Origin of the sequence: Paenarthrobacter sp. NPDC091669, assembly GCF_044756725.1 — a bacterium.
Lineage (GTDB): Bacteria > Actinomycetota > Actinomycetes > Actinomycetales > Micrococcaceae > Arthrobacter > Arthrobacter bambusae_C.
In genome coordinates, this window is record NZ_JBIVTK010000012.1 from 109,376 (window position 1) to 159,915 (window position 50,540).

Sequence of the window (50,540 nt, forward strand, 5' to 3'; positions counted from 1 at the left end):
GCCGTGCCGTTCCTCGGCTTGGTAGTTCCGAACATCGTTTCTTTGTTGTTCGGCGACAACCTCCGCCGTGCTGTGCCGTGGACCGCTTTGTTCGGAGCAGCGTTCGTGCTGGTGTGCGACATCATTGGCCGGACCATCCGGTTCCCCTACGAAGTGCCGGTGGGCATGGTCATGTCCGTGCTGGGCGCCATCCTGTTCCTCTTCCTGCTGTTGAGGAAACGCAATGCCTGAAACACTCCTGAGCGCACCCCGTCTCTCCGCCCGCACCCGTTGGCGCGACGCCATCCGCAGCACCCCGCCGGGACTGGTGATCGCCGTGTTGGCGATTGCCGCCGTCGTACTCGTTGCCGTTTTCCTGACCATCGACCTCAAAGGCAATATCGCCTACATCCTGCCGCGGCGGGTCATCAAGGTGTCCGCGATGCTGCTGGTGGCCGTGGCGGTGGGCGTCTCCACGCTGTTGTTCCAGACCGTGACGGCCAACCGGATCCTGACGCCGTCCATCATGGGCTTCGATTCGCTGTACATCCTGGTGCAAACCGCGCTGGCGTTCGTGGCCGGTGCGGCGACGCTGGCCACTGCGCCGTCCACGCTGAAGTTCGGGCTGGAGATCCTGCTGATGGTGGGGTTCAGCGCGTTCTTGTACCGCTGGATGTTCACCGGCGCCACGCGATCACTGCATTTGCTGTTGTTGGTGGGGATCGTCCTGGGGACACTGTTCCGTGGCTTTTCCTCGCTCTTGCAGCGGCTGATGGAACCCAGCGAATTCATCATCCTGCAGGACCTGTTCTTTGCCAGCTTCAACAATGTGGATCCCGGCCTGCTGGGTGTTTCTGCGGTGCTGATTGCCGTGGTGTGGGTTGGGGTGTGGCGGATGCGGCACACGCTGGACGTGCTGGCGCTGGGTCGGGAAGTGGCCATCAACGTGGGCGTCGACCACAAGCGCGTGGTGATGCGGGTGCTGCTCGCGTGCTCGCTGCTGGTGGCAATTTCCACCGCCTTGGTTGGGCCGGTGACGTTCTTCGGGCTCCTGGTGGTCAGCCTCGGCTACCAGTTGTGCCGCGGTTTCCGGCATGCCTGGCTGCTGCCGATCGTGGTCCTCATCGGTGCCATCGCCTTGGTAGGTGGCCAGTTGCTGCTGGAACGCGTGTTCGGTTTCGCCACTGCCCTCAGCGTGATCATCGAGTTCACCGGCGGCATCCTCTTCCTGTACCTGTTGCTGAAAGGCTCACTGAAATGATTGGCGTCTGTCCATGATTACCGTCCGGAACGTGACCAAGCGCTACGGCGGCACCACCGTGCTGGACGACGTCACCTGCGAGATCCCGCGTGGCGGCATCACGTCCATCATCGGCCCCAACGGGGCGGGCAAGTCCACGTTGCTCTCCTTGATCAGCCGCCTCCAGCCCATGGACGGCGGGGGAGTGTCGGTGGCCGGCTTGGATGTCACAGCGACGCCCAGCAAGGAACTGGCCAAGACCATGGCCATCCTGCGGCAGGAAAACCACCTGACCATGCGGCTCACCGTCCGTGACCTCGTGGCTTTTGGCCGCTTCCCACACAGCGGCGGCCGGCCCACGGTGGAGGATCTTGAGCACGTGGACGAGGCCATCCGGCAGCTGGATCTGACGACCATGGCCGATAAGTTCGTGGATGAGCTCTCCGGCGGTCAGCGTCAGCGCGCGTACATCGCGATGGTCCTGGCGCAGGACACCGAATATTTGCTGCTCGATGAACCGCTCAACAACCTGGACATGAAGCACTCCGTGGAAATGATGCGGCTGCTCCGGCGTTTGGCCGACGAGCTCGGAAAGACCATCGTCCTGGTGGTGCACGACATCAACTTCGCGTCCTGCTACTCGGACACCATCCTGGCCATGAAGGACGGCCGGCTCATCCATCAGGGCACGCCTTCGGACATCATGCGCGCCGGGATGCTGCACGACGTTTACGACATCGACATCCGCATCGAGGAAATCGACGGCAATCGGATCGGCGTGTACTTCGCCTGACGCTTTGCTGTCCCTGCAGCAAGAAGAGCCCGACGTCGGCACCCAGGCTGGGTGCCGACGTCGGGCTCTGTTTGTTATCGCGTGTTAAGAATCAGCGCGCTGCCGCAGTTTCGGCCTCGGACATGGCTTTCCATTCGGCCACGCGGGCCTGGTGGAGGGGCGTCCTGCGGACCACAGCGTAGGCGACGCCGAGGATGGCGAACCAGATGGGCGTCACCAGCAGTGCCGTGAGCGTGTCCGGCTGCGTGGTCAGCGCCCAGACGAGGAACGCGAAGAATGCGAAGACCACCCACACCATGGGGATGCCGCCGGGCATCTTGAAGGGCGAGGCCGCATGCTGCTCGGGGCGGCGTTTGCGGTACACGAGGTAGCTGGCCAGGATGATGGACCACACGAACATGAAGCAGACGGCGGACACGGTGGTCACCATGTCGAACGCGACGCCGACGTCCTTGCCTGCGTAGAGAAGCGCGACGCCGGCCAGCAGCAGGACGCAGGAGAGGAACAGCGCGTTCTGGGGTACTTTGCGGCTGGAGAGCCGGCCGAAGAGCTTGGGTGCGTCGCCGTCGTTGGCCAGGCCGTACACCATGCGGGACGTCGAGTAGATGCCCGAGTTGGCAGATGACATGGCAGAGGTGAGCACAACGAGGTTGACCACCGTGGCGGCCATTCCCAAGCCGGCCAAGGAGAACATGGCGATGAACGGGCTCTGGCCGGCCTTGAACTCGGTCCACGGGGTGACGGACATGAGGATGATGAGCGCGCCTACGTAGAAGAGCATGACGCGCAGGGGGATGGCGTTGATGGCGCGGGGGAGGTTGTGCTCAGGGTTCTTGGTTTCGGCTGCTGCCGTGCCAACAAGTTCGATGCCGACGAAGGCGAAGACGGCGATCTGGAAACCGGCCACGAAGCCCATGAATTCCTTGGGGAAGAAGCCGCCGTGGCTCCAGAGATTGGTGAAGCTCGCCGTTCCTGCGTTCGACTGGAAGCCCGTGAAGATCATCACCAGGCCAACCACGATCAGTGCCACGATGGCGACGATCTTGATGAGGGCGAACCAGAATTCGGTCTCACCGAATGCCTTAACGGTGGGCAGGTTCAGGAGGAGCAGGATGATGATGGTGGCGATGCCCGGGATCCAGAGTTGGATTCCCGGCCAGAGTTCGTTGGCGTAGCCCGCAATCGCGATGACGTCTGCCACGCCGGTGACTACCCAGCAGAACCAGTAGGTCCAGCCGGTGAAGAAGCCGGCCCAGGGTCCCAGGAGGTCCCCTGCGAAGTCGCTGAAGGACTTGTAGTTCAGGTTGGAAAGCAGCAACTGTCCCATGGCCCGCATGACGAAGAAGAGCATGAAGCCGATGATCATGTACACGAAGATCACGGAGGGCCCGGCGACGGAAATGGTTTTTCCGGAGCCCATGAAGAGGCCGGTTCCGATGGCGCCGCCGATGGCCAGGAGTTGGATGTGGCGGTTGCTGAGCGAGCGTGACAGATGGGGCTCGCTGTCCCTGCTGGAGGCGCGGAGCTGCCCCTGTGTTGTCTGGTCGGACATTAGTTCAAGAACCCTTCGAAGGACCCGCCATAATAGTGACGGCCGTTACAAATCTGTTCGATAAAGCTATAGCTAATGCCGGACTAATGGCGAATCGGTCTGCATGGCGAAAGCTCCTCTTGTGGGAAAGAGGAGCTTAGGCCGTGGTTTGGCGCTGCTTCTGATGCTGCGCTGACTAGGCGATCCGGCGCTTGTAGGCTGCGGTGGCGAAGGCGTAGGAGACGATGAGGATCCCCAGGCACCATGCGAGGGCTACCCAGATATCGCCGCCCACCGGACGCTGCGCGAAGAGATCCTGGATGGTGTTCACAATGGAGGTGACCGGTTGGTTCTCTGCGAACCAACGGACCGGGCCCGACATGGTCTCCGTCGGAACGAAGGCCGAGCTGATGAATGGCAGGAAGATCAACGGGTAGGAGAACCCGCCGGCACCATCCACCGACTTTGCCGAGAGACCCGCAATGATGGCGATCCACGTCAGTGCCAGGGTAAACAGCGCCAGGATTCCCGCGATGGCCAGCCAATCAAGCACGTTGGCCGACGTTCGGAACCCCATGAGGAGTGCCACCAGCACAATGATCACCAACGAAAGTCCGTTGGCCACCAAGGACGTCAGCACATGTGCCCAGAGAACCGAGGAGCGCGCAATCGGCATGGACTGGAACCGCTCAAAGATGCCACTTTGCATATCCGTGAACAATCGGACTGCCGTATAGGCGATGCCGGAAGCGATGGCGATCAGCATGATGCCGGGCAGCAGGTAGTTGACGTAGTTTTCCGTGCCGGTCTTGATGGCGCCGCCAAAAACATAGACGAACAGCAGCATGAGGGCGATCGGTGTGATGGCCGTGGTGATGATGGTGTCCACGCTACGGAAGATGTGCCGCATGGAACGCCCCAGCAGCACGGACGTGTCTGCGAAGAAATGGGTATTCATGACCTGTCCTTTACTGACTCGTTACCAGTCTTTTGGGAGCCGTTGCCGGTGCCAACCAGCGTCAGGAAAATGTCCTCCAGGCTCGGTTGCTTCTCGACGTATTCGATCTTGGCCGGCGGCAAGAGCTGCTTGAGCTCTGCCAGCGTGCCGTTGGCGATGATGCGGCCCTCATGAAGGATGGCGATCCGGTCTGCCAGTTGCTCGGCCTCATCGAGGTATTGCGTCGTCAGCAGGACCGTGGTCCCCAGATGGGCGAGGTTCTTGACGATCTGCCACACCTCAAGCCGCGCCTCCGGATCGAGGCCCGTGGTCGGCTCGTCCAGGAAGATCACTTTGGGGTTGCCGATCAGGCTCATGGCGATGTCCAGCCGGCGGCGCATGCCGCCTGAGTAGGTCGCTACCTTGCGTGCCCCGGCGTCGGTGAGGCTGAACCGGGCCAGGAGCTCATCCGCGATCTGACCCGGGTCCTTCAGGTGGCGCAGCTTCGCCACCAGGATGAGGTTCTCCTTGCCGGACAGGACCTCATCCACTGCGGCGAACTGTCCCGTGAGGCTGATGGACTGCCTCACCTTGAGAGACTCCGTTGCAACATCAAAGCCTTCGACGGCGGCCTGCCCACCATCCGCTGTGAGCAGCGTGGACAGGATCTTCACCATGGTGGTCTTGCCGGCGCCATTCGAGCCGAGAAGGGCAAAAATACTGCCCGACGCTACCTCGAAGTCCACTCCGCGCAGGACGTGGAGATCCTTGTACGACTTCTCAATGCCCTCCACCCGGATTGCTGCAGCGGTCATAATCCCGCCTCCTTCGCTTTGTCGATTGCCTTGGTGAGGCGCTCGCGTTCCTTGTCGATCCAGCGCTTGCCGCCATAGGCCTGAGCAAAGCTTTCAGCGAATTCGATAGGGTCTTCGCCTACGATGTCGCTCACGGGCGTGCCGTCGATTGCGGCGCGTTCCCAAAGGTCTGCGAGGTCCGTAAACATCTGAACCATGGTGTCGCCCTCAGTGACGCCGCCGTAGTACATCAAGTACCGGTTGAAGGCGGTGGCCACGGTCAGGTAGGGCTCGGGCAGGGAATCCAACCGCGCCTTGGCTTGCTTGTACTGCTTCTTCTGCTCGAGTGATCCGGTGACCAGTTCGATCCATTTTGCTGCCATGTTAATTTCCTTCCTTGCGGAGCTGTTCAAGCCGTTCGGACAAGAAGCTCCAGGTGTTCCAGAATTCGTTCAGTTCTTTTTGGCCCTGGGGGTTGAGCGTGTACACCTTGCGGGGTGGCCCCTTTTCAGAAGGCCGCTTTTCAACGTCCACCAGCCCCTTTTGTTCGATCCTGACCAGCAGCGCATACACGGTGCCCTCAGCAATCTCGGTGAAGCCCTGCTCCCGGAGCAACGTGGTGATCTCGTATCCATACGCTGCCTTTCCGGTCAGGAGGGCCAGCACAATGCCCTCCAGCGTGCCTTTGAGCATCTCCGTCATCTGCTTGCCCATTGGACACCTCCTTTAGTACTCAGTATTACTAGCTACCACTACATAGTAGAACTAAGTACCGGTACTTAGCAATACTGAGTTCTGGCCAAAATGGCATGCTGGGGTGGTGACTGCAGAATTTGGTACCGCGCCCACTCTGATGACTGCCGACGTCGGGCCTGGAACCTTCAGCCTTCGACGCGCCACCAAGGCCGACCTGCCGCGGATCCTCGCGCTGCTCGCGGATGACCAGTTGGGTGCCACCCGCGAAAACGCTGACGATTTAGTGCCGTACCAGCAGGCTTTTGACGCGATCGACGCCGACCCGGCCCACTTCCTGGTGGTCGGTGAGCTCGAGGGTGATGTGGTGGCCACGTTCCAAATCAGTTACCTGCCCGGCTTGTCCCGCAAGGGTTCCTGGCGTGCCCAGATCGAGGCGGTTCGGGTGTCCGACGTACTGCGTGGCCGAGGTGTTGGTGCGCTGATGATCGAATGGGCAGTTGAGCAGGCGCGGGAGCGGGGTTGCTCCCTGGTGCAGCTCACCACCGACAAATCCCGTACAGCCGCGCACCGTTTCTACGAGCGGCTCGGCTTTGTAGCGAGCCATGAAGGCATGAAGCTGACGCTCTGAACAGGCGCCGGCCTGCGGTAGTTTGGCCCAGGTTTTCCACATAGGGAGATTCCGGCCTTATGGGCGCCGCAGCCCACTGGAAGGGTTGGGCCATGGAGAAGATTCGGGAGCGGCAAGCGATTGATATGGATTCACGTGCCCTCCTGATGGGGGCTCAACCGGACGGCTCCGTGCCCGGTATCTCCGCTCTCATGGGGATCTTGCGGGCTCTTCGCCTTGGGTTGACCAGCGGTGAGCTGATTGATCAACTGCGTGGTTTGGAGGACCTGAAATCGGCCATTGCCAGTGTCCAGGCCCGGGCAGCCGTAGCCTTCGAGCTCGCGCAGTGCCGCGAGCAAGCGTCGGCCGGCATTCCCGTGGCCGAGCAGGGTCAGGGCGCAGGGGTGCAGATCGCGTTGGCGCGTCGCGAATCACCAAGCCGCGGCTCACGATTCCTCGGGCTGGGGAAAACGTTGGTGAAAGAGATGCCGCGCACCATGGCTGCGCTGGAATCCGGCCAGCTCAATGAATGGCGCGCCACCTTGCTCGTGAAAGAGACGGCCTGCCTGTCCTTGGAAGATCGGCGCGCCGTGGACGAGGAACTCGCACCTGACGCCGGCACCTTCGACGGTGTGGGTGACAAAGCCATCATCGCCGCAGCGAAAGCCGCCGCGTATCGGCGCGATCCCCGTACCGTTGCCCAGCGTGCCCGTCACGCTGCCACCGAACGGACGGTCAGCCTGCGCCCTGCGCCGGACGCCATGACGTATTTGACCGCCCTGATTCCTGTCGCCCAAGGGGTTGCCGTTTATGCTGCGCTCACCCGGAAGGCGGACTCTGTACGTTCCTCTGGTGAATCACGGAACAGGGGCCAAATCATGGCAGACACCCTCGTCGAACGCGTTACCGGCAGGCGCGGCGGAATCAGCGGAGTCGACCTCGAGGTCATTATGACGGACCGCACGCTGTTGCGGGGGGATAGTGAACCGGCGCGGCTGAAGGGCTATGGGATAGTTCCGGCGGAGTGGGCAAGAGCCTTGGTTGGCGCCGGAGGGGCTGCAGTGGACGAAGCCCGTGAGACGGGGCTGCCTGCGACGGGCGGAAATCCAGCGCCAACGCAGGATCCAGACTTCACTGTGTGGCTTCGCCGCCTCTATACAGCGCCGTCCACGGGTGAGCTCATCACCATGGACTCCAAGGCGCGAATCTTCCCGCCGAGGTTGAGGCGTTTCATCGAAGTCCGAGACGACACCTGCCGCACGCCCTATTGCGACGCGCCCATTAGGCACATCGATCACGTCGTCCCGTGGCATGCAGGTGGCACCACTACCGTGACCAACGGTGCAGGGCTTTGCGAAGCGTGCAACCACACCAAGGAAAATCCGGGCTGGGCGGCACGGCGGTTGCCCGACGACGTCCACACCCTGGAAATCAGCACCCCCACAGGGCATAGCTATCGATCGTCCGCGCCGCCCCTTCCCGGGCATGGCCGATCAGTGAAGGTGCCGGACTTTGAAGCCGGGGCTGGGCAGGAGAATTTGGACCCGGCAGACCAATTTATTGACTCTTAGGTTCCCTAACTATTAGGATACCTAAATATGAGCTCTTTTGATCCCCGGTTACTTGATCTCGCGCAGGAATTTCGCGAATCGCTACGACTCGGCGTGTACATGTTTCGCCGCCTCGATCCTGAAGGCGACCTTACCGCCGCGCAGCTCAGCCTGCTGTCCATGATCTCCGACGACGGCCTTCGCGTGGGCGACATCGCCAAGAACCTGGGCATCAAAGTCCCCAGCGCCACCGAGCAAATCATCAAGCTCGAGCGCACCGGCCTGGTCACCCGCCAGCAGGATCCGGACGATTCGCGAGCAGTCCAAGTGGTCATCACCGAGGCCGGGGCGTCCGCCGTCGAGTCTGCCAATCATCGGCGCAACGCCATGGTGGCCGAACTGCTTCAGGACCTCAGCAGCGAGGAAATCGGGCAGCTCGCCGCGGCATTGCCCGTGATCGCCAAGCTCAACAGCTCGTTCCAGAACTAAGAAAATCCAGCACAGCTGGAATCCAGCACCGACAAGGAGCCATTGAATGTCACGCCAGTTGGCTGACGCTTCAGCAAGCGCCGAAACAACCCTCGAACCCACGCTGGAGGCTGAAAAAGCTTCCTTCCTCAAGCAGCCAAAGGCCGTGTGGGCCACCGCCCTCGCCGCCGTTTTTGCCTTCATGGGCATCGGCCTGGTGGACCCCATCCTGCCGGCAATTGCCAAGAACCTTGAGGCATCCACCAGCGAAGTGTCGTTGCTGTTTACCAGCTACTTCCTGGTGACAGCCATCGCCATGTTGATCAGTGGCTTCGTGTCGTCACGGATCGGTGGAAAGAAAACGCTGCTGATTGGCCTGGCCATCATCGTGGTGTTCGCATCGTTGTCCGGCCTCTCCGGCAGCGTTGAACAATTGGTCGGGTTCCGCGCCGGCTGGGGCCTCGGTAATGCCTTGTTCGTTGCCACAGCCCTTGCCGTGATCGTCGGTGTGGCCAGCGGTGGAACCGGCACGGCCATCATCCTTTACGAAGCAGCCCTCGGCCTGGGTATCTCGCTCGGCCCACTCTTGGGCGCACTCCTGGGCGGGTGGCAGTGGCGCGCCCCGTTCTTTGGTACCGCTGTCCTCATGGCGGCAGCCTTTGTGGCACTTCTGGCTCTCCTGCCGAAGACGCCCGCCCCGGCAAAGAAGTCCCGCTTGCGTGACCCGCTCCTGGCATTGGGCCACAAGGGACTCCGCACGACTGCTGCCAGTGCGCTCTTCTACAACTACGGGTTCTTCACCATTCTTGCCTTCACACCGTTCATCCTGGGCATGGACGCCTACGGCATCGGGGGAGTGTTTTTCGGGTGGGGTGTCGCCGTCGCCGTATTCTCGGTATTCGTTGCTCCCGTTCTGCAGAGGCGTTTCGGCGCAGTGAAGGTCCTGACCGGCACGCTGGCTGTCCTCATGCTTGACCTGGTGGGGCTGGGACTGGCCGCTGGGCACTCGGTGACTGCCGTCGTCGTGCTTGTCATCGTGGCGGGTGCACTGCTGGGCATCAACAACACGGTCTACACCGAACTGGCCATGGGCGTTTCTGATTCGCCCCGTCCTGTCGCTTCGGCTGGTTACAACTTCGTGCGCTGGATGGGCGGTGCGCTGGCTCCCTTCGCGGCAGCCCAGCTCGGCGAGCACTTCGGGCCGCAGGTTCCGTTCTTTGCGGGCGCGGTTGCCATGGTGATCGCGATCGTCATCTCCATCGGTGGCCGTGGGTACCTGAAGTCCCACGAGCCGCACCTCGTGTAATGGCCTGCACCTGACTGAACCCTTAAACACGGAAAGGCCCGGCGGATTTAATCCGCCGGGCCTCTTTCGCGTCTACTTGGCTTCGTCGGAAGCCACCGGCAACGGTGCCACCGGCGCTCCCTTGGGAACGAACAACGTTTCGGCCTGCTCCAGGGACATGCCGTTCGTTTCAGGAACCTTGAACATCACAAAGAAGAACGACGCCGCAGCGAACGCCGCGTACATGGCGTACGTCAGCGGGAGTGAACCTGCCGCCATGACGGGGAAGCTGAGCGTGATGGCGAAGTTCGCAATCCACTGAGCGGCGGCAGCAAGGCCCAGAGCGCGGGCGCGGATGCGGGACGGGAAGATCTCACCCAGCAGCACCCACACGAGCGGACCCCACGAGGCGCCAAAGCTGATCACGAACACGTTGGCGGCAACCAGGGCAACAGGGCCCCAAGCGCCGGGAAGCGTGATTTCCGAGCCGGACCCGGTTGCCGAAGAGAAGGCCAGCGCCATGACGCCAAGGGAAACAGCCATGCCGATGGAGCCGGTGAGCAGGATGGGTCGTCGTCCGATGCGGTCCACCAAAGCGATGGCCACGAGGGTTACCAGGATGTTGGTCACTGACGTGGCGACGGAGATCGTCAGGGAGTCCTTTTCCTGGAATCCGACAGCCTTCCACAGCGTGGTGGAGTAGTAGAAGATGACGTTGATGCCGACGAACTGCTGCAGTACGGACAGGATGATGCCGATCCACACTACTGGCAGCAGGCCGAACCTGTTGCCGCGCAGGGAGCCCTTCTTGGTGGAGAGCTTTTCCTGCTGGATGGATTCGCGGATTTCGCGGATGTGCCGCTCGATGTCGTCGCCGGGGATGAGCTTGTTGAAGATGGTACGGGCTTGGTCTTCCTTGCCGTTGAGCACCAGGAAGTGAGGGGACTCGGGCAAACGGTACGCGATCCAGCCGTACACCGCTGCCGGAACGGCGCAGGCGATAAACATCCAGCGCCATGCCTCGATACCAAGCCACAGCGTGCCGCCGGCGCCGCCTGCCGAGTTGGCAAGAACTGCGTCAGAGAGCAGTGCGGCGAAGATGCCTGTGGTGATGGCGAGCTGCTGGAGCGAAGCCAGGCGGCCACGGACGTGGCGGGGCGAAATCTCGGAGATATAGGCGGGAGCAATGACCGAGGCAAGGCCGATGCCCAGGCCGCCGACCAGGCGCCAGAAAATCAGGTCCCACACGCTGAAGGCAAGGCCTGTGCCGATGGCGCTCACCAGGAAGAGCAGGGCACCGATCTTCATGGCCGGGATGCGTCCGTAGCGGTCGGCAATCTTGCCGGCAAAATAGGCGCCGGCGGCGCACCCCAGCAAGGCAACAGCAACGGCGAAGCCGGTCAATGCCTCGCTCATGACGAACTCGTCCGCCATCGCGTCCACGGCGCCGTTGACCACGGAGGAATCGAAGCCGAAGAGGAAGCCGCCCACCGCGCCGGCGACGGCCAGGCCGATCACTTTCCGCGAAACGGGGGGCGCGCCTTCGGTGCTGGAACTGGACATGGGTCTCCCTTGGGGAATGGTGTTGTGGGAGCGAGGTGCGGGACGTCGTCGGCTGTTCCGACGGGGACGCCGGTGCACTCGCGCTACACAGTGTGGCACGTCATATCGCTCCAGTTCCAGTCAAGTGACCGACGTGACATGCATTCAGGTTATTAACGTATAGCTGCCTGTTTGGGGACTGAGTGTTCGCTGGGCGGTGCTTTAGTGTTCCCTGGGGTGCCAAAAGAGGGGCCACTGGCGGAACTACTTGAACGCAAAGCGCGACGGCGGGCCGTCCCATAAGTGGTCAAAGGTCGCCCCGCCGTCGTCACCTCATGGAGCTACTGGCGGCGTTAGGAGAATTCCTGGAGCGCTTCGGTCAGGAGGGCCCCTGGAGCCCCAAGACGCGCGTGCACCCCGTTCGAAGCGATCAGTTCGCCACCGATGACCACCTGCGTGACATCACTCGCCGTCGCACTGAAAGCCAGCTGCATGGGCCGGGATCCCGCGGTCCGGGTGGAGGCGGGATTGATGACCATGAGGTCGCAAACCCCACCCACCTGGAGAGCCTGTGGGGCTATGGGGGTGGCCATGGAATGCGTGGCTCCTTCAGTGGCCGCGCCCAGCAGTTCCCCGGGCGAGAACCTTCCGCGTTGCCCGCTGCCCAGCCGTTCCCCATGTTCCAAGGTCCGCATTTCAATCCAAGGGTCGATCACCGCATGCTGGTCAGTGCCCAGGGCGATGGTGGCTCCGGCGTCGCAGAGTTCCCGCGCAGGGCCGATCCCGTCTGCGAGATCGGCTTCCGTGCTTGGACACATCACCACGGTGGTGGATGCTCCGCCGAGCAAAGCGATGTCTTCCGGGGTCAAGTGCGTGGAATGGACAGCTGAAAGCCTGGAAGACAGGAGGCCGTGGCGTTCCAAGAGTCCGGTCGGGGTGGTGCCGTAGGCCTCCATGCATGCGTCATTTTCAGCAGGTTGTTCGCTCAGGTGGATGTGCAGCGGAATGTCCCGTGGTAGCTGCTTGGCAACAATCTTCAGGGCCTTTTCCGGCACCGCACGGACGGAGTGCAGGGCAGCTCCGACGCCCACCGCCTCTGGCGGAAACTCCTCTGCTATCGCAGCCCGAAGGGAGGCCAGCCGGTCCAGCCAAGCCAGTGCATCCGCGTCCCCGAACCTTGCTTGCTCGGGGCTCAGGGGTGTGCCAATTCCGCCCGTCAGATACAGCGTGTCCAAAAGTGTGAGGCGGATCCCGGCAGACACGGCTGCCCGGGCAAGGGCCAGCTCCATGGCATGTGGTTCCGCATAGGGCGCGCCTGCGGGTTGGTGATGGACGTAATGGAATTCGGCCACGCTGCTGAATCCGCTGACTACCATTTCGGCGAAGACGGCAGTAGCGAGCTTCTGGTACTTCTCAGGAGTCAGCTCGGAAGCGCTCCTGTACATTTGCTCCCGCCACACCCAGAAATCTCCGTGTCCATCATGGGTTCTTCCGCGAAGGATCCTGTGGAAGGCGTGGGAGTGTGCGTTGGCAGCTGCGGGGAAGGCGACACCCGCCAGTGTTGTGTCGCCGGGCAGGGGCTGGACGCCGGTGTGGATGGCGGAGATGCGGCCATTGCTGGTTTCCACACGTACGCCGGTGGCAACCTCTGTAAGTCCGCCGTCGCCGTCGTCGCTGGCGATGACGGCCGTCTCGCACCAGAAGGCGTTCACAGCAGTCCCTCCAAAACATCAGCGAGGGCAAGGGCACCGGCCGAGGCGTCCTCATCGGCCACGTATTCCTCCGGCGAATGCGAAATGCCGCTGGGATTGCGGACAAAAACCATGGCGGAGGGAACGTAGCCGGCCAGTACACCAGCGTCATGCCCCGCGCCGGTTGCCAGGACGGGAGCGCCTGGCAGTAAACCGGTGATACGACGACTTAGGCCGGCATCAAAGTGGACAGTATCGCTGTACGACTCTTCCGTGAGCGTTACGGTGCAACCTTCTGCGGCTGCGACATCCTGGGCTGCACGGTAGATTCCCTCGATGAGCTGAGCTGTCACGGCGTCGTCGGGATGACGGGCGTCCAGCCAAAGATCCACGCGCGAGGCGATGACGTTGGTTCCGCCCGGAACCGGCGTCAAGCGGCCTACGGTGGCCCGGGCGTCCGGCTGCCTGGCCGCCGTTTCGCGAACGGCGAGGACGATCTCTGCGGCCGTGACCATTGGGTCGGCGCGGTCCGCCATGAGCGTGGTGCCGGCATGGTTTCCCTGGCCGCTGACACTGATTTTCCAGCGCCCGTGCCCCAGGATTGAACTCCCTACAGCGACGGCGGGGCCATCCTGCCCCAGCCCCTTTCCTTGTTCAACGTGCAGTTCGACGAAGTCGCCGATACGCGCCATGGCTACCGGATCCGGGCCTATGTGACGCGGATCCAAACCGTTGGCGCCAGCGACGTCGGCGAAGGTGTCACCGTTGATATCCCGCAGGTTCAGGGCCTTGTCGGTGTCTATCGCACCTGTGAGGAGTCGCGACCCCAGGCAGGCGACGCCAAAGCGGGATCCTTCTTCCTCAGGAAAAACGGTGACCGCAAGCGATCTTGGAGGCTGGAACCCCCGGGCTTTGAGGATATCGACGGCGGCCAACGCAGAAGCGACGCCCAGCGGCCCGTCGAATGCGCCGCCGCCGGGTACTGAATCCAGATGGCTCCCAGTGACGAGTGCGCCCTCTTGGGGCTTGCCCCACCACGCCCACATTATCCCGTTGCGATCCGTCTCGACGTCGAGGCCTCGGTGTTGGGCTTGCTCAACGAACCACTGTCTAAGGTCGAGCTCAGGCGTGGTGTAGACGGCCCTTGAGTATCCTCCGCGCACCGCGTCGCGGCCCACATCCTGGATTGAGGACAGGAGTTGATTGACGGTTTCCACGTTTTCCTCCGATTGAAGACTGCCACCAAGTAAAAACCAGATGCCAGCCCATGGCAAGGGTTCGCGTGAGTATTTACACTGCGGAAACATGCCGGCTTTTCGGTGGGACATCCGGCGTCACGTAGCCGCGAAGATCTCGTGTTTTTAAAAAAACTCTTGCCATTTGATGAAAATTGATTTTTACTAAGTGGCAAGACATGGTGATGTAGACCACTTGAAAGCAGGTCACGCAGTGGCAGCGGATTCTTCCACACGGACAGTCGAGAGGGCATTGGCCCTCCTCAGTGCAGTCTGCACTGACGGCTCCATCAGCCTGAGCGACGCAGCGCGTGTGGTTGATCTGTCAGCCAGCACCGCGCTCCGCCTCCTCCGAACCCTCGAAGGCAGCGGATTCGTGACGCGGGATCCCGGGGGCAATTTCCGCCCGGGAGCCAGTGTCATTCAGTTGGGAGCTCTGGCTCTGGGACAGGAGTCCCTGGTGTCGCTGTGCACGCCGCACATGAAGCGGCTTGTGGCTGAAACGGGCGAGTCCTGCTACTTGAGCATTCCCGGTGCTGGGGAAACCGGAATCTACATCGCCATCGTCGAAGGTACCCGCTCTGTCCGGCACACCAGTTGGGTCGGCAGGAGCATCCCGCTGGAGGGCTCCGCGGCCGGCAAGGTGCTGACCGGTGGGCAGAACGGCCGCGGTTACGCCATTGTGCGGAGCGGCGTTGAAGACGACATCACGGCCGTCGCCGCACCCATTGTGATCGGCGGCCGTACAGTGGCAGCCCTCAGCATCGTGGTGCCCAGCTACCGCTTGGACGAGGCGAAGGCCCAGACATTTGGCGAGGAACTGGTGAAGGTTGCCGACAACCTCCTCGTGGAACCCGACGGAAACCATGAAGTGCCCCAGGAAAGCATGGAAAAGAAATGATCAAATTTGAAAATGTCACCAAGGCGTACCCTGACGGTACGGTGGCAGTCGACGGCCTCAACCTGGAGGCTCCCACCGGAAAGTTGACCATTCTTGTTGGTCCTTCCGGATGCGGCAAGACCACTTCCCTAAGGATGATCAACCGCCTCATCGAACCCACCAGCGGCACCATCTACCTGGATGATCAGCCCACCTCCGGCATGGACGCAGCGTTGCTCCGCCGCAGGATCGGCTACGTCATCCAGCACGCAGGACTCTTCCCGCACAAGACCATCGTTGACAACGTGTCCACCATGCCGCTCCTGCTGGGGGAAAGCCGCCAAAAGGCCCGGACCAAGGCGCTCGAATTGATGGAGCGCGTCGGATTGCCCGCGAGCTTCGCCAAACGGTATCCCTGGCAGCTCTCCGGCGGACAGCAGCAGCGCGTCGGTGTTGCCCGGGCGCTCGCCTCGGACCCTGCGTTCATGCTGATGGACGAGCCCTTCAGTGCTGTTGACCCTGTAGTGCGCGCCCAGCTCCAGGAGGAGTTCCTTCGCCTGCAGCGCGAGATCGGCAAGACCATCATCATGGTCACCCATGACATCGACGAGGCCCTGAAACTCGGGGATCAGGTGGCCGTGATGCGCGTGGGCGGCAAGCTGGCGCAAATGGCGTCTCCCTCCGAGCTGCTGACCGCGCCTGCAGATGAGTTCGTTGCCGACTTTGTGGGCCGTGACCGTGGCTACCGCTCGCTCGGATTTACGAAAACAGCCGGCACCGTAGCTATTGGCGAGGAAGCTGTAGTTCAGCTCGGTGATTCAGCGGATGAAGCCCGCGCCAAGGCGCTGGGTGCTTGGGTGTTGGTGGTCGACGGCGGCCGGAAGCCTCTCGGTTGGGCTCAGCCGCAGCTTCTCAACGGTGAGGTGAAGCGGGAGAACCTGAATCTGAGCGGTATCCCGGCAGCAGCATCAGGCACCATGCGTCAACTGCTGGATGCGGCCCTTTCCTCGCCGAGCCGCCGCGGCGTAGTCGTCAATGAGCATGGCGAACTGGTCGGGACCGTCTCTGCAACGGACGTGGTCAAGGCCATCGAGGCCGAACCTCACTTGGAGACGATCTGATGAACTTCGAATGGCTGGGCCGCCAGTTCGACAACATTGTGTTCCTGCTCGGCTGGCATGTCCTGCTGGCCGTCACCCCGCTGATCCTGGGGCTTCTCATCGCACTGCCTCTTGGCTGGTGGGCGCACCGCAGCCGGCGGATCTACCCGCTCTTGGTGGGTGTTGCCGGCCTGCTGTACACCGTCCCTTCCCTTGCACTGTTTGTACTGCTTCCGCTGGTCCTGGGTACCAAGATCCTGGACCCGCTCAACATCGTGGCGGCACTGACCATCTACACCGTGGCCCTGCTGGTTCGCGTAGTCGCCGATGCCCTTGATTCCGTTCCCGAAGACACCGTCCAGGCCGCCAAAGCCATGGGTTACCGCGGCTACCAGAGCCTCCTGAAGGTTGAACTTCCCGTCGGTGTTCCGGTGATTTGCGCAGGCTTGCGCGTCGCCGCCGTCTCCAACGTCAGCCTCGTCTCCGTGGCCGCCCTGCTGGGTATACCGCAGCTCGGTTCACTCTTCACACAGGGCTTCCAACTCCGTTTCTACACTCCGATCATCGCCGGCATTGTGCTGTGCGTGGTCCTGGCCATGATCCTGGACGGGCTGATCATCCTTATCAACCGGTGGCTGACACCGTGGACCCCCAAGGTGGTGGCATCGTGAACTACTTGTTTGACCCCGCACACTGGAGCGGCGCAGACGGCATCCCAACGCTGATCGCCGAGCACCTCCTGTACTCGCTTATTGCCTTGGCCATTGCGGCCATCATCGCGGTGCCCCTGGGTATCTACATTGGGGTGACAGGCAAGGGCGTGTTCATGATCGCCGGCCTTGCCAACGCCCTCCGGGCACTTCCCAGTGTCGGTCTGCTGATCCTGTTGGTCCTGCTCATTTCGCCCGCCTTCCCGTCCCGCATGGGTTACGTCCTTCCCAGCCTCATTGTGCTGGTACTGCTGGCAGTTCCGCCCATCCTGACCAACACCTATGCCGGCGTGCGCGCAGTGGATGCTGCCGCCGTCGACGCCGCAAAAGGCATGGGCTTCCGCACCATGAAGATCCTCACGGACGTCCAGCTGCCGTGTTCCCTTCCGCTGGTTCTGTCCGGTGTCCGCAGCGCCCTGCTGCAAATCATCTCGACGGCGACCATCGCCGCGTACATTTCGCTTGGCGGCCTGGGTCGCCTCCTGATCGACGGCAAGGCCCAGAACGATTACGGCCAAATGGTCGCCGGTGCCGTTCTGGTCGCCCTGCTGGCACTGTTCTTCGACCAGCTTCTCGCCTTCATCACCCGCCGCGTTGTCTCACCCGGATTGACCCGGCGCACCATCAAGTCGGCCGCTGTGGCCGAACCCGTGAAGACCCCCGCCACGGTCTAACCAACACCCGCGCCCGTGGTTCCGCGCGCAAGATTCACCTCCACCCCACCCCCCCATCTGGCCGCTGCATGCCCTGCAGCACCCATCCCAGGAGAGTTGACATGAAGAAGTACCTCACCGGATTCACCCTGGCAGCCGTTGCTGCCATCACCCTGAGCGCCTGTGGCGGCGGGGACCCCATGAGTTCGTCCAATACCGCCGCAGCAGGTGCCTCGGGCGACAGTATTATCGTCGGTTCCGCGGACTTCCCGGAAAGCCAGCTGATCGCCAAGATCTACGCCGAAGCACTTAAGGCCAAGGGCGTCGAGGTCACCGAGAAGCCGAGCATTGGCAGTCGCGAGGTGACTATCCCCGCACTGAAGGACGGTTCCATCGACCTCATGCCGGAATACGGCGGCGCACTCCTGCAATACCTCGACTCCGCCACCAAGGCTGTTTCTTCCGAGGATGTCGCCAAGGAACTGACCACCAAGATTCCGGCTGGCCTTGCAGTGCTTACTGCTTCCGAAGCGGAGGACAAGGACGTCCTCACCGTTAAGAAGGAAATCGCCGATCAGTACAAGCTGAAGACCATCGAAGACCTCCAGCCCGTCGCCAAGGAACTCGTGTTGGGCGGCCCGCCGGAGTGGAAGACCCGCCTCAATGGCGTTGCCGGCCTTAAGTCGGTGTACAACCTGGAGTTCAAGGAATTTTCAGCGCTCGACGCCGGTGGTCCGCTCACGCTGAACGCTCTCCTCTCCGGTCAGGTACAGGTAGCTGACCTCTTCAGCACCGATCCCGCACTGGCGGAAAACAACCTCGTGGCGCTTGAAGACAACAAGAACCTCTTCCTGTCTGAGAACATCGTGCCGGTCATCAACGAGAAGAAGTCCACGGACACCATCAAGGAAACGCTGGACAAGGTCTCCGCTGCCTTGACCACCGAGGATCTCATCAAGATGAACGGCCGCGTGGCCAAGTTCGAGGACATCGGCGAAATCGCCAAGGAATGGCTCAAGACCAAGAACCTGGGCTAGTCCCTGCAGGTTCGTTTCGCCGGTTTCGTAGAGGAGTAAAGAGAATGACTGCCGATTTCACCACTGGTGCCCGTCCGGTTAAGGCTGCGCGGGGTACTGAGCTCACTGCCAAGTCGTGGCAGACCGAGGCACCGTTGCGCATGTTGATGAACAACCTGGATCCCGAGGTCGCTGAACGTCCGGACGACCTGGTCGTCTACGGTGGCACCGGCCGCGCAGCGCGTTCCTGGGCCGCGTTCGATGCGATTACGCGGACCCTGGAAACCATGGAGAAGGATGAAACCCTTCTGGTGCAGTCGGGGAAGCCGGTGGGTGTGTTCCGCACGAATGAGTGGGCACCGCGGGTTCTCCTCGCCAACTCCAACCTCGTCGGGGACTGGGCCACGTGGCCCGAGTTCCGCCGCCTCGAGGCTGAGGGTTTGATGATGTACGGCCAGATGACCGCCGGGTCCTGGATCTACATCGGCACGCAGGGCATCCTGCAGGGCACGTATGAGACGTTTGCCGCCGTGGGGAACAAGCTCGCCGCGGAGGGCCGCCACCCGGCCCGGTCTTTGGAAGGCGCTGCCGCGCCGGGTTCGACGGAGGGTCCGCTGGCGGGGACCCTGACATTGACCGGTGGTTGCGGTGGCATGGGCGGCGCCCAGCCGCTGGCTGTCACCCTGAACGACGGCGCGTGCCTGATTGTGGATGTGGATGAGACCCGCCTGCGTCGCCGCGCCGGCAAGCGCTACCTGGATGAGGTCGAAACTGATCTGGATGCTGCGATCGCGAAGGTCCAGGCCGCGAAGGATGAGCGCCGTGGCTGGTCCGTCGGTTACGTGGGCAACGCCGCTGAGGTCTTCCCCGAACTGCTGGCCCGCCACAAGGCCGGGGAAGTGACGTTCGATGTAGTCACCGACCAGACGTCCGCGCATGACCCGTTGTCGTACCTGCCCGAGGGCATCACGGTGGCGGAGTGGCATACCGAAGCCGAGGCTGATCCGGACGGGTTCACGAAGAAGGCCCAGGCGTCCATGGCCCGGCAGGTCCAGGCGATGGTGGAGTTCCAGGACGCCGGTGCTGAGGTGTTTGATTACGGTAACTCGATCCGTGACGAGGCCCGGAAGGGTGGGTATGACCGGGCGTTTGAGTTCCCCGGTTTCGTCCCGGCGTATATCCGCCCGTTGTTCTGCGAGGGTCTTGGCCCGTTCCGCTGGGTGGCGTTGTCCGGTGACCCGGAAGACATTGCCGTGACGGACAAGGCGATCAAGGAGTTGTTCCCGGAGAACACGCACCTGCACAAGTGGCTCGACGCTGCCGCGGACCGCGTGGAATTCGAAGGCCTGCCGGCACGTATTTGCTGGCTCGGGTACGGCGAGCGGGCCAAGGCCGGGTTGCTGTTCAACCAGCTCGTGAAGGAGGGCAAGGTCAAGGCCCCGATCGTGATCGGCCGTGACCACCTGGACTCGGGTTCGGTCGCGTCCCCGTACCGGGAGACCGAGTCAATGAAGGACGGCTCGGACGCTGTTGCTGACTGGCCGTTGCTTAACGCACTGACCGCTGCGTCCTCGGGCGCTACCTGGGTGTCCATCCATCACGGCGGTGGGGTTGGTATTGGCCGGTCCATCCACACCGGCCAGGTCTCGGTCGCTGACGGCACTGACCTGGCAGCCCAGAAACTCGAACGGCTGTTGACCAACGACCCCGGCATGGGCGTCATCCGCCACGTCGACGCCGGCTACGACCGCGCCATCGACGTCGCCAACGAACGCGGCGTCCGCATCCCCATGAACGAGAAGTAGGCACGCGTTAGCAACAACATCTCGGAGGAATCCCAGGGAGGCTATGCAGATGAGATTTGCGTAGCCGCCCTGGGACAACCCAAGGATCAGTTTTGTAGGAGAACTCCACACCTCTCTGAGAGCGAGGAAACGCACCATGGACAGGGAACGCCCGGAAAGACGGGCATCAGTCGCGACCGGAGCGCAGGTGCCAAAGACAAAACGCGGCCACGACCCTTTTAGAGGGACCGTCGATGCTGGAGCCGCTGATGGAACAATTCCCTGGGTCCTTTCCAGGACGGGGATTCGGAAGCTTTTTCACGCAGGAAGTGGGTTTCAGTTGACCCCTGGTGGACGATGACAGAACAACTCTCACCGCTGGGTCTCCAGCCTGATGCCAGGACTCAGGCTCTGACCCGGGACGAATACTCCTACCGGGCCACTGCAGGCTTAGGACAAACCCGGTTGTCTTGTCCTGAGGACTGCTTCTACTGCACTTCACCGGAAACGGACTAACAGCCGGAAACTGATGGAAAGGATCGGTTCATGATCGTGATCGATGGCTTGACACTGGAGTTGGCCGACGTCGCCGCAGTCGCGGACGGCGAGGACGTCACCTTGGCGCCGGAAGCTGTGGTCCGAATGGACGAATCGCGGAAGTCTGCGGAAGCTACGGCGCTGCAGCGTCCGGTCTATGGCCGATCCACTGGCGTCGGAGCGAACCGCGCGGTTTCCCTGATGGAAGCCGACGGTGAGGACACCCACGGACTGAAGCTTCTGCGCAGCCACGCTGTAGACGCCGGCAAGCCGCTTGATCGCAGGACCGTCCGTGCGATGTTGGTTGTCAGGCTCAGCCAACTGGCAGCCGGCGGATCAGGGATCAACCCCGCCATTGCCGATGCCTTGGCGGAACTCATCAATGCCGACGCAGTTCCTGAGGTCCGGGAGTTCGGTGGAATCGGAACTGCGGACCTGCAGGCACTTGCCGGTACGGCTCTCACGATGCTTGGCGAACGTCCACCGTTGGGCGGGGATGAGGCTTCGGTTCGCCTGACGGGGTGGGCCACGGCTGATGCCCTGCCATTCATTAGCTCCAGTGCGCTGACTATTGGTCAAGCGGTCTTGTCCCACCAAAAACTGTCGACGCTCTTGGGCAACGCAGCGTCAGTGTCCGCACTCTCCTTCATTGCGATGTCCGGCAACCCCGAGGCCCTTAGCCCACCCGTTGCGGCCGCTGCTGACACGTCCGCAGTCGCCGATGCAGCACACGCGCTACATGCAATGGTCCAGGGCAGCGGCCAGCCCGCCCGGATCCAAGATCCCTATTGCTTGAGGACGCTGCCGCAGGTCTTTGGTTCCCAAACAGAGGAACTCAAGGCCTTGGGTACTCTGCTGAGCCGTCTTGTCACAGCAGGAAATGAGAATCCCCTCGTACACGGCTCGCCGTCCGACGGCAGCAATGATGTGGCCCACCACGGGCTCTTCCAAATGACCAACCTCGCCCGCCGCGTGGACGCTTTGCAACTGGCTATCGGCGCGGCGTGTGCAACCCACCTGCGCAGGATCGACCTCCTGTGCGACCCCAAATACACGGGCCTGCACCCCTTCCTGGCTGAGGACGGTTCAGGTCAGTCGGGGCTGATGATGCTTGAATATGTGGCCGCTGCCGCCGTGGGCCGGATCCGTGCCAACGCCCAACCGGTTAGCCTGCAGACCGTGGTGCTCTCGCTCGGCGCTGAGGAGGATGCCAGCTTTGCAAGCGTAGCCACAGCGCGGTTGGAGTCGACGGCGGACGCACTTGCCACTGTCGCCGCCGTCGAGCTTGTGTGTGCTTCCCGGGCGCTTCGCCTGCAGGGGAGACGACCCGAGGAGTTCAGCAGCCCCAGGTTGCGGGCCATGATGCAGGCGGGTTTCACTTTGCCGTCCGACGTGGGGGACCGCGACCTTCGCGGGGATCTGGAGCAGACCATCGAGCTCATAAGGGCTTCGCACTAGGCGAGACCGTCCGAAAAAGCGGGCGATGTTCAACGAGAATTACGACTGTTCACAGCAGAACGGCAGGCGGTCCGCAGACCTGCCTGCCGTTCCTTTTGTATCGCCTACCTGTGAAACGGAACCTTACGAGTCGTTTCTGTATGTCCGGCGATTAGTGCGCCGGGACCGACTCCTTGGCTGCTGCCTTCGGATCGGTCAGCTTCTTATTCGGCAATGCGAAGCTGATCAGGAAAGCAATGATCATGAGCCCGGCTGCCGTGAGCATGACGATATCGATCGCCTGGGCAAAGCCCTCGGTGATAGGCCTGGTCAGCGTGCTGTTGGCAGAGTGGAGCCAGCTCGTGTCATTCAGGGATTCGTTGTTGGCGCCATTCTTGAAGAAGTCAAAGAGCTTGGCGTTGGCGGGATCGGATGCCACGGCCGGGTCCTTCATGACCGCTTGGTAGTCCGGGCTGGAAGCAGCGGTCTTCATGCCGTCGGCGATCTTGTCTGCCGCGACGCTGAACAACATGGAGATGAACACGGCAGTGCCTACTGCGCCACCCATCGAACGGAAGAAGGCGGCCGTGGACGTGCCCACGCCCATGTCCTTGGGCGGAACGGAAACCTGCATGGCCAGGGTGAGCGGCTGCATGCAGAATCCGAGTCCCACGCCGAAGAACACGGCGATCAGGCCGGGTACCCACAAACCGGTATCGACGCCGAGAACCAAACCCATGACGGTGGCAGCGCCTGCCAGGATGGCCGTGCCCGTGATCGGGAAGATTCTGTAGACGCCGGACGATGAGATGGTGCGCCCGGCCGAAATGGAACCGAACAGGATGCCGACCGTGAACGTGATCATCATCAAGCCGGCCTCGGTGGGGGTGAGGCCCTTTACCAACTGCAAGTACATCGGCAGCATGGCGATGGCACCGAACATGCCGATACCAATGATGAAGTTCAGCAGCGATGACAGACCGAACGTCATGTTCTTGAAGAGACGCAGCGGAATCAATGCGTAGTCACCGGCACGCTTCTCGGCGAGCAGGAATGCCACGATGCCGATGACGCCGAGACCGTAGCAGAGCCAGGACGCACCTGACGCCCAACCCCACACGCGGCCCTGTTCTGCCACGAGCAGCAGCGGCACAATGGCCAAAGTAATGGCTGCTGCGCCCCAGTAATCGATCTTCTGCTTGACGTGCCTCGCCGGCAGATGCAGGTACATGAAGACCACTACAAGAGCGGCCAGCCCGATGGGTAGATTGATGAAGAACACCCAACGCCAGCCTTCGAAGCCCAGGATGTTGGCGGAGCCCGCGAAGGCCCCGCCGATCACCGGACCGAGCACGGAAGAAATGCCAAAGACGGACATGAAATAGCCCTGGTACTTGGCCCTGTCCTTCAGCGCCACGATGTCGCCGATGATGGTCAGCGCCAAGGCCAGCAAGCCACCTGCTCCAAGTCCTTGGATGCCGCGGGCGATGGCAAGCTCCGTCATGGAGTGGACGGACCCCGCGTAAAGCGACCCCACCAGGAAGATCACGATGGCCACGAGGTACAGCGGGCGGCGACCGAAGATATCGCTTAGCTTGCCATAGAGCGGGGTGCTCACGGTTGAAGTGATGAGGTACGCAGTGGTGGCCCAGGCTTGGAGCGAAAGGCCATCGAGATCGTTCGCGATGGTGTAGATGGACGTGGACACAATGGTCTGGTCCAACGAGGACAGGAACATGCCGAGCATGAGTCCCACCATGACGGTGAGCGTCTGACGATGGGTCAGAACCTCACCGGCGGCCCGGACGGGCGTGGTTTTGGACATATCTTCTCCAGAGGTGGCAGAAAAGTGGATTAAGCAGGATAGTTGCTTTCAGTAACTATCTTACGGCCAGGTTGATTCCCGCCGGGAGAATATTTCTTCCACTTTCCCTCTAAGTCGGGCCCACCGAAGAGTCAGCGCTCGATCAGGATGCCGTCCGGGTCGCAGTAGATCATCGCGCCGGGTTGGATGCGGACGCGATCAATCACCAGTTCCACGTCCACTTCGCCGACTCCCGTTTTGGCGCTCTTCTTCGGGTTGCTCCCGAGGGCCTTGACGCCAAGGGGCAGGCGGGAGATAGCCTCGCGGTCCCTGATGGCTCCGTTGATCACCACGCCGGACCAGCCGTTGGCCACAGCACTCGCCGCAATAAGGTCTCCCATGAGGGCCGTCCGCAGAGATGCCTGGCCATCAATGACCAGAACGGCTCCTTCGCCGGGGGTGTTGAGGATGGTCTTCACCAGGGCGTTGTCTTCAAAGCACCGTATGGTGCGTACCGGCCCGCTGAAGTGGGTGTGCCCACCCAGGTTGTGGAATTGAATGGCTACGGATTCCAGTTCCTCACCACGTTCGTCGTAGAGATCGGCCGTATTCACTTGCTCGCTCACAATGCTTCTCCTCAATCGCTGTGAGGCCACACTAACGCTCGCGAGGGGGCCATAGCAGCCCATTTATCGGCCTATGTGGATAAAAGGCTCGACGGCGGTTCAGTGTCGCTTCGCCGCGCTAGGCTGAGTCCAAACATTGAAATGAGGGGGAACCTGCCATGAGCTTGTCCGACCTGCCGGGTCCGGTGCCGGATCCTGCCATTGTCCGCGGCGGAACCACGGCGCTTGCCGAACCGGTACTTCCAGTGCGGCGGCTTTGGGTCACCGGAGTGGTACTGGTCAACCTGGGCATCAACGCCGCCTTCTTTGGACCACTCCAAGTACTGCTGGGCCAGCAGGCAGCCCACTTCGATGACGGTCAGAAGGAAGCGATCCTGGCATTGGTCACCGGCTGTGGTGCGGCCGTTTCCATGGTGGCCAACCCCCTGTTCGGCGCCTTCAGCGACCGCACCACCTCAAGGTTCGGGCGCCGTGTTCCCTGGGTGCTCATGGGTGCCATCCTGGGAGCCGTGGCACTGGTTGCCTTGGCCGGTGCTCCCAACGTTGCCGTCATGACCGTGTTGTGGTGCCTTGTGCAGGCCGGGGCCAACGCGATGTACGCCGCCATCACTGCTGCTGTCCCGGACCGCGTTCCGGTGCCCCAGCGCGGTACAGTCGGCGGTTTGGCGGCCATGGGACAAACGGTGGGTATCCTCGTCGGCGCGGTGATAGCCGCCGTTGTGGCGGGTAACTTCGCCGCTGGGTACTGGGTGTGCGCTGCAGCGCTGCTGGCCGGCGTCGTGCTTTATCTTTTCAACAGCGATGACCAGCCTCTGCCACAAACGGGGCGTCCCCCCTTCAACATGGCGGATTTCCTCAAGGGCTTTTGGGTTTCGCCCAAACGCTACCCGGACTTTGCGTGGGCTTGGCTGACTCGGCTTTTGGTCAGCACCGGCAACCACATGGTGACGTTGTACCTGCTCTTCTTCCTCAGCGATGCCGTGCATCTGGAGGAAACTGAAGGAATCAAGCCAGAGTTCGGCGTTCTCATACTCACTGGCCTGTATGCGGTAACCGTGATCATCACCAGTGTCGTGGGCGGGCGGCTGAGCGACAGGATGGGTAAACGAAAGCCGTTGGTGATCGCATCATCCGTCATCATCGCTGTGGCGTCATTGATCCTTGCCTTCGCCCCCACATGGATCGGCGGACTTGCCGGTGCGCTGGTGCTGGGAATCGGATTCGGAGCCTACCTCGCTGTGGACTTCGCGCTGATAACCCAGGTCCTGCCCACAGCACTGGACCGCGGCAGGGACCTGGGCATCATCAACATTGCGAACTCGCTGCCCCAGGTTGTAGCGCCATTGATCGCGTTCCCGTTTGTCGCCTACTGGGGCGGTTATGTCTCCCTATACGTAGCCGCCGCCGTCATCGGCCTGCTGGGAGCTGTTTTCGTGGTGAAGATCAAGAGCGTCGACTAGGCCTAGAAAACGGCGGTGAACCCTCCCCAGCCCCAACCGACAGTGGATTGTCCGTACCAGCGGATGTCCGGACGGCCGCTGGTCAGGTACCCGGCTCCCTTGTTGTAATACATCGTGAGCCGTCCAGCGGTGTCAACGCTGAAGATATCTACAGTGCCATCCCCATTGAAGTCGCCTGCCGAACCCACAAACGGGAAGTCATTGAACCCCCATCCGATATCCGTGCGGCCGCCATCCAGCCGGCCACTCCGACTGGCTTCATAAAGCCGGAGATAGCCGTAGTTTCGGCTGACGATTCCCAGATTGCTCTTCCCGCCGAAGTGGCCCACTGTGAAGACCGGATCGCCGTTGACCCAATAGGTATCCACGCCGTAGGCCTGCAGGAATCCGCCCCGCCCGTTGCCCGGATAGAGGATGGCTTGATGCCATTGGTCGACAACAATCAGATCGTTGCTTCCATCCCCATTGAAGTCGCCGGCAGACGAAATCGTCTTGAAGTTCTGCCAGCCCTGGCCAATCTGGAAGGCGTTCTTCCAGCCTCCAGTGCCGTTGCCCTGGTAGAGGAACAACCGCCCTTGCGCGTCACGGCCAATAACGTCCACTGTGCCGTCACCGTCAAAGTCTCCCGGAGAGAACAGAGTATTGAAAACATTCCATCCCGTCCCCAGTACCTGGGCTGCACGCCAGTTGCCCCGGCCGTCAGTGGGATAGAGGAGGAGGCGGCCGGAGGCATCGCGGGCAAAGATGTCCAGGGTGTCGTCGCCGTTGAACCCGCGGGCGCGGGGCTTGGCAGCGATCCTCAGCGGATAGTCCGCTTGTAGCGTGAGCCGTGATTCGGCGTCGTAAGAGACTGTGACGAAGACGGCCACTACCCTGCCGAGGTCTGAAGACGTGGCCCGATACGTCGAGCCTGTGGCACCCGCTATGGCCTGGCCGTCCCGGGTCCACTTATAGGTGAAGGAGGGCGTGCCACCCTCGGGAATGACGAACGGAGCGTATCCGCCCAGTTCTGCCTTGAGGATGCCCCCTACGGTGGGATCGCCGTTGAGTTGGGGTTGGCCCATGTACACCGGACGTGCCGCGGCTGGCAGCAACGTATCTGCTCGGACGGGGGCCTCCCAGTGCGGCGTTGCGCTGGCAGGAGTCGCGATGAAGGGACCAGCCAGGGTCCCGACCAGCACGGAAGTCGTCAGCAGCGCGAGGAGGCGGCGTGGACGGTTGGGCGCGGACGACCGCGGGGCAGTGACAAGGTCCAAGGATTCCCCCAAAAATGGCTGGCTTTAGGGACCAGCTGAGATCAATTGAGACGACACTACATTTTCGCGTTCACCCGGTAAATGGTTCCGGGAAAACGACTATTTTGTGAAGGAGGGCCTCCTCCGGCTGATTCCGGAGGAGGCCCTCAACCAACAGCCATGAGGGTGGTCTAGAAGACCGCGTTGAAGCCGCCCCAGCCCCAACCGACAACGCCCGAGGTCTTCCAACCACCGGAGCCGTTGCCGTAGTACATGCGCATCTGACCGGAGGTGTCGATGCCCCAGACATCGTTGGCGCCGTCGCCGTCGAAGTCCCCTGCGCCGCCCAGCTTGGTGATCGCGTTCCAACCCTGGCCAATCACGCTGCTGGTGGTCCACCCTCCATAGCCATTGCCGCCATAGAAGCGCAGATTACCTGCCGCGTCGCGGGCCAGAACGTCGGGCTTGTGGTCACCGTTGAAGTCGCCTGGTGAGAAGACGGACGTCATGCCGTTCCAGCCCCAGCCAACTGTTGATGCACTAAGGAATCCGCCGTGTCCATTGCCCGGATACAGGACGAGTTCCCCGGATGGCTTGCGGGCCAAGAGGTCGTTGTTGCCGTCACCGCTGAAGTCGGCAGCAGGGAAGATGGAGCTGAAGATGCCCCAGCCCCAACCGATTTGCTGACGCGGGTACCAGCCGCCCTGACCGTCCGCGGGGTAGAGGAAGAGGGAACCCGCGCCGTCGCGGGCAATGACGTCGTTCTCGCCGTCATTGTTGAAGTCCCCGGCGGAGAACATGAGGTTGAAGATGTTCCACCCGGAACCAACTTGGTAGGCCTGTTTCCACGTACCGTTGCCACCGGTGGGAAAGAGGCCCAGGCGGCCTCCGGAGTCACGGATGAAAAGGCTCATGGTGTAGGGATCCCAGTACTCTGTGCGGTAGGAGCCTGAGGTGTGGGGCCGGTCGATGTCCACGGGCGACACGTAGTTGAAGTCCAAGGCATCCAAGGCAACAGCAACGGTGCCGGACCCCGGCAGATTGCCCGGGTTGTGGATCAGCGAACCGTCGCGCCAGTAGCCGAGTTCCTGCCCGGCGGCGGTGAGGATCTGCAGATACTGCGCAACATACGTTCCCGGCGGAGTCCCTTGAGCGAAGAACACGTCGAACGAGTAGGTCGAGTCGGCAGCGCTGTAGGAACCCTGCGTCATCTCCGTGTGCAGCTTGCCGGTGGCTGTGTTGCGGAAGAGCACGTAAACGTCGTTGATGGGACCTGAGGCTTGGACCGTAATCCTGGATGTTGCTTGTCCGCCCGCAGCGATCGAGTCCGGCGTAGTGGAGACCGCCACCGGGACCGGCGCAAAAGTGTCATCGGCCTGCGCTGCCGGGGTTAGGCCCAGCCCGCCAACCAAGACGATGCTGCCCGTCATCGCTGCCAGCCAACTGCGCACGCGGCGCAAAGGAGTGATCCCCATTGTTCCCCCAAATCAAGCCGGTCCCAGATGGCCGGCGGGTGTAAGTGACTTGAGAGTACAACGCCGGAACGACAGTCTGGGAATTTGCTGGCAAAAATTCAGGGAAAAGACAAGTCAAACCCGAAACTCAACCGAAATCGGCTTAGAAAACGGCTGTCAGGTAGCCCCAGCCTGTGCCGATCTCATGCGATTGTCGGTAGGAATAGCCGTCAGGACTCATCTCCTCGCCGCGGAAAGCACCTTGGTCCGTCACATTGAAGAAGTAGTTGTACGGCTCCCACAAATTGAAACCACCGAGGGCACCCATATAGCGACTGGACGCGTAATTTCCCTGCAATACCCGTGAGGAAGACCAGCCACCCTTTCCATCGGGGTAGTAGGCATGGAGCCTCCCGTCCGTTCCTCTGGCCAGAATGTCGGAGGCGCCGTCTCCGCTGAAGTCGCCTGGCGTGAACACTTTGTTGAAGACGTTCCACCCCTGCCCGACCTGCGATGCTGTGAGCCACCCGCCACGGCCGTTGCCGGGGTAGAGGAACAACCGGCCCTGCGTATCGCGCGCCAGGACGTCGCTTGTTCCGTCACCGTTGAAGTCGCTGGCGGGAATGATCTCGCTGAAACCACCCCACCCTGTGCCAATGACCGAGGAACCCAGCCAGCCGCCGCGTCCGTTGCCCCGGTAAAGCCATAACTGTCCGGATGCATCACGGGCCAGAACATCCATTCTGCCGTCGCCGTCGAAGTCGCCCGGAGATGACAAGGAGGTGAAGTTGGTCCAGCCCCAGCCAATGTCTTTGCTCCCGCTCTTGAACTCTCCGCTGTCTCCCCCGGAGAACAATGTGAGTGTGCCGTTGGGTTTCCTGGTGATTACGTCAGGCCTGCTGTCGCCGTCGAAGTCACGCAGGAGCGAGTGCATCTTGACCCTTGGGTCGCTCGAGCTGCGGAAGATGCCCACCACGCTTCCGGCGTAGCTGACAACCGCCGCTACGCCGAGTTGCTTACCCACTTCGCCTGGTTTGGGGCTGTAGGTAGCGCCGGTTGCTCCGGCAATAGGCACTGCGACGTCCACCAGCCATTGGTAGCTGACCGTCGGCTTGGCTCCGGTCGGGAGACCTTTGATGGTTGAGGCGTCGAACCCCGCGTTGATGGGGCTCCGCACGGCGACATTGGAGGGCAGCCGTGGATCGACCGCGTCCACCAAGTAGAAGGGAGCGGTTTCAACAGTTTCCGGCAGGTGGCCTGCTGCCATGGCTGTGAGTTTCAGGGTCAGGCCGGAGCCCGTACCGGCAAACTTGTCCGGAACATTGAACCAACTGGCGTCGGCAGACTGGCGGACGCCATCCCGGAACCATTCGTAGGTGTAGTCCGACGGCGGCGCAGCCCATGTTCCGTGGTCGACGCTGAAGGAAAGGTAGGAGTAGCCCGCTTCCTTCCTGATCCCCAGAGCGGGCAGGGTCAGGTTGGCGTTGGCACCAAGGATTTTTGCGGAATTGCTGACTGTGAAGTCCAGTGTCTCCCACGCAGCAGGGAGTGTTTCTCCAGAGGTTGAGCCACGGTAGTAGGCCAGTGTTTGTTGACCGTAGCTGATGATCACGCTCTGCAACTTGTGGACGCCATTGAAGAAAACGTCGGGTGCCACCGCAGACGAAGCTGTTGCGGTCAACGGTCCGGCCGCCGGTGTCCCCGACCAAATGACGCGGTGTTCGGTGACTTGGGATTCGTCAGTGTAACGGAACTCCACACGCTGGGCTCGCTGCGCCAAAGTGAAGGCGATCTTCACTATGCCGCCGGGGGCAACAGTGGGGGTGGACATCCGTTGGACGGAAACAATCTTTGGCACAGGGTCTTCAGCTGCCGCCGCAGAGGAGATCCCGGACGGTGCCAGCATCACTGCGGCCAGGACGAGTCCCAGCAGCGCAGCAAAGAGCCGAAACGTGATGGGGCCAATCCCCGCAGCGGTCCGAGTCGTCATGATGTCTTCCCTCGAATGGTGTGAAGTAGGTGTACGCATGGCCTAGAAGACGGTGTTGAAGGCGTTCCAGCCCCAACCAATGGTGGCTTGGCGTTTCAGGGCGACGTGGCCCAATCCGTAGAACATGGTCATCCGTCCATCGGGGTGGATCCCGTAAACCTCCGGCACACCATCGCTGTCGAAATCCCCGGGTGCCCCAATCCTGCTGAAGCCTCCCCAGCCGTAGCCTGCATAAGCGCTGAAGGCGTTGGGCGTCCACGCATTGTCCGCAAAATATCCGTTGCCGGAGCCGGAGTACATCCGGAGGTTGCCGTCGCTGTCGCGGGCGAAGACGATCCCCGACGACGGCGACACGAACGTATCGAACCGGCTCCATCCACCGCTCAGGACGTGTGGGGTGAGGAATCCGCCTCGGCCGTTGCCCGGGTAGAAGACCATCGTGTTCGAAGCATCCCGGGCAATGAGGTCTGCTGTGCCGTCGCCGTTGAAGTCGCCGGGTGCCACGATGTCCTTCATGGAACCCCAACCCTGACCGATCTGGAATGATCTGAGCCACCCACCCTGGCCGTTGCCTTGGTAGAGGAAGAGCCTGCCCGCACCGTCGCGGGCCATGACGTCCACGTTTCCGTCGCCGTCGAAGTCGCCGGGCGAAAGGAGTGCGTTGAAGCCGTTCCACCCTTGACCTATCTTCTGGGCGGGTAACCAGCCGCCGCTGCCGTTACTGGGGTACAACCACAGGTTGCCGCCGGTATCCCGGGCGAAGATGTCCCCTGTGCCGTCCCCGTTGAAGCCCTTGCCGCGGTTTTTGTCTGAGATGGGACCCCTGAGATCCACTACTTCGGTGACAGCCGAGCCTGCGTCGAAGCGGGCCGTCACTCCCGCTGTGATAACAACACCCTTGTCGGCAATTGTTGGCCGGTAGTCCCGGGAGGTTGCCCCTGGAACAGGGGTTCCGTTGCGCTTCCATACATAGGTGTAGCTGGGCTGCCCGCCCACCGGATCGACGCCGGCCGCACCATGCTCCAAATGGAGGACGCCGCCCACGGATGCGTCACCGGTGATGTTCAGGTTGCCGACCCAGACGCGGCGTGGCATTGGGCCGAACGCCAAAGTGGACACGCTGGCGGGCAAGTACCCGGCCGCCCGGGCAGTCATTTTCACCCAGATCATGTTCCCGGGGTCGACGGACATGTTGGACTGGTACGTGTCCTTGACGGCGTAGTCGATGGGTGTGCCGTTCCGGTACCACTGGAAGCCGGAGAATGTTGGCTCAACGGGCCACGTTCCGGGATTGATGCCAAGTTCGGTGTTGTAGACCATGGCGCCGGTAACGCTGGGGCTGACAGTCGGAGAGAGTTTCTGCAGCACCCTCGCAGGGTTGCTCACCACGAAATCGCCGGTAGCTAGACCTGCCCGAACGGCGGTGCCCAACGGCACCGGTGAGGTCCGTTCCAGTGTCCCATCCCGAAGGTAGGAGTCCTTGGCCAGCCCATCGAAGTAGGAGATTTCCACGCGCTCCAGGGTGTACTTTCCCGAAGCCTGGGCTGCCGTGATGGCGCCCGTGGCCGTGACGGTCTGGGGTCCCGGCGCTGGGTTGCCCGCCCACGTCAGCTCGAAGGCGGTGACCTCTGAAGCATCCCGGTAGACCAGCCGGACCGCCTGGGCAAGTTGGGAGAGCTTGACCTGCACCCCTGCGGTCTGTCCTGGTGCGAACGTGGCTTTGGCCGGCAGGAACGATGTAGGAACGGGCGCTGTGTAGGGCAACGAAGCGTTCCTGACTTTGAAGTCCTGTGCAGCGGGGTCGTCAAAAGGCGCGGCGCCGGTGCCCGGCGGAAAGACGCCGCCACCGCGGTAATACACCTGTGAGGTGCCCACAGTGGTGATCACCTGGACGTAGCTGACCTCGATCGTGCCGTTCGGCCACGAGGAAGGGGAGGCAACGCCGGCCACAGTCCCGGCCTTGGCTCCGGAGGAGGTCCAGGCCAGAAGGTGCGTTCCCGCAGCACTCCGAAGCCCCACCTCAACGCGCTTGACCGCAGCGGAGGTGGTGAATGAAAAGCTGACAGGAGCCCCGGCGTCGACCGTTGAAGGGGAGGTCCGCGCAAAAGTGAAGAGGACCGGTGTAGCAGCCACAGCGGGTGAAACGGGGGTCAAGACGACGAATGCCAACGTAAAAACCAGCGCCATGAGGAGCGCTCGTACAGCGGTGGACGCAGCGCGAAAGCGCAGAGCAGAATGAGACCCCAAGATTCCCCCAAAAGGTGCAGACCAGAGCGGCCTGTCGAGGCCAATTGAGATGAGGATACAGTTCGGCCCCGCCGGGTACAGCTATTGGGATTGGATTATCGTTAATCGCTCAAATGTGTCGTGCGTCAAAACCCGAAACTCAACCGAAATCGGCTTAGAACACCGTGCTGAACCCGCCCCAGCCCCAACCGACAACGCCAGCGCCCTTCCAACTGCCGCTGCCACTGCCGTAATACATGTTCAACTGCCCGGCGGCGTCGATGGCCCAGACATCGTTGAAGCCGTCGCCGTTGAAGTCTCCTGCGCCGCCGATGCGCGACATGACGTTCCAGCCGGTGCCGATGGACCGTGCGGTGGTCCAGCCACCGCTGCCGTTGCCGCCGTAGAGGCGGAGGTTTCCGGCGTTGTCGCGGCCCATGACGTCGGGGTTGCCATCACCGTCGAAATCGCCGGGGGAGAAGACCTGGCTGAGGGCATCCCAGCCCTGGCCGACTGCGCCCGGCGAGCGGAAACCGCCCACGCCGTTCCCGGGGTAGAGGACCAGAGCCCCCGCAGGGGTCCGGGCCAGGAGGTCGTTGGTGCCGTCCCCGGAGAAGTCGCCGGCCGCTATGACGGAGTCAAAGACGTCCCATCCCCAGCCGACCTCCCTACGCGGCAGCCAGCCGCCTGTCCCGTTGCCCGGGTAGAGGAAAAGGGTGCCGGCGTCGTCGCGTGCCAGGACGTCGTTGAACCCATCGCCGTTGAAGTCGCCGGCGTTGAATACGAGGTCGAATACATCCCAGCCATACCCGATGGTCTTCGCCGCTTGCCATCGTCCGGCGCCATCCGTTGGGTAGAGGACAAGGTTCGCCGCGGCGTTCCCGGCGAACAGGTCCAAGGAGGTGCCGGCGTCGAACCCTGCTGTGTGGGCCTTGTTCCGCACCACGGTGCGGCTGAACACCGTGAACGGGCGGGTGGCCGTGGCCGGGTTTCCGGCCTGGACCACCGCACGGAAGCCGACGACGGCGCCACGGTCGGCCGCGGTCAGCGTGTAGGTTTTGGCGGTGGCTCCGTTGATGGGGGTACCGTTCCGTACCCATTCGTACCGGACACTGACGGCGCCGCCGGCTGTCCCGGTGGAGACGCTGCTCTCGGTAAAGACGCCGGTGAGTTTCTCGCCCACGGTCAGCTTGCCTTGGAGCGTAGGGGCGGTTGCGGTAATGGGGGAGGTGGGGGTGAGTGGCAGGGAGGACGCCGACACAGCCCGGTACCCCGCCCGGGTGGCCGTGACGCGGACGGACAGGGTCTGGTCCAGGTCGGCTTCGGCTACCCGGTAGCTGTTGACGGTGGCGCCGGCGATGGGTTGGCCGTTCCGCAGCCATTGGTACGCGAAGCCGGTGGGCGGGTAGGTCCAGGTGCCGTTGTCAGTGGTCAGCACTTGGTCGTAGCGGGCCACTCCGGACACTACTGGTGTTTTGGTGTTGGGGTTGTCGATGAGCGGGAAGTTGGGGTTGTTGACGGCGAAGTCGACTCCGTCCAGGGCGCCGGGCCGCTGCGTTGGCGCTTCGAGGCCTTGGCTCAGGAAGAGGATGTTGCCGTCACGGCCGTAGCGCACGGATCCCTGCCCTGCAGGAAGCACAATGTTGACGCTGAGGAGTTTGTACCGGCCCGTGCGTTTGAACGCGCTCCCGTTGACCGGCACCTTGGCCTGTGCACTGTAGGGCCCCGGGGCTTGGCTGGTGGGTCCGTAGAGGATGGCCTGCTCCAGCGTGTCCTCGTTGACGTACGCGAATCCCACTTCCTGGGCCGGCCCGCTCAGGGTGAAGGACAGGGAGATGACATTGCCGGGGACCACGGTGGCGGGTGAAGTCCGCGTCACCACAGTAGGCAGCGGCGCCGGTCCTGCTGCGTTGGCGCCCGGTGGCGGAACCGCGATGGAGAGGGCGGCGCACAGGAGAATGGCCAGAAGGAGATGGAGGCCCAGCCGCAGCGGACGCCGGGAAGTCGGGGCGGAAGAATGCAATGTCATGGAATCCCCCAAGTCTTAGAAGACTGCGTTGAAACCGCCCCAGCCCCAACCGATGGCACCGGCGCCGTTCCAGCCGCCGTCGCCGTCGCCGTAGTAGGCGAGCAGTTGGCCGGAGCCGTCCACCGCGTAGACGTCCACGTTGCCGTTGCCGTCAATGTCGCCGGCCCCGCCAATGGTAGCCATGCCGCCCCAGCCTTGGCCGACAACCGTCATGCCGGCCCAGCCGCCCGCGCCGTTGCCCTTATACAGGCGCAAGGCTCCAGCGGCGTCGCGGGCCAGGAGGTCCACGTTGTGATCGCCGTTGAAATCGCCGGGGGTGATGATCTTGTTGACCACGTTCCATCCGCTGCCCACCACGGAGCGGGTGAGCCAGCCGCCGTTTCCGTTGCCCGGGTAGAGGTAGAGGAGGCCGCCGGCGTCGCGGGCCAGGAGGTCGTTGGTGCCGTCGCCGTTGAAGTCGCCGGGGGAAACGATCGAATTGAAGGCATTCCAGCCGCTGCCTACCTGGCGCCCGGCGAGGAAACCGCCGTTGCCCGTTCCTGAGTAAAGGAAGAGGTTGCCGGCCGAATCCTTGGCCAGGATGTCGTTGGCGCCGTCGCCGTTGAAATCGCCGGGGGAAACCACAGTTCCGAAACCGTTCCACCCCGGCCCCACTGTCCTGGCGGATTCCCAGGCGTTGTTGACGCGGGGATACATCATGAGCGTGCCGTCGGTGCGGCGGGCGAGCATCTCAAAAGCGCCGCGCCCGGTGAAGCCGTTCGCCCTGTTGGAGGCGGAGATCGGGGCGGTCTCTTCGCTGGAGACTTCCAGCGGCTCGCACCCGTTCTGGCTGGCTACGACATGGGCTGCGATGGTCTTGCCGCGATCCGACTCATCGAGTGTGTAGGTCCACCACGCCCAGTGGTCTTCGGCTCGAACGCCGTCGCGGGTCCAGTAAATGCCGTAGTCCGGGCCGGCTGCGGCGCCGCAGCCACGGTAGGAAGCAGGATCGATCTCAAGCGTGAGTGTTGAGCCAACGAACGGCGCACCATGAACCACGGGATTCGAAGGGTCCATGGTTGCCATGGCGGGTGCCGGCGCGAAGGCGAGTGCGGCGACGACCGCCGCTGCAATGCCAGCAACCACCCGGCGCACACCTGACGTAGGGCGCGATGGTGCGTTCATGATGTCCTCCCCAGACTTTATGGGGCTAATTCTACCGCGCGGGGGTTTCCCCTAGAAGATCGTTGTGAATCCGCTCCAACCACTCCCGGCGATCTCAGATCCGCGCCATCCCGTGCGCCCGTTGCCGTAGTAGATCACCAGCCGGCCCTGCTGATCGACGCCATAGACATCGTTGAAACCGTCATTGTCGAAGTCCCCCGCGGCACCCGCTGCTTTCAGCGCGTTCCAGCCGACCCCGATCAGCCATGACCTCGTCCAGCCGCCCGCACCGTTGCCGCCGTAGAAGTAGAGATAGCCGCTGCGGTCCCGTGCCAGAACGTCCACGTTGCCGTCGCCGTTGAAGTCCCCCGGCGTCAGCAGGGCATCCATCATCTGCCAGCCTTGCCCGACGGCGGTCCTTGCCAACCAGCCTCCGGAACCATTGCCCGGGTACAGATAGAGAGCGCCGCCGGGTTCGCGGGCCAGGACGTCGTTGTGGCCATCGCCGTTGAAGTCTCCGGGGCTCACGATCGTGTCGAAGACGTTCCAGCCCTTGCCAATGGTCTGTGCAGGTTTCCAGCCACCGGTTCCGTCGCCGGCATAGAGGTAGAGGGTTCCGGCGGAGTCCCTGGCGATCACATCGCCCTTGCCGTCGCCGTTGAAGTCGCCCGGCGAGAAGGTCAGGTTGAAGATGTTCCAGCCCCAGCCCACTGTCCGGGCCGCTTCCCATGCGCTTCCCTTGCGGCCGTAGAGCTGCAGCGCACCGTCGGTGCCGCGGGCCAGCAACTCGAAACTCCGGCCCGTGAACCCGGCCGCACGGTTGGCGGCACCCACGGGTTTGGTTTCATCGCTGTGCAGGGACTCGCCGCTGCAGGCGGTCTTGCTGGCGGTGACATGGGCGGCCATCCGCGCCCCGGTGTCGTCGGGCTGCAGTGCGTAAGTCCGCGCGGTCTCGCCGGCCACCAGGAACCCGTCCCTGGTCCAGTAAATGGTGAAGTCCGGTCCCTTGCCGCCGCCGCAGCCGTAGAACGTGTACGGGCCGATGTCTACGCTGAGCTTGCCCCCGACGAACGCCTCTCCGCTGAGGACGGGATCGGGTCCGCTGCTTTGGGCGGCCGACGCCGGGAGCGGACTCAGTGCCATGGCCGCCACAGCGGCGGTCAGCAGCGCCGCTGCCATCCGGCGTCGAAATGTCCCCATGTGCGTTCCTCCCGTGATCCAGACCTGCCTGCAGTGTATGTGCGCGGAGCGCCAATGGCAGGGAGCGGCGTGCGCGCTTCTTGTCTGGTGAGCTCTCAGGAAACGGTCATTTAGCTCCCGTATCATTGATGCGATCGGCCAGCCGCGGGTCATTGACCCAGCCGGCCGCTTCCTTGTCAGCCTGCCAAGAGATCGCCGGAAATGCCCGCCTTAAACTCACTGGAACCGTATTCCCTTGACCTGACCACGGGGTTGCCCCGTATGGCTGCCGCGCCCACCACCCCGCGGCAGCAGCTGCGCTATGCCCGCATCCTGAAGACGGCTGAGGGTTTTGCCCAGAGGCAGTTCGATACGTTGAGCCTTTCGGACGTCGCGGCCAGGGCTGATATCCCGCTCGGCACGCTGTACCGCTACTTTCCCTCCACAGCCCACCTGATGTTGGCCGTGTACAGGCAGCAGCTGCGGGAGCTCCGGGACGGCGTCCGTCGGCGCGAAGGCAAAGGGCACGCGCTCGCGGGGTTGATGATGGAAATCTTCCACCTGAGGGTCATGCAGCCGGGGGTTGAGCATTGCTTGATCCGTCCTGCAGGCAAGGACGACGACACCGCACAGTTGCTGCGCGAGATCGATGCGTTGTCCGAGGAAGTGGTGGGTTCGCTCAGCAAGGACACCGGGAAGGATTCCGTGCGTGCCAGGATCCTGCTTCACCTCGTCAGTGGGCTTGTCCAAGCCGTTCGATGCCGACGACTGTCCCTGTTCGAGGCTGAAAAAGATCTGAAGAAAGCCTGCTCGCTGCTGACCGGAGAATGACGGAATGTGCCGTCTGGTCTAGACCAGCAGGGCTTCTGAACACGCTTTTTTGCATGACGTGGATCACAATTAGAGCTGGTTGAACGTTTTACTCTCGAATCGTCTCTCTTGGTATTGAATCTTGTACCCCCGTCGGCTCCCTAGGCTGGAAACACCGAAGCGGCTAGCAGCCCCCTATCTGCAGAAGCAACGCCGGACCAGCCATCCTTGGTCCGCTACAGCAGTTCTGTTCCTGCCCGAACCATGCCGTGGGTCCACGGCTAGCCTGAGGAGACAAAGACGTGTCCATTGAGACAATTGCTACAGACAACGACGCCCTGGTACTGACCGAAGAAGAGATCTTCGCAGCCCACGAAGGCGGCAAGCTGACCATTTCCAGCACCGTGCCGCTGAACAACAAGCGCGACCTTTCCATCGCCTACACCCCCGGAGTTGCGCAGGTCAGCCGCGCAATCCACGCAAACCCCGAGCTCGCCCGCACCCACACCTGGGCCGAGCGCCTGGTGGTTGTGGTCAGCGACGGCACCGCGGTCCTTGGCCTCGGCAACATCGGCGCCAGCGCCTCCCTGCCGGTGATGGAAGGCAAGTCCGCCCTGTTCAAGTCCTTCGGGGACCTCGACTCCATCCCGCTGGTACTGAACACCACCAACGTGGACGAGATCATTGAGACCCTGGTCCGCCTGCGCCCCAGCTTCGGCGCCGTGAACCTCGAAGACATCTCCGCTCCCCGCTGCTTCGAACTCGAAGAGCGCCTCATCGAGGCCCTCGACTGCCCGGTCATGCACGACGACCAGCACGGCACCGCCGTCGTGGTTCTTGCAGCCCTGACCAACGCCGCCAAGGTGACCCAGCGCGAACTGGCCGGGCTCAAGGTTGTTGTTTCCGGTGCAGGCGCCGCTGGTATCGCCATTGCCGAGATTCTTCTTGCTGTTGGCGTCAAGGACGTCATCCTGCTCGACTCCAAGGGCGTGGTCAACGCTGACCGCGCCGACCTCGTGGCAGACCCCGGCAGCGTCAAGGCCCGCATGGCCCGGCGCACCAACCCCCGCGGCATCACCGGTGGTCCTGGCGAGGGACTGACGGGTGCAGACGTCTTTGTGGGCGTCTCCTCCTCCAAGCTGGACGAAGAGCACTTGAAGCTCATGAATGATCAGTCGATCGTGTTCGCCTTGTCCAACCCGGACCCGGAGGTTCTCCCCGAGGTTGCCCGGAAGTACGCGGCCGTTGTTGCCACCGGACGCAGCGACTTCCCCAACCAGATCAACAACGTGCTGGCCTTCCCCGGCATCTTCCGTGGCGCGCTGGATGCCAAGGCCCGCCGCATCACGCCCGCCATGAAGATCGCCGCTGCCAACGCCATCGCTGAGTTGGCCGCTGAAGACCTCTCCGCGGACTACATCGTGCCGAGCCCGCTGGATGCCCGCGTGGCACCGGCCGTCACCGCGGCAGTTGCTGCCGCCGTGGCTGAGTAGCGGTTACCCGGTAGCGGTTACCTACGCAAGACCGACGACGGCGACGCCCCCCGTGCTGGGGAGCGTCGCCGTCGTTTGTGGTTAAGGGGCAACGCGGTGTCACTTAGCACCGTCATGGCGCACTGAAGGGGTCATCAGTGACCCCGCGCTGCTGTGCATAGACTGAAGGACATGAACGCCGAACTGATCGTGACCATCCTGTGCGGCCTGGCCATTGCGGTAGGCGTGGCCGGAACCATCATTCCTGTACTTCCCGGCAGTATTCTCATCGGCGCGAGCCTGCTGGCCTGGGCTATCTGGGGAGGCGCCGGTCCGCTCGGCTGGGTGATCTTTGCCGTCGGCATGGTGTTTGTGGTGGCCGGTATGGCCGCCAGCGCCGTGCTCACCGGACGAAAGCTCAAGCAACACGGTATTCCCAACCGGTCGGTGCTCATCGGCGTAGTGCTGGGCGTAGTGGGCATGTTCGTCATTCCCGTGGTGGGGCTCTTTGTGGGCTTCGCAGTCGGGCTGCTGCTCAGCGAGGTCCAGCGGACCCGTGACTTCCGTATGGCCATCCGATCCAGTGGTGCCGCGCTCAAGGCAACGGGCATCGGGATCCTGGTGGAGTTCGGGCTGGCGTGTGCCGCGGCGAGCACATGGATCATCGGCGTCTGGATCAACGCCGTCAACGGATAACCCCTTAAACGCCAATTCGATGGCTCCCTGCGTACAGTGCCGTTCGCAACAGCGTCTGCGCAGGGAACCATCGAAATGGCTGCTTGCAAAGCCCTACTTCAGCACGATCGTCCTGTTCCCATTCAGGATGATCCGCCCCTCGCAGTGCCAGCGAACGGCGTTGCTGAGGGCTTTGCATTCGGTGTCCCGGCCGGCGGCTACGAGATCGTCCGGCCCGAACGTGTGGTCCACCTCCACTACCTGCTGGGCGATGATGGGACCTTCGTCCAACTCGCCGTTCACGTAGTGGGCTGTGGCGCCCACAGTTTTCACGCCACGCGCGTAAGCCTGGTGGTAGGGCTTGGCACCCTTGAAGCTGGGCAGGAACGAGTGGTGGATGTTGATGGCGCGGCCATCGAGCTTGCGGGCCAGATCATCGCTGAGCACCTGCATGTACCGGGCCAGGACGATGAGTTCCACGTCGAGTTCATCGATGATCTCCAGCAAGCGACCCTCGGCTGCGGGCTTGGTGGCCGCCGTGACGGGAACGTGGAAGAACGGGATCCCGTGCCACTCCGCCAATCCCTGGTGGTCGGTGTGGTTGGAGACAACGCCCACCACGTCGATGGGCAGTTCGCCGATCCGTGCTCGGAACAGGAGGTCGTTCAGGCAGTGCCCAAACTTGGAGACCATGATCAGCACGCGTCGCTTGTACCCCTGCTGCTCCAGTTGCCAATTCATGCTGTACTTCTCGCCAACGGGGGCGAAAGCCTCCCGCAGCGCCTCAACCGTGGAGGCATCGCCGTCGGACGCGAAATGCACGCGCATGAAGAAGTGGCCCTCGGCGCGGTCACCGAACTGCTTGTTGTCGATGATGTCGCAGCCGTGGTCCAGCAGGAAGCCGGACACGGCGTGCACGATTCCGGGACCTTCGGGGCAGTCGAGGGTGAGGACGTGTTCCACGGTCGTCTCCGGGGAGGAAACGGCAGCAGTTTCAGTTTGGATGGCAGTCATGGCTAGCACTCCACTACGTTGACGGCGAGGCCTCCACGGGAGGTCTCCTTGTATTTGGATTTCATGTCTGCGCCTGTCTCGCGCATGGTCTTGATGGCTTTGTCCAAGGACACTTTGTGGCTGCCGTCGCCGTGCAGGGCAAGGCGGGCGGCGTTGATGGCCTTGACGCTGGCGATTGCGTTGCGTTCGATGCAGGGGATCTGCACCAGCCCGCCCACGGGATCGCAGGTAAGGCCCAGGTTGTGTTCGATGCCCACTTCGGCGGCATTTTCCACTTGCTCGGGCGTTCCGCCGAGGACTTCGCAGAGACCGGCGGCGGCCATGGAGCAGGCGGAGCCCACCTCACCCTGGCAGCCGACTTCGGCACCGGAGATGGACGCGTTGATTTTGAACAGGATTCCGACGGCGGCCGCCGCCAGCAGGAACCGCACGACACCGTCGTCGTTGGCTCCCGGAACAAACTTGGTGTAATAGTGCAGCACGGCCGGGACAATTCCGGCGGCACCGTTGGTGGGCGCGGTGACAATCCGGCCACCCGCGGCGTTTTCCTCGTTCACGGCCAAGGCGAAGAGGTTGACCCATTCCATGGCGAGGAGGGGGTCCGCAGATTTTGCTCCGTTGAGGCCTGCGTCAGTTTCGGAAAGCTTCTTGAACAACGACGGCGCCCGTCGCCTGACCTTCAGGCCTCCCGGCAGGATTCCCTCGGCAGCGCACCCATTTTCCACGCATTCCTGCATGACGGCCCAGATTCCCAGCAACCGTTCGCGCAGTTCGTCCTCGGAACGCCACACGAGTTCGTTGGCCAGCATGATGTCCGAGATGGACTTGCCTTCGCGGAGGCAGATGGCCAGCAGCTCGTCGGCAGTGGTGAAGTGGTAGGGCAGGACAGTGTCATCGGCTACCACTTTGTCGGCTCCGGAGACGTCCCCGTCCACCACAAAGCCGCCGCCGATGGAGTAGTAGCTGCGCTCCCGGAGTACGGTGCCCGCATGGTCCAGCGCCCGGAAGGTCATCCCGTTGGGGTGGGCGGGCAACGACTTGCGGCGGTGCAGGACCACGTCCTCGTCCCAGTTGAAGTCCACCCGGTGGTTGCCGGCCAGGCGCAGTTCCGCGTCGAGTGCCGCGGCGGCAACCTGGTCATCGGCAGTGTGGGTGTTGACGGTTTCGGGGGAGTGGCCTTGCAGCCCCAGCACCACGGCCTTGTCTGAGCCGTGGCCCCGGCCGGTGGCGCCCAGCGAGCCGAAAAGCTCTGCCTGGACGCGCACCGTAGCCGGAAGCTGGCCGGACGATTCAAGACCGTCCGTGAACTGCTTTGCCGCGCGCATCGGGCCTACCGTGTGTGAAGACGACGGCCCGATGCCAACAGAAAACAGATCAAGCACACTCAGTGCCATTAGGGGACCTCTGGGGAGGCATACTCCCGCATGGCGTCGAGGAGCCAGCGTCCCAGGAAGTCGGCAAACGAGGCGCGGGGAAAGATCCGGTAGGACTCGTCCGAGGTCTTCCAGAGCATTACCGGAATGTGCGCAAGCTCGGTTGAAACAGCCGTGCCGGCCTTGAAGACCCGGGGGTGCAGGTCCAAGGCGCAGGTCTTCTCCAGCACGGCGCGGGCGTGGCTGCCCGCGAGCTCAAACGTGGTGCGGTTGGCGGACAGGTCCACCACCTGGCCCGCGTCGTTGCCCAATGCCGTGGTCAGATCGCTGACCAAGGAGCCTCCGAGCGAATCGTGGGCTTCTTCCGGTGCGACCACCATGAACTCCGTGGGGCCAAGCCACAGGGTGTTGATTCCACCACCGTCTGTCACCTCACCGCACGTGGCAGGCAAGCCGCCGGTCACGGCTGCAACGCGGGCACCGGCGTCGGACGTTCGGTGAACCCGGATGCCCACCATGGCCTGGTACGGGATTTCAGTGAGCGTCACCGTGCCCGGCACGGAGCCGGAGGTGAAGGCCTCAGCCAGGTGCTCGGCCGGGCTGCGGCGGGCGCCCCGGACGCGGTCGACGTGTGCGGTTTCTGCTGGTGTTGCTGTTTCAGCCATCTTTGCGGGTCCCTTCAGCATCGAAAAGTACGGTTTCGCCAACAACCACGTCCACCAATTGGTCTCCCAGCGAGGCCACCAGGGTCTCGCCGATGCGGTTGCGGCCGTTTTGAATGAGTGCCAGGGCGAAGGAACGGCCCAGTGCGGCGCTGTGGTAGCTGGAGGTCACGAAACCCTCCATGGGGACGGGTCCTTGGGCCGGGTTGACCGGTATGCCCTTTTCCACCAACTGCGTGCCTTCCGGCAACCGAAGCGAGTGGTCCACGGGGAGGACGCTCACCAGATGCTTGCGGTCTTCGCGGCTGGCATCCTGCCGAAGGTAGGAGCGCTTGCCGATGAAGTCCTTGGCCTTGGAGACAATCCAGTCCATACCGGCGTCCTGCGGGGTAACCGTACCGTCGGTGTCCTGCCCAACAATCGGGTAGCCCTTCTCAGCGCGGAGGACGTGCATTGTTTCCGTGCCGTACGGGGTGATGTTGAACTCGGCACCCGCGGCAGCAACAGCTTCCCAGGTGTTGAGTCCGTACCAGGACGGGATGTTGATCTCGTAGGCCAGTTCGCCGGAGAAGGAGATGCGGCAGACCCGGGCCTGCACTCCGGAGGCCAGCGTGGTCTCGCGGAACGTCATGAACGGGAAGGCTTCAGCGTCCAGGCCACCGTTTTCGGCGAGTTGGGGAGCAACCTTGGCGATCACTGCGCGGGACTTGGGGCCAACCACGGCGATGGTGCTCCACTGCTCCGTGACGGACGTGCAGACCACATCGAGTTCCGGCCACTCGGTCTGGTGCCACTCTTCCAGCCAGTCCAGCACCTTGGCTGCGCCGCCGGTGGTGGTGGTCATGAAGTAGCGGTCGTCGTCCAAGCGGAGGGTTACGCCGTCGTCGAAGATCATGCCGTCCAAGGTGCACATGACACCGTAGCGGGCGGATCCCGGGGCGAGCTTCTTGAACGCGTTGGTGTACACGCGGTTCAGGAATTCGCCGGCGTCCTTGCCGCGGATCTCGATCTTGCCCAGGGTGGTGGCGTCCATGAAGCCCACGGAGTCGCGAACCGCTGCGCATTCACGAAGGACTGCCGTGTCCATATCTTCCCCGGCCTGCGGGTAGTACCAGGGGCGCTTCCACTGTCCAACATCTTCGAACAGTGCGCCCTGGGCAACGTGCCAAGGGTGGATGGAGGTGACGCGGGCGGGGTCGAACAGTTCGCCACGCTGGCGGCCTGCCAACGCTGCGAAGGCCACGGGCGTGAACGGTGCACGGTAAGCGGTGGTGCCGATCTCGCCGACGCCCGGGATGTTCTCAGCTCCGCCGAACTTCAGCGCCGCGGCGATGACGCCGATTGCGTTGACGCCGGACGTCTTGCCTTGGTCATTGGCGGTGCTGATGGAGGTGTACCGCTTGACGTGCTCCACGGACCGCATGCCTGCCCCGGTGGAGCGGAGGACGTCGGCCACGGACTGGTCGCGCTGGAAGTCAACGAAGTGGTGGTGCCATTCGCCGGGCTCACCTGTTTGGCCGGGGACCAGCCACAGCTGGCGGCTTGGAGCGCTTGCCACAGGTGCCTGCAGTTCCGCCGGGGTGGTGGCGGACTCGAAGCCGGCGGCGATGGATGCTGCTGATCCGGCCGAGATGCCCTCCGCCAGGCAATCCTGGAGTTCGAAGCTGCCACGGCCTGCGCCCACCACGTGCTGGTCCTTGACGGGAGCGGTGGGAATGAACGCTGCGAGCTCGTCATCCCAACGCAGCTTGCCCTGGCGCTGGCTGTGGAGGTGGACCACCGGGCTCCAGCCACCGGAAACTGCCAGGAGATCGGCAGCCAGCTGCTCGACGCCCGAGGTGAGTTCGCCGTCGTCGTTAATGCTGCGGACGGTGACGCCATTCAGGCGGCCGTTCCCGTCCGCGGACGTGTCAGCCACGGCGCTGCCGATCAGGACCCGGATCCCGGACTCGACGGCGGCGGCGGCCTTCGCGCTGATCTGCGGACGGGCATCGACGACAGCGGCAATCGCCACGCCTGCTGCCTTCAGGTCCGCGGCAAGAGCGTAAGCGGAATCGTTGGTGGTGGTGATGACCACGCGTGAACCGGCTGCCACGGCGTAACGGTTCAGGTAAGTGCGGGCCGCCGAGGCGAGCATGATGCCCGGGCGGTCGTTGTTCTCGAACACCAGCGGACGCTCGTGGGCGCCGGGAGCCAGGACAACCTGCTTGGCACGGATGTGCCAAATACGCTGGCGGGAGACGCCGGAGGCTGCCGGAACGCTCAAGTGGTCCGTGCGGTTCTGCGCTGCGATGAAGTAGTTGGAATCGTAGGAACCGAAAGCCGTGGTGCGGTTCAGCACCGTGCATTCGCCGGCGGAAACCAGTTCGGCTTCCACATCAGCAACCCATTCCAGAGCCGGCTTGCCTTCGATCAGTTCTGCCAGCTCCGGGGCAGTGGAACCGGAGAGCAGCGAGCCGCCGAGTTCCGGCTGGTCGTCAATGAGGATGACGCGGGCACCGGTGCGGACAGCTTCGCGGGCTGCTGCCAGTCCGGCAATACCGCCGCCGACTACCAGGACATCCGTGTGGACATATTTCTTGTCGTACTCAGCCTTGTCCTCGTTGGGATCCAGCTTGCCCAAGCCGGACAGGAGCTCAATGTTCATGCCGTCCACCAGTGAAACTGCGGTGGCGGGAAGCATGGACTCGGCAACATGTCCGCGGAAGCGGGGAGCGATCTTGACCAAGGCGTTGGACTCTTCCACGCCGGCGGCCATGATGCCGCGGGGGCGGTCCTCGTAGAGGGAGTTGCCGGCGTTGATGTGGCCATTGGCCAACAGCGCCGAAGCGATGGTGTCACCCGGGTGGCCGGTGAATTCCTGGCCGTCCACGGTGAAGCGCCAGGAGATGCTGCGATCGATGCGTCCGCCGGTGGCGAGGCGTGCGTTCTTACTGGTCACTTCTAGACTCCTTCCGAGGAGATGGGGGTGGTGGCCGTGGGGGCCGCGGCGCCGGGGGCGAGGCCTGGTTCGCCGGCTTGGCCGAAGTCTCCGGCCTGGGTGAACTCGCCTGGCTGGGTGGGTTCGCTCTTTGTGCCGGCGCTTGTCCCGGCACCTGCCTTGAGCTCCGGTCGTGGCTGGCCCATCCCGTAGATGGAGTGAATCTCATAGCTCACGGTGTCGCGGAGCATGTTGAACCACTGGCGGCAGCCCGTGCTGTGGACCCAGCGCTCGGCGAAGGTGCCCTTGGTGTTCTCCCGGTAGAACAGGTATTCGGCCCATTCACGGTCCGAGAGGTCGTTGGGGCTCTCCGGGTAGGCGACGTGCGCTTGGCCGCCATAGTGGAATTCGGTTTCGTCGCGTGGCCCGCAGTTGGGGCATGAAATGAGGAGCATGTCTTTCCTGTCCTGTCCTGGCTAGTGGGCTACGGCTGCGGCGCCGTGTTCGTCGATCAGGGCACCGGTCTCGAAGCGTTCCAGTGCGAACGGCTTGTTCAGCTGGTGCGGTGCGCCGGTGGCAATGGTGTGCGCAAACGTCAGGCCCGCCGCGGGGGTGCCCTTGAAGCCGCCGGTTCCCCAACCACAGTTGACGAACATGTTCTCCACCGGGGACAGGCCAACAATCGGCGAGGCGTCCAAGGTGGTGTCCACGATGCCGCCCCAAGTGCGGAGCACGTGGGCCCGGGCGAAGATCGGGAAGAGTTCCACGGCTGCTGCCATCTGCTCTTCAATCACGTGGAACGAGCCACGCTGGCCGTAGCCGTTGTAGGAGTCCACGCCGGCGCCCATCACCAGTTCGCCCTTGTGGGCCTGGGAGACGTATACGTGCACGTGGTTGGACATGACCACTGTGGGGTGGACGGGTTCGTGCAGTTCGGACACCAGTGCCTGGAGCGGGTGCGACTGGATCGGCAGGCGGAAGCCGGCCATTTCTGCCAGGACCGAGCTGTGGCCGGCGGCGCAGAGGCCCACCTTTTCGGTGTTGATGGTGCCGCGGGTGGTCTGGACACCGGTAACCCGGTTGCCGTCCTTGATGAAGCCGGTGACTTCGCAGTTCTGGATGATGTCCACACCGAGCTCATCGCACTTGCGGGCGAAAGCCCAAGCAACGTGGTCGTGCTTGGCAATGCCTGCACGCGGCTGGTAGGTGGCACCCATGACGGGGTAGCGGATGTTGTCGTTGATGTTCAGGATGGGGCAGAGTTCCTTGACCTGCTGCGGGTCAAGCCACTCAGCGTCCACGCCGTTGAGCCGGTTGGCGCCCACGCGGCGAACGCTTTCGCGGACATCGCCCAGGGTGTGGGCCAGGTTCATGACGCCGCGCTGGCTGAACAGGAAGTCGTACTCCAGCTCTTCCGGGAGGATTTCCCAGAGCTTGAGCGCGTGCTCGTAGATGGCAGCGCTCTCGTCCCAGAGGTAGTTGGAACGGATGATGGTGGTGTTGCGGGCCATGTTTCCACCGGCCAGCCAGCCCTTTTCCAGGATGGCAATGTTGGTCATGCCGTGGTTCTTCGCCAGGAAGTACGCGGTGGCCAGGCCGTGCCCGCCGCCGCCCACAATCACGGCGTCGTAGCTCTTCTTCGGGTCCGGGTTGCGCCAGAGGAAGTCCGGGTGTTCGGGGAGGTGGTCTGCACTCACTGGGCTGCTCCAATCAGTTCTGCTTCGGTTGCGGCGCCATTGCCGTTGTTGTTCAGGTGCGGGTAAAGCGGGAACTTCTCTGCCAGCGCGGTGACGCGGCTGCGGAGTTCGACGGCGGTGGTCTCGTCCAGGGTCACGTCGGCTTGGGTGCCTGCTTCAGTTCCTGTTTCGGTGCCTGCCTGGGTGCCGCTGTTCGCTGCGGCGATCAACGCCGTCGCAATGATGTCTGAGACTTCGGTGAAGTCCTCAGCCTTGAAACCGCGGGCGGCGAGGGCCGGGGTTCCGATGCGCAGACCCGAGGAGACCATCGGCGGGCGGGGATCGAAGGGGACAGCGTTGCGGTTGACCGTGATGCCGATGCGGTGCAGGGTGTCTTCGGCCTGCTGGCCATTGAGGACCGAGTGACGGAGGTCGGCAAGAACCAGGTGGACATCCGTTCCGCCGCTGACAACGGAGATGCCGGCTGCAGCTACGTCTTCTTGGAGGAGACGCTGGGCAAGGATCTTGGAACCTTCAAGGACGCGGACCTGGCGTTCCTGGAACTCGGGCTCGGCAGCCATCTTGAAGGCGACGGCCTTGGCTGCGATGACGTGTTCCAGCGGACCACCCTGCTGACCGGGGAAGACAGCGGAGTTAACCTTCTTGGCGATGTCTGCGTCGTTGGTGAGGATCACACCACCGCGCGGTCCGCCCAGGGTCTTGTGGGTTGTGCTGGTGACAATGTGGGCGTGCGGCACGGGGCTGGGGTGGAGACCTGCAGCCACTAGACCCGCGAAGTGGGCCATGTCCACCATGAGGTAGGCGCCCACCAGATCAGCGATGCGGCGGAACTCGGCGAAGTCCAACTGGCGGGAGTATGCCGACCAGCCGGCGACGATCAGTTGCGGCTTGCTCTCAAGAGCCAGGCGCTCAACTTCAGCCATGTCTACGGTGTGGGTGTCCTCGCGGACGCCGTAGGGGACAACCTTGTACAGCTTGCCGGAGAAGTTGATGCGCATGCCGTGGGTCAGGTGGCCACCGTGGGCCAGGTTCAGGCCCATGATGGTGTCGCCCGGGGTGATCAGCGCGTGCATGGCCGAGGCGTTGGCCTGGGCACCGGAGTGCGGCTGGACGTTCGCGAACTCGGCACCAAACAGTGACTTCAGGCGGTCGATGGCCAGCTGTTCGATCACATCAACGTGTTCGCAGCCGCCGTAGTAGCGCTTGCCCGGGTAGCCCTCGGCGTACTTGTTGGTCAGTACCGATCCCTGGGCCTCCATGACGGCCGTGGGAGCGAAGTTCTCAGAGGCGATCATTTCCAGCGTGGACTGCTGGCGGATGAGTTCCTGGGCGATCGCCTGATCGACCTCCGGGTCCGCCTGTGCAAGCGGGCGGATCAGCGGTTCAACCATGGTGTTCTCCTTCAAAGGCGTGTCTAGTGGCCGACTGTTAGGCAACTGATATATTAGAACTATTGCCATAGTATGTTGGAGATCACATAGTCGTCAACAGGTCAGCGGTAACTCATCGAGCAGACTATGAATGCGACTAACGGGAGAGACTAATGAGCGCAGCACTGGAAGCACTGGAATCAGTACCGCAGGGTACATCCCTGGCGGAGAACGCCTACTTGCTGCTGCGCGACCGGCTCATCATGCTGGACATCAAGCCCGGCGACCCCATCAACGACGGCCAGATCGCCGCCGAACTCGGGATCGGGCGCACCCCCGTCCGCGAAGCCATCAAACGCCTTGAGAGCGACCACCTCGTGGTGTCGTACCCACGGCGCGGCACCTTCGCCACCGGCGTGGACATCACCCAGCTCGCCGAAGTCTCCGAGATCCGCGAGCTCCTGGAACCGCTCGCGTCCAGGAAAGCCGCCCGCATGGCCAGCCCCGCCATGCGCTCCGAACTCCGCGGAGTCGCAGCCGCCATCCGTGATCTTGAAGGCCAGGACAACTCCTCCCAGGAACTCATGCGCTACGACATCCAGGTTCACAGGCTCATTTACAAAGCCTCAGCCAATGCGCACCTCGAAGACGTCCTCATCCGGTACGACAACCTGGCCACCCGCATCTGGTGCCACATGTTGGAGAAGATGCCCTCCGTGTCCGGCCACATCTCCGAACACGCCGACCTTCTCACGGCCATCGCCGACGGCGACGAAGACCGTGCCGCCGAGCTCGCCCTGCACCACGTAGTCAGCTTCGAAGAGACCATCCGCAAGGTCCTCTGACCCTCGTTACCTTTTTCGTAGCCCGTTTCCTGGTGCAGGATATGGGTGTGCTGGCCTGCTGACCCCGGCATGATTGCGACCCTCTGTTGAT

General features: G+C 62.9%; 43 protein-coding genes (1 of these 43 cut by a window edge). 19 read left to right on the plus strand and 24 right to left on the minus strand.

Annotated elements, in window-relative coordinates; all coding sequences use genetic code 11:
• The 3 genes in view from ACIQLI_RS18960 to ACIQLI_RS18970 are tightly spaced (at most 13 nt apart) and all read left to right on the plus strand, a layout consistent with a single transcriptional unit that may run on beyond the window.
• On the plus strand, window positions 1-231 hold the 3' end of the coding sequence (locus ACIQLI_RS18960; RefSeq protein ID WP_354232516.1) for an ABC transporter permease. Its footprint begins 777 nt before the window's first position; only the last 231 of its 1,008 coding nucleotides appear in the window; the start codon falls outside the window, past its left edge; the stop codon is at window positions 229-231.
• Window positions 224-1,240 (plus strand): iron chelate uptake ABC transporter family permease subunit, encoded by a 1,017-nt coding sequence (locus tag ACIQLI_RS18965; RefSeq protein ID WP_400391184.1) that lies wholly within the window; start codon window positions 224-226, stop codon window positions 1,238-1,240. Before ACIQLI_RS18960 ends, ACIQLI_RS18965 begins: the two co-directional genes overlap by 8 nt.
• A 13-nt stretch (window positions 1,241-1,253) precedes the next feature.
• A complete protein-coding gene (locus ACIQLI_RS18970) occupies window positions 1,254-2,012 on the plus strand; it encodes an ABC transporter ATP-binding protein (protein WP_400391187.1) in 759 nt (252 codons plus the stop codon).
• A 91-nt stretch (window positions 2,013-2,103) separates the two neighbouring features.
• Here the strand turns inward: ACIQLI_RS18970 and cycA are convergent, their stop codons facing one another.
• From cycA to ACIQLI_RS18995, 5 genes are all read right to left on the minus strand, one after another.
• A complete protein-coding gene (cycA, locus tag ACIQLI_RS18975; protein WP_089596558.1) occupies window positions 2,104-3,564 on the minus strand; it encodes a D-serine/D-alanine/glycine transporter in 1,461 nt (486 codons plus the stop codon).
• Window positions 3,565-3,739: 175 nt separating this feature from the next.
• Window positions 3,740-4,501, minus strand: coding sequence for an ABC transporter permease (locus ACIQLI_RS18980; protein WP_400391190.1), 762 nt, complete (start codon window positions 4,499-4,501; stop codon window positions 3,740-3,742).
• Window positions 4,498-5,295, minus strand: a complete 798-nt coding sequence (locus ACIQLI_RS18985) for an ABC transporter ATP-binding protein (protein WP_400391191.1) — start codon at window positions 5,293-5,295, stop codon at window positions 4,498-4,500. The genes ACIQLI_RS18980 and ACIQLI_RS18985 overlap by 4 nt, the downstream gene beginning before the upstream one ends.
• Window positions 5,292-5,657, minus strand: coding sequence for a DUF1048 domain-containing protein (locus ACIQLI_RS18990; protein WP_354232510.1), 366 nt, complete (start codon window positions 5,655-5,657; stop codon window positions 5,292-5,294). Before ACIQLI_RS18990 ends, ACIQLI_RS18985 begins: the two co-directional genes overlap by 4 nt.
• 1 nt (window position 5,658) lies before the next feature.
• Window positions 5,659-5,988 carry a PadR family transcriptional regulator gene (locus ACIQLI_RS18995; RefSeq protein ID WP_089596554.1) on the minus strand — a complete coding sequence of 110 codons (330 nt, stop codon included), beginning with the start codon at window positions 5,986-5,988 and terminating at the stop codon, window positions 5,659-5,661.
• A gap of 139 nt (window positions 5,989-6,127) precedes the next feature.
• Here ACIQLI_RS18995 and ACIQLI_RS19000 point away from each other — a divergent pair, with 139 nt between their 5' ends.
• From ACIQLI_RS19000 to ACIQLI_RS19015, 4 genes are all read left to right on the plus strand, one after another.
• A complete protein-coding gene (locus ACIQLI_RS19000) occupies window positions 6,128-6,598 on the plus strand; it encodes a GNAT family N-acetyltransferase (protein ID WP_400391278.1) in 471 nt (156 codons plus the stop codon).
• Window positions 6,599-6,690: 92 nt separating this feature from the next.
• Complete coding sequence (locus ACIQLI_RS19005) at window positions 6,691-8,148, plus strand: HNH endonuclease (RefSeq protein WP_400391196.1); 1,458 nt, start codon at window positions 6,691-6,693, stop codon at window positions 8,146-8,148.
• A 27-nt stretch (window positions 8,149-8,175) separates the two neighbouring features.
• On the plus strand, window positions 8,176-8,616 hold the full coding sequence (locus tag ACIQLI_RS19010) for a MarR family transcriptional regulator (protein WP_354232508.1): 441 nt from the start codon (window positions 8,176-8,178) through the stop codon (window positions 8,614-8,616).
• A gap of 46 nt (window positions 8,617-8,662) precedes the next feature.
• The gene (locus tag ACIQLI_RS19015; RefSeq protein ID WP_354232507.1) at window positions 8,663-9,901 is read left to right on the plus strand and encodes an MFS transporter; all 1,239 of its coding nucleotides are present in this window, start codon (window positions 8,663-8,665) and stop codon (window positions 9,899-9,901) included.
• A 72-nt stretch (window positions 9,902-9,973) separates the two neighbouring features.
• Here the strand turns inward: ACIQLI_RS19015 and ACIQLI_RS19020 are convergent, their stop codons facing one another.
• From ACIQLI_RS19020 to ACIQLI_RS19030, 3 genes are all read right to left on the minus strand, one after another.
• A complete protein-coding gene (locus ACIQLI_RS19020; protein WP_400391200.1) occupies window positions 9,974-11,443 on the minus strand; it encodes a sugar porter family MFS transporter in 1,470 nt (489 codons plus the stop codon).
• A 332-nt stretch (window positions 11,444-11,775) separates the two neighbouring features.
• Window positions 11,776-13,134 carry a formimidoylglutamate deiminase gene (locus ACIQLI_RS19025; protein WP_400391203.1) on the minus strand — a complete coding sequence of 453 codons (1,359 nt, stop codon included), beginning with the start codon at window positions 13,132-13,134 and terminating at the stop codon, window positions 11,776-11,778.
• The gene (locus ACIQLI_RS19030; RefSeq protein ID WP_400391206.1) at window positions 13,131-14,330 is read right to left on the minus strand and encodes an allantoate amidohydrolase; all 1,200 of its coding nucleotides are present in this window, start codon (window positions 14,328-14,330) and stop codon (window positions 13,131-13,133) included. The genes ACIQLI_RS19025 and ACIQLI_RS19030 overlap by 4 nt, the downstream gene beginning before the upstream one ends.
• 187 nt (window positions 14,331-14,517) lie before the next feature.
• Here ACIQLI_RS19030 and ACIQLI_RS19035 point away from each other — a divergent pair, with 187 nt between their 5' ends.
• The 7 genes from ACIQLI_RS19035 to ACIQLI_RS19065 all read left to right on the plus strand — a co-directional run bounded on the left by ACIQLI_RS19035 (window position 14,518) and on the right by ACIQLI_RS19065 (window position 22,486).
• Window positions 14,518-15,249, plus strand: coding sequence for an IclR family transcriptional regulator (locus ACIQLI_RS19035; protein WP_400391209.1), 732 nt, complete (start codon window positions 14,518-14,520; stop codon window positions 15,247-15,249).
• Window positions 15,246-16,349 (plus strand): ATP-binding cassette domain-containing protein, encoded by a 1,104-nt coding sequence (locus tag ACIQLI_RS19040; RefSeq protein ID WP_400391211.1) that lies wholly within the window; start codon window positions 15,246-15,248, stop codon window positions 16,347-16,349. The genes ACIQLI_RS19035 and ACIQLI_RS19040 overlap by 4 nt, the downstream gene beginning before the upstream one ends.
• Window positions 16,349-16,999: an ABC transporter permease gene (locus ACIQLI_RS19045; RefSeq protein ID WP_014923069.1), complete on the plus strand. Its 651-nt coding sequence runs from the start codon at window positions 16,349-16,351 to the stop codon at window positions 16,997-16,999. Before ACIQLI_RS19040 ends, ACIQLI_RS19045 begins: the two co-directional genes overlap by 1 nt.
• Window positions 16,960-17,712: an ABC transporter permease gene (locus ACIQLI_RS19050; RefSeq protein WP_400391219.1), complete on the plus strand. Its 753-nt coding sequence runs from the start codon at window positions 16,960-16,962 to the stop codon at window positions 17,710-17,712. Before ACIQLI_RS19045 ends, ACIQLI_RS19050 begins: the two co-directional genes overlap by 40 nt.
• 101 nt (window positions 17,713-17,813) lie before the next feature.
• A complete protein-coding gene (locus ACIQLI_RS19055) occupies window positions 17,814-18,728 on the plus strand; it encodes an ABC transporter substrate-binding protein (protein ID WP_354232498.1) in 915 nt (304 codons plus the stop codon).
• A 44-nt stretch (window positions 18,729-18,772) separates the two neighbouring features.
• Window positions 18,773-20,512, plus strand: coding sequence for a urocanate hydratase (locus ACIQLI_RS19060; protein WP_400391222.1), 1,740 nt, complete (start codon window positions 18,773-18,775; stop codon window positions 20,510-20,512).
• A 525-nt stretch (window positions 20,513-21,037) separates the two neighbouring features.
• Window positions 21,038-22,486 (plus strand): aromatic amino acid lyase, encoded by a 1,449-nt coding sequence (locus tag ACIQLI_RS19065; RefSeq protein WP_400391225.1) that lies wholly within the window; start codon window positions 21,038-21,040, stop codon window positions 22,484-22,486.
• Window positions 22,487-22,637: 151 nt separating this feature from the next.
• On the opposite strand, the gene ACIQLI_RS19070 is transcribed toward ACIQLI_RS19065, so the two are convergent.
• Both ACIQLI_RS19070 and rraA read right to left on the minus strand, forming a co-directional pair.
• Window positions 22,638-24,290, minus strand: a complete 1,653-nt coding sequence (locus ACIQLI_RS19070; protein WP_354232884.1) for an MDR family MFS transporter — start codon at window positions 24,288-24,290, stop codon at window positions 22,638-22,640.
• Between the two features lie 131 nt (window positions 24,291-24,421).
• Window positions 24,422-24,895, minus strand: a complete 474-nt coding sequence (rraA, locus tag ACIQLI_RS19075) for a ribonuclease E activity regulator RraA (protein WP_400391228.1) — start codon at window positions 24,893-24,895, stop codon at window positions 24,422-24,424.
• A 158-nt stretch (window positions 24,896-25,053) separates the two neighbouring features.
• On the opposite strand from rraA, the gene ACIQLI_RS19080 reads away from it, so the two are divergent.
• Window positions 25,054-26,355 carry an MFS transporter gene (locus ACIQLI_RS19080; protein WP_354232882.1) on the plus strand — a complete coding sequence of 434 codons (1,302 nt, stop codon included), beginning with the start codon at window positions 25,054-25,056 and terminating at the stop codon, window positions 26,353-26,355.
• Between the two features lie 2 nt (window positions 26,356-26,357).
• Here ACIQLI_RS19080 and ACIQLI_RS19085 read toward each other — a convergent pair whose 3' ends face one another.
• From ACIQLI_RS19085 to ACIQLI_RS19115, 7 genes are all read right to left on the minus strand, one after another.
• Complete coding sequence (locus tag ACIQLI_RS19085) at window positions 26,358-27,611, minus strand: FG-GAP-like repeat-containing protein (RefSeq protein WP_400391231.1); 1,254 nt, start codon at window positions 27,609-27,611, stop codon at window positions 26,358-26,360.
• Between the two features lie 170 nt (window positions 27,612-27,781).
• Window positions 27,782-29,065: an FG-GAP repeat domain-containing protein gene (locus ACIQLI_RS19090; RefSeq protein WP_400391234.1), complete on the minus strand. Its 1,284-nt coding sequence runs from the start codon at window positions 29,063-29,065 to the stop codon at window positions 27,782-27,784.
• Between the two features lie 142 nt (window positions 29,066-29,207).
• On the minus strand, window positions 29,208-31,034 hold the full coding sequence (locus ACIQLI_RS19095) for an FG-GAP repeat domain-containing protein (protein ID WP_400391237.1): 1,827 nt from the start codon (window positions 31,032-31,034) through the stop codon (window positions 29,208-29,210).
• A 42-nt stretch (window positions 31,035-31,076) separates the two neighbouring features.
• Complete coding sequence (locus ACIQLI_RS19100; protein WP_400391240.1) at window positions 31,077-33,221, minus strand: FG-GAP-like repeat-containing protein; 2,145 nt, start codon at window positions 33,219-33,221, stop codon at window positions 31,077-31,079.
• 214 nt (window positions 33,222-33,435) lie between these two features.
• Window positions 33,436-35,289, minus strand: a complete 1,854-nt coding sequence (locus ACIQLI_RS19105; protein ID WP_400391242.1) for an FG-GAP-like repeat-containing protein — start codon at window positions 35,287-35,289, stop codon at window positions 33,436-33,438.
• Window positions 35,290-35,304: 15 nt separating this feature from the next.
• Entirely contained in the window at window positions 35,305-36,453 is a 1,149-nt protein-coding gene (locus ACIQLI_RS19110) for an FG-GAP repeat domain-containing protein (protein WP_400391245.1), read from the minus strand.
• A gap of 51 nt (window positions 36,454-36,504) precedes the next feature.
• Window positions 36,505-37,632 (minus strand): FG-GAP repeat domain-containing protein, encoded by a 1,128-nt coding sequence (locus tag ACIQLI_RS19115; RefSeq protein ID WP_400391248.1) that lies wholly within the window; start codon window positions 37,630-37,632, stop codon window positions 36,505-36,507.
• 201 nt (window positions 37,633-37,833) lie between these two features.
• Here ACIQLI_RS19115 and ACIQLI_RS19120 point away from each other — a divergent pair, with 201 nt between their 5' ends.
• The 3 genes from ACIQLI_RS19120 to ACIQLI_RS19130 all read left to right on the plus strand — a co-directional run bounded on the left by ACIQLI_RS19120 (window position 37,834) and on the right by ACIQLI_RS19130 (window position 40,589).
• Window positions 37,834-38,442 carry a TetR/AcrR family transcriptional regulator gene (locus ACIQLI_RS19120; RefSeq protein ID WP_400391251.1) on the plus strand — a complete coding sequence of 203 codons (609 nt, stop codon included), beginning with the start codon at window positions 37,834-37,836 and terminating at the stop codon, window positions 38,440-38,442.
• A 281-nt stretch (window positions 38,443-38,723) separates the two neighbouring features.
• Window positions 38,724-39,914, plus strand: a complete 1,191-nt coding sequence (locus ACIQLI_RS19125; RefSeq protein ID WP_354232875.1) for an NADP-dependent malic enzyme — start codon at window positions 38,724-38,726, stop codon at window positions 39,912-39,914.
• 171 nt (window positions 39,915-40,085) lie between these two features.
• On the plus strand, window positions 40,086-40,589 hold the full coding sequence (locus ACIQLI_RS19130; RefSeq protein WP_354232874.1) for a DUF456 domain-containing protein: 504 nt from the start codon (window positions 40,086-40,088) through the stop codon (window positions 40,587-40,589).
• Window positions 40,590-40,682: 93 nt separating this feature from the next.
• Here the strand turns inward: ACIQLI_RS19130 and purU are convergent, their stop codons facing one another.
• Genes purU through glyA form a run of 7 tightly spaced genes read right to left on the minus strand, consistent with a single transcriptional unit; the run spans window position 40,683 to window position 49,625 of the window.
• A complete protein-coding gene (purU, locus tag ACIQLI_RS19135; RefSeq protein ID WP_354232873.1) occupies window positions 40,683-41,582 on the minus strand; it encodes a formyltetrahydrofolate deformylase in 900 nt (299 codons plus the stop codon).
• Window positions 41,583-41,584: 2 nt separating this feature from the next.
• A complete protein-coding gene (locus tag ACIQLI_RS19140) occupies window positions 41,585-42,976 on the minus strand; it encodes an L-serine ammonia-lyase (RefSeq protein WP_400391255.1) in 1,392 nt (463 codons plus the stop codon).
• The gene (locus ACIQLI_RS19145; RefSeq protein ID WP_354232871.1) at window positions 42,976-43,620 is read right to left on the minus strand and encodes a sarcosine oxidase subunit gamma family protein; all 645 of its coding nucleotides are present in this window, start codon (window positions 43,618-43,620) and stop codon (window positions 42,976-42,978) included. Before ACIQLI_RS19145 ends, ACIQLI_RS19140 begins: the two co-directional genes overlap by 1 nt.
• Entirely contained in the window at window positions 43,613-46,558 is a 2,946-nt protein-coding gene (locus ACIQLI_RS19150) for a sarcosine oxidase subunit alpha family protein (protein WP_400391258.1), read from the minus strand. Before ACIQLI_RS19150 ends, ACIQLI_RS19145 begins: the two co-directional genes overlap by 8 nt.
• 2 nt (window positions 46,559-46,560) lie before the next feature.
• Complete coding sequence (locus ACIQLI_RS19155; RefSeq protein ID WP_354232869.1) at window positions 46,561-46,992, minus strand: sarcosine oxidase subunit delta; 432 nt, start codon at window positions 46,990-46,992, stop codon at window positions 46,561-46,563.
• Window positions 46,993-47,013: 21 nt separating this feature from the next.
• Window positions 47,014-48,234, minus strand: coding sequence for a sarcosine oxidase subunit beta family protein (locus tag ACIQLI_RS19160; RefSeq protein WP_354232868.1), 1,221 nt, complete (start codon window positions 48,232-48,234; stop codon window positions 47,014-47,016).
• Window positions 48,231-49,625 carry a serine hydroxymethyltransferase gene (gene glyA, locus ACIQLI_RS19165; RefSeq protein ID WP_400391262.1) on the minus strand — a complete coding sequence of 465 codons (1,395 nt, stop codon included), beginning with the start codon at window positions 49,623-49,625 and terminating at the stop codon, window positions 48,231-48,233. Before glyA ends, ACIQLI_RS19160 begins: the two co-directional genes overlap by 4 nt.
• A gap of 152 nt (window positions 49,626-49,777) precedes the next feature.
• Here glyA and ACIQLI_RS19170 point away from each other — a divergent pair, with 152 nt between their 5' ends.
• Window positions 49,778-50,449, plus strand: a complete 672-nt coding sequence (locus ACIQLI_RS19170) for a GntR family transcriptional regulator (RefSeq protein WP_089596525.1) — start codon at window positions 49,778-49,780, stop codon at window positions 50,447-50,449.
• Window positions 50,450-50,540 lie beyond the last annotated feature (91 nt).

Bases quoted from the DNA above. Each gene is read 5' to 3' on its own strand.
- ACIQLI_RS18965 (WP_400391184.1), top strand. From the start codon at position 224: ATGCCTGAAACACTCCTGAGCGCACCCCGTCTCTCCGCCCGCACCCGT.
- ACIQLI_RS18970 (WP_400391187.1), top strand. From the start codon at position 1,254: ATGATTACCGTCCGGAACGTGACCAAGCGCTACGGCGGCACCACCGTG.
- cycA (WP_089596558.1), bottom strand. From the start codon at position 3,564: ATGTCCGACCAGACAACACAGGGGCAGCTCCGCGCCTCCAGCAGGGAC.
- ACIQLI_RS18980 (WP_400391190.1), bottom strand. From the start codon at position 4,501: ATGAATACCCATTTCTTCGCAGACACGTCCGTGCTGCTGGGGCGTTCC.
- ACIQLI_RS18985 (WP_400391191.1), bottom strand. From the start codon at position 5,295: ATGACCGCTGCAGCAATCCGGGTGGAGGGCATTGAGAAGTCGTACAAG.
- ACIQLI_RS18990 (WP_354232510.1), bottom strand. From the start codon at position 5,657: ATGGCAGCAAAATGGATCGAACTGGTCACCGGATCACTCGAGCAGAAG.
- ACIQLI_RS18995 (WP_089596554.1), bottom strand. From the start codon at position 5,988: ATGGGCAAGCAGATGACGGAGATGCTCAAAGGCACGCTGGAGGGCATT.
- ACIQLI_RS19000 (WP_400391278.1), top strand. From the start codon at position 6,128: ATGACTGCCGACGTCGGGCCTGGAACCTTCAGCCTTCGACGCGCCACC.
- ACIQLI_RS19005 (WP_400391196.1), top strand. From the start codon at position 6,691: ATGGAGAAGATTCGGGAGCGGCAAGCGATTGATATGGATTCACGTGCC.
- ACIQLI_RS19010 (WP_354232508.1), top strand. From the start codon at position 8,176: ATGAGCTCTTTTGATCCCCGGTTACTTGATCTCGCGCAGGAATTTCGC.
- ACIQLI_RS19015 (WP_354232507.1), top strand. From the start codon at position 8,663: ATGTCACGCCAGTTGGCTGACGCTTCAGCAAGCGCCGAAACAACCCTC.
- ACIQLI_RS19020 (WP_400391200.1), bottom strand. From the start codon at position 11,443: ATGTCCAGTTCCAGCACCGAAGGCGCGCCCCCCGTTTCGCGGAAAGTG.
- ACIQLI_RS19040 (WP_400391211.1), top strand. From the start codon at position 15,246: ATGATCAAATTTGAAAATGTCACCAAGGCGTACCCTGACGGTACGGTG.
- ACIQLI_RS19045 (WP_014923069.1), top strand. From the start codon at position 16,349: ATGAACTTCGAATGGCTGGGCCGCCAGTTCGACAACATTGTGTTCCTG.
- ACIQLI_RS19055 (WP_354232498.1), top strand. From the start codon at position 17,814: ATGAAGAAGTACCTCACCGGATTCACCCTGGCAGCCGTTGCTGCCATC.
- ACIQLI_RS19060 (WP_400391222.1), top strand. From the start codon at position 18,773: ATGACTGCCGATTTCACCACTGGTGCCCGTCCGGTTAAGGCTGCGCGG.
- ACIQLI_RS19065 (WP_400391225.1), top strand. From the start codon at position 21,038: ATGATCGTGATCGATGGCTTGACACTGGAGTTGGCCGACGTCGCCGCA.
- ACIQLI_RS19070 (WP_354232884.1), bottom strand. From the start codon at position 24,290: ATGTCCAAAACCACGCCCGTCCGGGCCGCCGGTGAGGTTCTGACCCAT.
- ACIQLI_RS19080 (WP_354232882.1), top strand. From the start codon at position 25,054: ATGAGCTTGTCCGACCTGCCGGGTCCGGTGCCGGATCCTGCCATTGTC.
- ACIQLI_RS19090 (WP_400391234.1), bottom strand. From the start codon at position 29,065: ATGGGGATCACTCCTTTGCGCCGCGTGCGCAGTTGGCTGGCAGCGATG.
- ACIQLI_RS19095 (WP_400391237.1), bottom strand. From the start codon at position 31,034: ATGACGACTCGGACCGCTGCGGGGATTGGCCCCATCACGTTTCGGCTC.
- ACIQLI_RS19100 (WP_400391240.1), bottom strand. From the start codon at position 33,221: ATGGCGCTGGTTTTTACGTTGGCATTCGTCGTCTTGACCCCCGTTTCA.
- ACIQLI_RS19105 (WP_400391242.1), bottom strand. From the start codon at position 35,289: ATGACATTGCATTCTTCCGCCCCGACTTCCCGGCGTCCGCTGCGGCTG.
- ACIQLI_RS19110 (WP_400391245.1), bottom strand. From the start codon at position 36,453: ATGAACGCACCATCGCGCCCTACGTCAGGTGTGCGCCGGGTGGTTGCT.
- ACIQLI_RS19115 (WP_400391248.1), bottom strand. From the start codon at position 37,632: ATGGGGACATTTCGACGCCGGATGGCAGCGGCGCTGCTGACCGCCGCT.
- ACIQLI_RS19120 (WP_400391251.1), top strand. From the start codon at position 37,834: ATGCCCGCCTTAAACTCACTGGAACCGTATTCCCTTGACCTGACCACG.
- ACIQLI_RS19130 (WP_354232874.1), top strand. From the start codon at position 40,086: ATGAACGCCGAACTGATCGTGACCATCCTGTGCGGCCTGGCCATTGCG.
- purU (WP_354232873.1), bottom strand. From the start codon at position 41,582: ATGACTGCCATCCAAACTGAAACTGCTGCCGTTTCCTCCCCGGAGACG.
- ACIQLI_RS19140 (WP_400391255.1), bottom strand. From the start codon at position 42,976: ATGGCACTGAGTGTGCTTGATCTGTTTTCTGTTGGCATCGGGCCGTCG.
- ACIQLI_RS19145 (WP_354232871.1), bottom strand. From the start codon at position 43,620: ATGGCTGAAACAGCAACACCAGCAGAAACCGCACACGTCGACCGCGTC.
- ACIQLI_RS19155 (WP_354232869.1), bottom strand. From the start codon at position 46,992: ATGCTCCTCATTTCATGCCCCAACTGCGGGCCACGCGACGAAACCGAA.
- glyA (WP_400391262.1), bottom strand. From the start codon at position 49,625: ATGGTTGAACCGCTGATCCGCCCGCTTGCACAGGCGGACCCGGAGGTC.
- ACIQLI_RS19170 (WP_089596525.1), top strand. From the start codon at position 49,778: ATGAGCGCAGCACTGGAAGCACTGGAATCAGTACCGCAGGGTACATCC.